Genomic DNA, 57,671 nt, shown 5'->3' on the forward strand with positions numbered 1-57,671 from the left:
TTTTGTTTTCATAATAATAAGTGGGTTTTGAATTTTAAGATTTTACAAACTTTAGGTTGATTAAGTAATTTAAAAAAGGGACGTTCGGAACTTTGGGAACTTTGTCAAAGTTTAAAACTTTGACAAAGTTGATTTCCTGGATTTCAGAAATTAAAAAAAGAGGCTGAATTGGGATAAGCGTAATTTGAAAGAATTAGTAAAAAAATCGTTCAGCCTCAGAAATCGTGTTAAAAATATAATCGGGATTGGATTTTTCCAGTTCAGCCTTGCTCTGCGCTCCGGAAAGGACGGCTACCGTAACTCCGCAGCCTGCATTTTTGCCTTCTTCGATATCAATGACAGAATCTCCCGCTTTTAACACTTTTTCAGGTTCATGAATATTGAATTTTTTCATTGCCAGAAGAATCATTTCCGGGCTCGGCCGGCTTTCCGAAACATCGTCGGCTGTAATTAAAGCATCAAAGTGGGCATTTTCTTTCCAGCCCAGTTTTTCCAAAAGCTGCAGGGCAATTTCGGAAGTATAACCTGTATTTAAAACAATCTTTTTATCCTGAGATCTCATCTTTATCAGGAAATTTTCAACGCCGTTGATTGGTTTTACCTCTAAATTCTGATAGGCAGTTTTTAACTGATCCGAAAAGTTTTCAAAAATGGCAGCCGCGTCTTCTTCATTTCCGCCTATTTCTTTTAACAGACTGCTGATTGCTTCCAGTTTTTCCATTCCGGCGCAGCTTAATAACACTTTTTCCAGAGAAACATTGTATCCGTAATCATTCACGGCTTTCATTAACGTTTTATATACCACATTATCTTCATCAATGGTGGTTCCAGCCATATCCAGAACCAGTAATTCTATGTTCTTCATTTAATTTTATGCGTAAATTTTATCTATATTAAATTTTGAAAAGCCTCCGCTTCCCGTCATTCCCTTTCCTCCGATTCCCGTTACAATATGAATGTTGGGAGACGGACTGTACTCGAAAATATCTTTTGTTTTGCACTGGGAATACACTCCAAACCATCTTCTCTGGATTTCATAGGTCGGAAGATCTATGATTTTCTTTGCTTCATTAATCATAAATTCATCTATTTCCATATTCAGATCAAATCCTAAATCATCTGCATTTTTCGCATCTGCATATTCATGGGAATCTCCTAAAATAACCGAACCGTCCAAAGCCTGTTTGAATAAAATATGGACTCCGTATTTTTTCTCAAAGGAATTCGGGTCTTCCATTGTTTTGATTTTTTTGAAAGACGGACATTCTTCAAAGGATTCATACCTTCTGATGGAAAGTCCGGTGAGAATATTTCCCTGAAGCGCATAAATTCCCTGTGGTTTTGTCTGAAGCATCTGCAGTTTGCTTACTTCGAGATCACTTTCGTTAAAAACTTCGGGATATAACGTTTTAAATTCATGTCCGCCGCAGATGATTATTTTTGAGGCATTCAGTGCTGTTCCGGCTGCAGTGATGGCAATACATTCTCCGTCATTTTCATGGGTTTCAACAATGGTTGTGTTATAGAAAATTTTAAGATCCAGTTTTTCCTGTAGGAACCGGTGAAATTTTACAATCATTTCAGCAGAATCTACCGATAATTCCTGAGGGAAAAACAATCCGCCTTTGCAGTAATCTGAACGAAGACCATCAAATTTGCTGATGCATTCGCTTTTTGAAAGAAGAACAGATTCATAATCATTATTTTTATTGATTTCATGCAGCTCATTAATTAGCTGAAGCTCTTCGTCATTGGATGCGATATAGACCGAACCGTTTTTTCGTACCGTTAAATCAGCCTGAAACTGAAGTTCGTTATACATGGCTAAACTTTCTCTTCCGAAGTTCTGCCATTTGAGATCCATTCCGGAAGGAACGACCTGCCCGAAATTTCTTACCGTTGCTCCTTGAGGAACAGAATTTTTCTCTATTAAAGCGACTCTAAGTCCTTTTTTCAGCGCATGATACGCATGAAAAGTTCCTAAAATGCCTCCTCCTACAACGATTAAATCAAATTTTGTTGTCATTTTTACTATAATTTATATACTTTTCGAAGGATCGAAATTGATGTACGGTTGGTTATTGATTTCATTTTTTCCTGATTTTCTTCTGAATGCAACCAATGCAATGAAGGAAGAAACCAGCACAATGGCTACGATGATGTAGTTCAGCCGGATATAAAAATTCAGCCATGAAGTCTGCGGTGAGCCGAAATTTTTGTAAAGCAGAATCAGAACGCTTCCCAGATACCCGAAAGAATCGACAAGATAGATCAGAAACCCTACATTTCCTTTGATATTGAAAGCGGCAATCATCCTGTCGAAATACATTCCGTTGAACGGGATATAACAGAGGTACATTCCGAAACCTGAAAGAACCATCCATAAAAAAGGCGATATAACTTTGATTTCAAATAAAAAAGTTGAAAAACCTACGGTTAAAATCCCTCCAAAAAGAAGATAATGATACAAGGCAAAAGCTTTTCTGTTGTTTTTGATCTTTACCATAAAACCTAAGATTAGAAGCACCATAACAGCAATCGGAATTTCCGTTAATGTAAAGACAGAGCTGCTGAATCTGATGTGCAGATTATCCCAGATCTCGCGGTTGAAATTATCTCTGAAGTCCCTTAAAACCGTAAGACTTACGTACAACAATGTAATGCAGACCATCGGAACCAGAAACTGCTGAATGATTTTTTTTCTTTCTGCTTTATTAAGCGGCTCTCTTTTGTTTTTTAACAGAATGTCTTCTTCCGTAGGTTGCGGAAGTTTTTCCAGCATCAGTCCGAATATGAGCAACGGAATGATGAATAACAATCCTGCCGAAAAGGGCATCCAGAATTCTGAAATATGGAAGGTATCCATTAAAAACTTTCCTGCGGATTTTGTAAATCCTGAAGAAACCACAAAGCTCGAACACAAAAACAATCCGATGATTTCCGTTGTTTTCCTTCCTTCAATATAAGAAAAAACGATTCCCCAGATCATCCCGAGCGGAATCCCGTTAATGAACATACAAAGAATATTGTATGGAGCGGGAATGACGGCAAAACCCAGCAAAGCAATTTCTGCAACTGCAATAAAGATGAATAAATAGAAGATCCTTTTTTCCGGCTTTAATTCTGAAATAAACTTAATTCCAAGAAATTTTGAGATAAAATATCCCATAACCTGCGCAATGATTATCAAAACTTTATAATCGATCCCGAAATAAGAAAGTCCTTCGAAGGAGGCGACTGTAAAGGGTTTCCGGAAACCATACATAAAAAAGTACACTCCAAATGCCGCGAAAGCCGCTTTCAGGGTTACTTCTGTTTTTTTATTGACCGCTTTTACCATGGTGATCCGGTTAGAAATTAAGCTTTATTCCCAAATTACATCTTACCCCGTAATATTCAACCTGTTCGGGACGGGTTTCGTCTTTTCCGAAATGGTAGATCAGCGGTTTATTCAGAATGTTGTTCACGTCTGCATATAACATGAGGTGTTTGGTGAACTGATAGGAACCTCCGAAATCCAGACTGCTGTATTTGCCGTAGTAGGAATCATTGATATCGTCTTCCGCATATTCCACAGCATATTTGCCTTTGTAATTGTACGCCAGTCTTGCGTTGAATCCTTTTTTCTCGAAAAACAACTGAACATTGTATAATTCTTTTGCCTGATAAGGAAGTTTCACTTTCCTTCCGCCTGGTTTTACCATTTCAGAATCCATGAAAGTGGCGTTAAGCTGTGTTCCGAAATATTGCAGGAAACCGGGTAAAAAATCGAATCTTTTGTTGATGCCCAATTCGATTCCGCTTAGTGAAGCTGCTTTTCCGTTATTTGGTGCGGTGAACTGTACGCCGTTTATTCCGTTGTAGTTTCCGATGAAAGAATCCTGAAAAATCGGGTCTGTAATGGATTTATAGAATACTCCCCCGCTCAGAATTCCTACGTTTGAAAAGTAGTACTCTCCCATCAGATCAAAATTTAAAGAATAGGTCGGGTTCAGATTCGGGTTTCCGCCTTTGAATTCGTTGTCGGCTTCACTGTATGTTCCTCCCGGCGTTAAATCTCCGAAATTAGGTCTGGAAAATGTTCTCGTGGCGGCAAAACGCAGATTTATTTTATCATTTAGAGCGTATTTAATATGCAGCATCGGCAAAACGGCAAGATATTTTTTTGTGTTTTCAACAGGAATCAGGGTATTATTGATTACATTATATCCTTTTACTTGCGTATTGGTATTCGATAATCTGATCCCTCCTAAAATGGTGATCTTATCATTCACTTTATACGTTCCCATTCCGTAAGCATCGGCGTGTTTTTCAAAGACATCGAAATTTCTTCCGAGTGCTTTATTGTATTCCAGAGCTTCCGAATCGGCTGTATTGATCTTTAAATTTCCCTGATTCTGAAACCAGAACTGATCCATTCCCGATGTCGACAGAACAGGACCGAACGTATTCCCGATGTGGGTGTTCATTTCGCTTAAATATTGAGTTCCATTCGCCTGACTCGTAATATATTGTCCAAAATCTGATAAAAGCGGTGCCGTTCCGTTGTTCCAGTTGTAGAAAATATCCGAGAATCTGGCATTCCGTTCTTTATCCCTGTATTTGAAACCGTATTTTAAGGTTAAACGATCTGAAGCATTGATCTCATGGTTAAAAGCAGCAACCATTTTATCCTTTTCCTCCACAAAGACTTTGTAAAATTCCAGATCGGTAAATCTCATTTTAGAAGCGTCCATTTTAAAATTGGGATCGCTGTAAAAGCCAAATAACGCGTCCGGATCTTTGTAGTCCAATTTTCCGCCATCGGCTTTCCAGTAAGCTCTCGGACCTATTCCGTGATTGGCAATATAAGCAGGATCGATTCCCACTCCGGATTGAGTGTACTTAATGACATAATAGGAGTTGTTCTGCTTATCGGGAATGTTTCCGTATTTGAATTTATTGTCATAATATGATAGATCCCAGTCGATTTTTCCTTTTTTTAACTGATGAACTGCACCTAAAGAAACCGAGGTTAATTCTGTAATCAGACGGTTATGGATGTTCTGCAATTCCACTCTTGCGGTGTTGTTGGCGGAACTGAATTTATCAAAACGGATTCTGTGTTTGTAGTGCGTTTCATCATCAGACAGCGTTCCGTACATTCCTTTGAAATAAAATGTGGTTTTTGGAGACAGCACATATTCAAAAGCCGTGTTGATTCCTGTAGTTTTTCTCACTCCGTTGTAATCGCGAAGCTCTAACCTGAAAACACCTTCATCCCCGCTTCTTCTCGCTTCAAAATTATCGGTAGACCAGTTTCGGATGAAGTGTGCAAAATTGAATAAATACCCGAATTTTTTATCCTTTGTTCTTCCGCCGTAAAGCAGTCCGATGTTGTAGACTCCTTTATCAGATTTAGCATTGTAACCGCTTCCCAGTGTTGCTTTGAACTCGGTTTTCATAGGCGGTGTTTTCGTAATGAAATTCACGCCGCCTCCGATTCCGTCGGCTTCCATATCGGGAGTGAAAGATTTGTTCACATGAACATAAGAGATAAGTTCTGTCGGAAAAAAATCGAAAGCGGTTGCTCTGGATGTTGTTTCCTCTTCCGCTGTGGGAAGCCTGTTTCCGTTGATGGTTGTTGAAGCCCAGAATGGCGGCAATCCTCTCAGAGAAACAAATCTTCCTTCGCCCTGATCTCTCTCTATGGAAACTCCCTGTACACGCTGAACGGTTTCCGCAGCATTTCGGTCCGGTAATTTCCCGATTCCGTCGGAAGCAATAACGTTGGAAATATTGATTGCGTTTTTCTGAAGATTTAAAGCTCTTGCTTCGCTGTTTTTCAGAGATCCGGTAACGATGACTTCATCAATGTTTTTCTGTTTCTGAAGCATGGAGATCATTCCCAGGTCCATAGTCTGCTGAGATTGCAAGTCTATGGCAATACTTTGATTTTCAAAACCAATATAAGAGATCTGCAGGTCATAATGTCCCGGTTTCAGATCATTGACAGAAAACTTTCCTTCCAAATCGGTCATGATGATTTTGGAGGTTCCGGCAATCTTCACGGCAGCTCCCGGAAGCGGCTGATTATGGTCTGAAACAATTCCTGTGACGATCTGTTGCTGGGCGGAGATGAAAATACTGCAACAGGCAAAAAGAGGGAATAGAGATTTTTTTATTATCGGCTCCATTGTTTACATATATTAAATTTACACCGCAAAAAAAGTCAATAATTTTAATATATGTAACTATATTATATTAAGTAATGTTTAATAAATGAAGCAGAATTGTTACCTCAGCTTTACCTGCAGAAAGTACCGTATTCTTCTTTCATAATGGAAAAACATGAGTGTTAATCAGTGTTTCAGAAGACGGAACACCATATACAATGCGTATTTGTTTAATAAAATTTTCAAAAAAACAAACGCCCAAAGATTAATTTAAAGTTAAATCAGAAGGTTTGATAAAAAACAGAAAGTTGCGTATTTGTAAACTTTTATGAAAAATAATAATTGAATATTTGTAAATAAACAATTAAAAAAGAGATATAAAATTTATCCTGAGTAAAAATACAAAACCAGCATAATACAGCTTTCATTACTGATGCTCACCGGAACGTGCGGGAATTTTCCGTTAAAATAAAGAGAATCTCCTTCTTTTAATATCACTTCTTCATTATCGATCAGATATTTTACTTCTCCCTTCAGAATATACTTGAATTCCCATGCATCAGTAATTACTTTTTCTCTTTTGGCATTGGGTTCAAGGGTGAGTAAAACCGCTTCAAAACCTAAAGAATGAAGGCTTTTGCTGAAGATATGCATGTATTTAAACCCTTCAGCTTCCACTTCTTTTTCAATAAGCTGCTGGTTTTCTTTGGGCAGGTAAATGAATTTTGCGTTTGATTTTTTCTCAACCCCCTCAAAAAAGTAACTCGCATCAATTTCCAGAGACTGGATTAAATCCAACAGCACAGGAAGCGAAGGAATGGTTCTTCCGTTTTCTATTCTGGAAACAAGTCCGTTGCTTACATTGGCTCTGAAAGCTAATTCGTTAATGGTTAAATTATTTTTTTTCCTGATATCTTTTAGTCTCTTTCCAATGCCTATTAAAAAATCATTCATATCATTACAGTTAGCCAAGATCCGGTTATTATATGCAGAAGCAAATTTACTATATTAAATGATATTTCTTTTATACTATTTCGAATTTGGAGATCTTTAATTTTATATTATAATCTTTTATTCATCATAATGCTGAATTTTAACCCAAAATTGATGAATGACTTTTCAATTATTCATTGTTCTTAGGCTCACAAAGCTGTTGCTAAGCAGAGATTTATAATCACATAAGTTTTTTACATTAACTTCTTTAAAAATAAGATCAAAATCTTTGCTTTTCAAAAAACTAATGTGTTATTGCAGACAATGCGGCGATGATTTAAAATCTTATGTGTCCTATGTGGTTAAAAAAGTATGTCCCATTAAATCTGCAACGCTGTCATTTTGAGCGAAACTAAGTGGAGCCGAAAAATTAAAATATAAAACATTAGTCACATAAGTTTAGTTTAATTAGATATTTAAAAGATCACATAAGAAGAAAATCAAAGATTTTCATAAGCTAATGTGCTCTTGCAGACAATGCGGCGATGATTTAAAATCTTATGTGACTGATGTGGTTAAAAAAGTACGTACCATTCAATCTTCAACACTGTCATTTTGAGCGAAACGAAGTGGAACCGGAAAATCTAAAAGAACTGCATTTCAAGAGATTCTTCATTGCATAATGCTGCGCAAAATTTCATTCTGAATGACAGATTTACTGTTTTAAAATATAACACATTAGTCACATAAGTTTAGTTTAATTAAATATTTTAAAAGATCACATAAGAAGAAAATCAAAGATTTTCATAAACTAATATGTTATTGCAGACAATGCGGCGATGATTTAAAATCTTATGTGACCTATGTGGTTAAAAAAGTATGTCCCATTAAATCTGCAACGCTGTCATTTTGAGCGAAACAAAGTGGAGTCGAAAAATCTTAAATAACTGCATTTTAAGAGATTCTTCATTGCATAATGCTTCGCAAAATTCCATTCTGTATGACAGGGAAATTTAACCACGAAAGGCGCAAAAGATAATGATAAAGCTCAATTTCAAAATAATTAAAGTCCTCAAAAGCATAAAAATCAAAGATTTTTAAAAACTGTTGTGTGCTTTTTTCTTACGCTTGTTAACTTTAATAAAGCATCAAAATCTTTTGTGGCTTAAAAAAGCCTTCTTAAGCTGCAACACTGTCATTTTGAGCGAAACGAAGTGGAACCGGAAAATCTAAAAGAACTGCATTTCAAGAGATTCTTCATTGCATAATGCTGCGCAAAATTCCATTCTGAATGACAGATTTACTGTTTTAGAATACAACACATTAGTCACATAAGTTTAGTTTAATTAGATATTTAAAAGATCACATAAGAAGAAAATCAAAGATTTTCATAAGCTAATGTGCTCTTGCAGACAATGCGGCGATGATTTAAAATCTTATGTGACTGATGTGGTTAAAAAAGTACGTACCATTCAATCCTCAACTGTCATTTTGAGCGAAACAAAGTGGAACCGGAAAATCTAAAAGAACTGCATTTCAAGAGATTCTTCATTGCATATTGCTTCGCAAAATTCCATTCTGAATGACAGATTTACTGTTTTAGAATACAACACATTAGTCACATAAGTTTAGTTTAATTAAATTTAGAAGATCATATGAGAAGAAAATCAAAGATTTTCACAGACTAATATGTTCTGATATAAAGTTTAAAAATTATTTTAAAATCTTATGTGACTGATGTGGTTAAAATAAAAAACTCAGCAACCTGCTTAAGACTGCTGAGTTTATTTATCTGTATTTGCTAAAATTATTTTATTTTCTTCGCGATATAATCGCTTTCATTTCCCAATCGGTCAATTGCTTTGATGGCAACTGCATTCAGTACTTTTCCGTCTTTATTTTTAGAAATTTCTCTGGAAAGCTGATCCAGATTAAGGATTTCGGTTTCCCAGATTCCGTTGTACTGGGTAAAAAGCACCCATTGGAAGACTTCTTTTATATTTTTTACGCTCCAGCTTATCTGCGCAAAGTTTCCGTTGTTATTGATGAACAAAGTCGGGGTCTGCAAAGGAATAGCTTTTATCCATGATGTTTTCGGAACCAACGCTTTTTCTTTATAAGGTCCGTTTTTCAGTGTAGGAAGCATGTTGGCATTTTTGGTTAAACCGGCAATGCTCCAGTGGATTTCCCCTGCATCTTTTCCTAACACCTGCCGCGATATTTCGATCTGATTTTTAATTTCGGTCGGACGGTCAGAAGTTTTAATTTCCACCGTATTCAAACCCGGCCATAAATGGCGGTTCATGGTATTTTCGGATTTCCACCAATTTAGCAGTCCTTCAAAAGGCTGCCCTTTAGATTCTATCGGCCAGTACAACTGTGGTGAAAAATAATCTACCCAGCCTTTGTTTAACCATAATTTGGCATCCGCGTAAAGCTCATCGTATTGAGAAGAACCTGTGACTCCTTCCGGATAACCCGGTTTCCAGATCCCGAACGGACTAATCCCGAATCGCACGTAGTTCTTTTCTGCGTGGATTTCTTTATAGATTCTTTCTACAAATTTATTCACGTTATCCCGTCTCCAGTCGGCTCTTGTTAAGGTTCCTCCGTTGCTTACGTACGCATTCCAGGTTTTATTGTCCGGAAAATCGGCTCCTTTATTATAGGTTGCGTAAGGGTAAAAATAGTCATCAAAATGTACGGCATCAATATCATATCTTGTTACGATATCTTTTACCACGTTCGAAACGTGTCCCTGCGTTTTCGGATCTGCCGGATCAAACCAGTACATTCCGTTTTTCAGGCGGATGACGATGTCGGAAAGTTTATTCACCATAGATAAACTGTTGGGTGAGCCTCCGTTCGAATGATGGGCGCGGTACGGATTCAGCCACACATGGAGTTCCAGTCCTCTTTTGTGGGATTCTTCGATCCAGAACTGTAAAGGATCATAATTCGGATAAGGAGCGGCTCCGGTCTGTCCGGTCAGGAAATACGACCACGGTTCCAGATTACTGGTGTACAAAGCATCTGCGGAAGGTCTTACCTGAAAAATAACGGCGTTGAAGTTATTGTCTTTCAGCATATCCAGCATGGAAATGGCTTCGGCTTTCTGCTGATCGACGGATAAATTATTTCTTGAAGGCCAGTTGATATTGGCAACACTTGCAATCCATGCTCCGCGGAACTCTCTTTTGATTTCCGGAAGATTGGTTCGGAAGGTGTCGTCATTCGGCGATACTGCCGAAGAATCTGTACTGGTAATGGGAAGCGGTGGTTTTGGTATGTTGGGTTTAACGGAATTTTTTACGGGAGTGGAAGCTTTCACTGCGCTGTTCTGTGTGGAACACGCAACAAATGATGTAAAAAATCCCGATAAAACGATCATTTTTAGGGTATTCATTCTCATAGTCTGCAAAACTACATTAATTTATTTTGTTGATTTTAAATTACGATAATAAAATGAATTATTTGAACTTTGATTTAAATTATAGATGCTTTAACACAAAGTTTTTTTGATTACTAACTGTTTTTAAGTCCGCTAAGGCGTTTCACTCAAGTAAGCTTTAAAAGGCTTCTTTATTTGTAAGTTTGTTTAAACTTATTTTAAATTTTACCGCAAAAGAGACAAAAGACTTTATTGGATTTATTTAAGGTATTTCAAAAGTCTGCAAAGAGAAAAATCTTTGATTTTTTTAACTTATGTGCTCTTTTTCCCATTTAATTATTAAACTTAAACAACTAAAGGGTTACAATCTTTTGCATCTTTTGCGGTAAAAAAGTTTAGACAAGTTTTATATTAATTTTGACCAAAGCCAGAACTTTTACCGAATATTTAAAGCAAGTAAAATCCATACCATTTTGATTAATTTCTAAAAAAGATTCTTCATTTCATAATGCTTCGCAAAATTCCATTCAGAATGACAGATTGAATTTTAAATAAATGTAAACAGACTCTAATTTAAAACAAAAAAAAGCCCCGAAAAATCGGAGCTTTGTTATTATAAAAACTGAATTAAGCTTTAGCAGCTCTTTCCACTTTTTTTCTGTCTTCTTCAGAAAGTAATTTCTTTCTCATACGGATAAAGTTCGGCGTTACCTCAATGGCTTCATCACCCTGAATATATTCCATACATTCTTCAAGAGAGAATAAGATTTTCGGAGCAACTCCTGTATCTTTATCTTTACCTGCAGCTCTCATGTTGTTCAGCTGCTTTGCTTCCACGATGTTTACCACAAGGTCACCCGGTTTGTTCTGTTCACCGATGATCATTCCTGCGTAGATTTCCTCTCCCGGATCTACGAAGAACTTGCCTCTGTCCTGTAGTTTGTTGATGGAATATTCTGTTGCCGGACCTTGCGTTTTGCTGATCAACACTCCGTTGTTTCTTCCCGGAATAGCTCCTTTGAAAGGCTTGTATTCTGTGAAACGGTGTGCCATGATCGCTTCTCCCGCAGTCGCTGTTAACATCTGAGAACGCAATCCGATCAAACCTCTTGAAGGAATTTCGAATTCCATGTGCTGCATCTCTCCTTTGGTTTCCATGATGTGAAGGTCTCCTTTTCTCTGGGTAGCAAGGTCGATTACTCTTGAAGCATATTCTTCAGGAACGTCTACTACCAAAGATTCGTAAGGCTCACAGTTTACACCGTCTACTTCTTTAAGGATTACCTGTGGCTGACCGATCGTCATTTCATATCCTTCTCTTCTCATGGTTTCAATAAGAACTGACAAGTGAAGAATACCTCTACCAAAAACAAGGAACGTGTTGGCATCATCGGTCTGCTGAACTCTTAATGCTAAGTTTTTCTCTAGTTCTTTGGTTAATCTTTCTTTTAAGTGGTTAGACGTTACATATTTACCGTCTTTCCCGAAGAAAGGTGAATTGTTGATGGAGAACGTCATATTCAGCGTAGGCTCGTCAATTGCCGTTCTTTCCAATGGTTCAGGATTTTCAAGATCTACGAAAGAATCTCCGATCTGGAAAGCGTCGAAACCTACCACAGCACAGATATCTCCCGCCTGAACTTCAGTTACTTTTTTCTTTCCTAAACCTTCGAAAACGTATAGTTCTTTTACTTTTCCTTTAGCTACTTTTCCGTCTGCCTGCGCAAGACCGATCCACTGAGATTCTTTAATTTCCCCTCTCGTTACTTTTCCGATCGCGATTCTTCCTAAGAAAGAAGAATAATCCAGAGAAGTGATCTGCATCTGAAGGTTACCTTCTGTAACTTTCGGTGCAGGAACGTACTGTAAAATACCATCCAATAACGGTAAAATATCTTCCGTCTGCTCTAATGAAGTGTTGAACCATCCCTGTTTAGAAGAACCATAGAACGTTGGGAAATCCAATTGCTCTTCAGTAGCATCCAGATTGAAGAAAAGATCGAATACCTGATCGTGAACCTCATCCGGACGGCAGTTTGGCTTATCTACTTTATTGATTACCACCAAAGGTCTTAAACCAAGTTCCAAAGCTTTCTGAAGTACGAATCTTGTCTGTGGCATCGGTCCTTCGAACGCATCCACCAACAAAATTACCCCGTCTGCCATTTTCAGTACTCTTTCTACCTCTCCTCCGAAATCGGCGTGACCCGGTGTATCAATTACGTTAATTTTCGTGTCTTTATAAGTAACAGAAATATTCTTGGATAAGATGGTGATCCCTCTTTCTCTTTCAAGATCGTTGTTATCCATAATTAACTCCCCACTCTCCTGATTTTCTCTGAAAATGTTGGTAGCGTGGATGATCTTGTCGACCAAAGTAGTCTTACCGTGGTCAACGTGTGCGATAATCGCAATATTTCTAATGTTTTGCATATAAGATTTTTACGGGTGCAAAAATAGTGATTTTTAATGAAATATGCATCAATAACTTTTGTTAATTAACAAATTCATAATGAGGAATTTAAATATTAGCATCTAAAAAAATCCTCATAATTAGAAATATTATGTCAAGTTTTGTGGTTGTGCACAAATATATTTGCTCAAAGAAATTCTGTAAGCATAGAGTATTTAAATATTTACACTAAAGTCGTGTATCGTTTGATTTAATGATAGCGTCTATCAAGCCTTCAAGCCATTCCTGATGACCATTTATCATTGGGTTAGGTTTTTGTTTAGCCAATTGCTGCGCAGGTTTGCCAATTTGACTCTCTTGGGTGAGAATACGTACTCTGTTACCCGGTAGATCTTCGATAAGCCATGCGTGGATTACGTCCAACCGAGCCTCTTCATCACCTTCTGCCCAACCATGCCAAGCAAGTCTTGCAGGTTCATTTTCTGAAGGAGGCACAAACTCGGTAACTTGAGCCTCTATCGGAAAACCAAAAGTCTTGAATCGGAATCGTACATCATGATACAATTCATTATCGCCAGCTTTTAAAAATTCAATATCTGAAGAATTGGAGTAATAGGTTGGCCAAGTAAACGGATTAGTAAGGTAAGGCCAAACCTCAGAGGCGGTTATATCTTTTACGATCACCTCATTTGAACAGTAATTGTCTGTTGTGCCCGGAGTATATTTTTCCGGCCATATTATAGCATTTTGTTTCATTTTATATGATTTATATTGAGTAAGCATTCTTAGAGTTGTTTTTAATATAAATACGTTACAGGAAAAATTAGTATTGAAAAATATTCCTGCCTGCAAAAATTTAAAAATTTTACAATTATAAATATCTTTTAATATAAAAAGAATCTCTTTAAATTGATATTACATCTGTTTAATAAATAACTAAAGTAATTATAGTTGCAAAATTATTAATAGTTATTTATTTTTGCAAGAACTATCAAAATTGATATGTAAAAACAATGGGAAAAAACATAGAAGTTGAAGGAAAATATTATCCTTGTACAATAAGTCTCGCAATGGATTTAGTCGGTGGAAAATGGAAAGCTGTTATCTTATATCATCTTAAAGACGGAGATAAACGTTTTAATGAACTGCGAAAAGAAATTGAAGTAATTACAGAGATGACACTCAGTTTACAGTTAAAAAATTTAGAATCAGACGGTTTAATATCCAGAACTGTAGATGGAGATAAAGCTCCAGTAAAAGTATTCTACAGTCTGACTCAATTTGGCAGAACGTTTATTCCTGCTTTGGATGTTATTAATAAATGGGGACATTATGTAGCCGAAAAGAAAACAAATCATAGATGATTCGTTATCGCTAAATACTTGGAAAAAAAATGAAGAAATAATTTGCGGGTTTTCGTTTCGCAGTATTTGAAAGTTAGTGAAATAAATGAGTACTTTTTAGAATTTAATAAAAAAATCTTCGGAAAATAAATATCTTTAATAATACTTTCCGAAGAAATAAACGAATTGCTACTCATAATCAAAAGAGCTTAAAATTCTACCTATTTTTTATTTGGAAATCTGATCTATCCAATGGAAAAGCTCGTCCAAATCGTAATCTCCACTATGATGTTTGTCCCAAGGCAATGCATAATCTACATGATAGCATTGGTTTGCAAGTCTCACAGCTAAAATAGCAGAAATCGCCAAACCAGTATCTTTATCTTTTGAACCGTGACGAATTCTCCAATATTTTGCTGTTTTTGTATGAGCATCTCCGATATAATTCATAGGATTCATCATTTTTACAATTTGTTTATCCGCTATCACTGCATTACTTACTGTAGTATTTTTTAAGCTATATTCAGTAAAATGTTTTGCATCAAAACTTTCTGTTCCAAACTCTGTATTTTCTGCTGCTGATAAATCCAGCGCATCAAAAGCAGGTGGTGTTTTTTGTCTTTGCATATAGCGTATATACTCATCCCAATTAATGTCTGTTACTATTCCGTTTTTTATGATAAGAAAGGGTCTTTCGGAAAGATCAGTTCCTGCCTTTAATGCAACATTGGCTGATACAATTACTTTTGCCTTCAAAAACTCTTTGAAAGAACCATTTCCACTATTATCTAATGTGAGGAGGTTTCCCTTTTCATCTTTAAGTTTTAGAGAATTGATATAGGTAGGAAATGTGTTTTTTAACTCCAATGAGACCTTCTGTTGCCTTTCATTTAAAGTTTCTGTAGCTGTATCGGCTTGAGGTCCAAAGAGCCCTCCTTTTTTGTAATCATTTACCCCGAAAAACTGCCATTCATAAGCAGCGTCTGCGTGATCCAAATTGGTAATTGGGCAGTAATCAGAGGAGGCATAAATAGCATCGCTGGTCTCTGCTGCTCCTATTTCTTTCAGGTAAGGCAAATAATCAGGGTTATCTCCGGTAGCTCCCAATAAAGCTGACATGGCACCACCAGCACTGGTTCCATTGGAAATAATTTTGTCGGCATTGCCCGGCATTTCGCGGTCGTTTAGTTTAAGATAACGAATGGCAGCCTTTAAATCGACCAGCCCGGCAGGTGCTTTCTCATAGTATTTGCCATCTTTATTTTTATTCGTGCGCCCTCTTGCTCCCGCAGAAGCTACTACATAACCATGAGACAAGGCCTTTAAGATGGTATTTTCTTTTTTGTCTTCCAACCCGCCCTGTGGTCTTTGTTGGTTATTATCTTTTACCACACCGCCATTAATCGGAGGTCTAAAATTGTTTGACTTTGTAGATCCGGGTTCAGCAGGCATATAACCACCTACTTGGTTAGGGAAAAATATAGGGGCATTTTGGGCATTGTATCCATTAATACTTTTATTTCTGTAATATTCTTCAGGAACATAAAAATTAAGAACCTGATAGGTTGTGTCTACAGGTTTTTCCACATAAACAATTTTCTCAAAAGCTCTTACGCGGATTTCTTTACCATTGTAAGTAAGAATTTGAATCTCGTATTTGTCGGGATTAAAATTTAAGCCCGAACCGGCTTTCCTTTCTTGTGCGCAAGAGAATAGCGATATAAAACAGAAAAGACCAACTATCGTATTTTTCATATGATATGATATTATCTTAAGCTAATGTTATTTCTTTATTAGTAATTTTATTGCAAAAGTTCTTCTGAAATGGAATGAACATCGAAATCTAAATATTGTAACAGAAATCAATCTGCTCCTAAAATAAATATTATTCTTTTTTTCCATATCTATTGAGCAAAAATATTGTTTCTGTAATTTAAATAAGAAAAATGTTGTGAAATGATTTATTTGTGGGGTGAATATATGAACTTTTAAAATTTACTTATCAAAAAAATGATTCGGACTAAAAAGTGAACTGTCTACTTTATACGTATAATATGATCACAAAATATTTCTTAGGGATTAATATATTAGTCATAAAATCTGTATAATTTTTCCATTTTAGAAAGTATTTTCAAAAAGGTAAATGAAAACCGCCTGAATCAAAACAATGCATCCAAATTTTAATACAAATGAAGTCTTGGAAATTTTATGCCTGAAGATGATCATTGCCAGAAAAGCCCCCACAGTTCCTCCAAGAACAGAAACCGCCAAAAGCGTATTTTCAGAAATTCTCCGCCGGTGCTTTTCTGCTTTTCTCTTGTCGGCTCCATAAATAATAAAGGTAAAAAGATTGATGGCTGTTAAAAAATAAAACATTGGCAAATCTAAAATAAAAAAGAGTGTTAATAAACACTCCTTTAAATATTTTTTATATACATAAAGTATATTCGCAAGGATCCTGCGGAGGAGCTTCTCCACAAATAATATCAAAAGTACCGCAGTTACTTGATGATCCTCCACCCCATCCCCATTGAACAACGCATGTATTTGGATCTTTACATCTTACCATACCTTTAATGATACCTCCCTGAATAGATTTCATCGCATTTCTAGAAACCTTTTTTAGATTTTTCATGATATATTTTTTATAGTTTGAGAGATAAAAATATAAAAAAACATTAGATCTGCAAAATATTTCAACACTTATTGAATAAAAAATATCCTTAGCAGATTTATTCTAAATAATTGTAAAGAATCCTCTGTAAAATCTTATATTAATTTACATTTGTATGATTAATTAAATTAAATGACAGTACAGGATTTAGCAGGAAGTTATTCTATTCAGGGAAGCAATCAGGAAGAGTCTGCGGAAGTTTCTTATTATGGGATTCTCACCTTATCCCTCGACGAAAACCAACGCATCATTGCTGAGTGGATGATTGGGGATCATATGCAGCAAGGCACCGGTTTTTATAAAGACGGAATTCTGGTCATCAACTTCCGCTACAAAGGGGAAGATCTCAAAATCTATAAGGGTGTAGCGGTTTACCGCTGTATCAGCAAAAATATTCTGGATGGTTTCTGGTCTGAAAAATATGGTGATCCGAGATTTCTGGGGAGTGAGTACTGTGTGAGGATTTTTGGATCGGAGGTGTTGAATTGAGCGTAAAAAGTCTGAAATTTATAATTCCAGACTTTTTACATTATATAATTTTATAATGGCCAATAAATCCTCTTGAGCGGAACTAGCGACTTTGTTTCGATATCTAATTTTTCGTAGTTATTTAAAATCAATTCTACAAGCCAGTCCAGATCAATCAATGTAATTGGAAAATTGGCTCTTTCTGCATCATATTTGGCATCTTTAGAAAATCCTGATGTTGTAACGTAGATTCCTTTATTAAAATCGCGTAAACCTCCAATAAAACTCCGGATCTCCTGCGAAGTAACTCTATCCTTGCTTCTTTTCTTTACTTCAACTTTTACTCGTGGTTCTTCCAATCCTAATTCATCTGGTGAAGCTGTTATATCACTTCCCAAATCCGATCCTCTGCTGGTCATTCTGGTCTTATAACCTATTGCCCGTAATAGCCCGGCAACAAGTCTTTCTGTATCCTGCCAGGATAAGTTGGCAATAATATCTTTTATAAATTCGGTCGATTTAGATTCAATATCTTCTCTTATATCTTCTAAATCGTTTTGCTCTTCTTCCTTTTCTTTTTTCTCTTCGATAACAATCTGTTCGTCATCCATTTTTTCAGGATTATGACTTAACAGCTCATTCCAGACTTCTTTAGAGATTTCAAAAATCGTTAATACAGATCCTAATCTGTTTTTAGAGTCAGTTGACAGCACATCTCTGCCAGTTGGATGATCCATCCATTTTACCTTACGGGTTTGATAATACTCATATTTTTCATTGTATTCATAGTCTGAAACAATTTCTCCCAGGTAATAGTTTCTACTACCGGAATCATATGTAACCACCTTATCTCCCTTTTTAAAATCTACTACAAAACGATAGATTTGTCCCGCACTCTGGTTTGTTTTTCCATCGGAATGTTCAGGATAGTTTTCTACATACAGATTTCTTAAATCTGCATAAGATATATCGGGAGAAATTTCTCCCATATCATTCCAGCCAATAGCTACGATATTGTTCTGTAAAAATTCTTCGATCAGATATCCTCCGCTTCCTGCTCTCACCATCCATATTCTATAGTTATTCTCCATAAGAACTCTTATTGTAACAAAAATTATATTAAATTAAATAAATCCAGAGCCTGCTGAAAATTCATATTATTTTCATTCTGAGGATTATTGGTTATATTTTTTCTTATCCATGTTACAGGAATACCGTGCTGAACAGCATATTGCTCCAGTCTTTGTACGGAGCCCGAGTCGGATTTTTTTCTGGTTGCACAAAATACCAGATCACAATGATTGGCATCAAAAAAATTACAATTATTATCGACTCCATCCCAATCGTCACCTTGTGTACCAATACCTACGGTAAGATTATTTATTTTAAAAACAGCCTGTCTGTTATTTAAAATATTATGGTTTCTCGGGGTACCAATAGTTGCCATTTCCAACATGTAGATAAGCATATTAAGTGTGGATGTTTTTCCTTTGTCTCCCGACTCATAAAGTCCGATGATTGTTTTCATTATATTAGTTTTTAATGTTTTGAAATTTATTTAAATTATGACTGTAAATTATTTCCTTTTAGTTCATGCTTTAAATCAACCAAAAAAATTAGTTTCTGTATAAAATCGTGTTTCAATATGACTGATTTATTGTTTTCATGTACTCAAAACTCACCTTCGGCAATCCCTCCACAATATCCACAGTCTGCACACTCACATTAATAATGCTGAGTAACAGATCCAGTATATACTTCGGATTGCCTACCTCTTTAGACCAGTCATTAGGATTGTTGGTAATTCCGCTGTCTTTGTGTGTGGTAATCTGATAACGTTCCATAATCCATTCTATAGCAGATTTTCCGTTCACTACATATTCATAGGCTTTTGCAGGAATATTTTCTATCGTGATCTGGCTGTTGTAGATAATGGTATCTTTCTGTCCTTTTTTGGGAAAGCGCATTTTTTCTACTCTGTAATTCAGATATTCTTTCTCTTCTTTCAGAGCCTGGCTCATCGTATCGGTAATATTGAGCGGACTGAACAAGGTAACTACGCCCGGATAAGGCGCTACCTTTTCATAATTAAGATGTAAATCTGCCAGTTGTCTTCCCGCTTTGCTGAATGCCCAGAAATCTTTTACCTCTTCCAATAGTGGCAATCTCGGCAACATTTTTTTCAAATCATTGGCAAAAGTTTCTCTGTATTCTTTAGAGTGCAGAAAACCGTACACATAATAGAAAATATCTTCTTTGGTTACGTTTTTACCGTATTGTTTTTGAGCCTGTTCATAAATAAAATCGCTAATGGCATCTCTGCGAATGTATTCTTCTTCGCTTACCTCATCAAATAGACTTTTTTGTACAGATTTGTTTTCTTCGTAGTAATAAAGTGGAAATGTTTGATTTTTTTCAAGTGTGTCAAGATTAGGAATTAAATTTGATGTAAGTGCTGAAAATGCTTTACTTGCTGCAATTCCTGTTACACATATAAGAATGTTTTTTAGATCGTTATTTGGAAATAACTTTGGTAGTTGGTATCTCTCTTGAATTAAATCATCATCAAAATATAAATTTGATTTCACATATGGTCTATAGATAGCCTTCCTATATTCTTTATTTACTACATTAAAAACTTTATTTTTTTTAACATTATTTTGCCAATCTCGTGACCAGCTCCCTAAAAGAGAATTTGTATTAACTTCAACCTTTCTATTATTTATTAATTTTTCACGTTCATTATTATAATGCAGAATTGTTTTTTCAATATTATCTTTTAAATGTTCTTTTGAAAAATTATAAACCCAACTATCACGAGCTGTTACAGTACCTAAGGAATTTCCAATAAAAAATGATTTACTATTTAAATCAAATTTCTTTTCAGGAGCCAATGGAATATAATTTTCGAAACTACTATTACGCATACTTATCCAATCACTGTGTTCATTGGGTTGTAACGTTTTTAATGGTATTTTAGAATTTTCAAAAGTTTTAAAATCTTTAATGATTTGCAGCTTTTGTTTGGTATCTAAATAATCACCAATATCGTGATAATGTATAGTGGCTTTTTCATTTTTAGCATCTGGATTTTTAACCAATAAAGTAATCGAAATTGGCGTTCGTGATCCACTGCCAAAAATCTTTCCTCCTTCTTTTCTGCTTAATTCTCCACTTGTTCTTTGGTTTCCTCTTAAATTAAAAACATAGATCGAAGAAAACTCTTCTTCAATAGCTTTTCTGAAACCGTCTGTACTGTTTCCATCGAGCCAAGCTCCATTTGATACAAAAGAAATAATACCTCCGTTTTTAGGATCTAATCGGTCTGTACTCCATCTGAAAGCCTTAATGTAAGCATCATAAAGAGATTTATTAAGTCCTGCATTGGATAGTTTAGCATAAGTATCTGCAATACGTTTATCTAATTTTGGATAAGATTGGTTTTGTGCATTATCATTGGCAGATTTTTGACCAATTGAATACGGCGGATTACCGATAATAATTCTTACCGGTGCTTTTTGCTGATCCTGAACTCTTTTGGAGTTCTGCGGGAACATTTCATCAAAAAGCTGTTCGCCTTCTTTGGTTTCGCCTAACTGGAAGGTATCCGTTAAACAGATTCCATCAAAAGGATGATAGACTTCTTTACCAATTCCATCGTTCGGATCCGGCGTTAAATCGTGAAACACATTTTCTATGTTGATAGAAGCAATATAATAAGCCAGAAGAACAATTTCGTTGGCGTGGATTTCTTTTTTATATTTCCTTTCCAGATCTTCCGGTCTTATCACACCGCTCTGCAATAAACGTGTAATGAAAGTACCCGTTCCGGTAAAAGGATCAAGGATATGCACATTTTCATCTGAAATATTGCGTTTGAATTCTTTCTCCAAAACATCTGCTACAGAATGGATGATAAAATCCACGACTTCTGTAGGGGTGTACACAATACCCAATTGTTCCACCATTTTAGGGAAAGCCGTTTTAAAGAATTTATCGTACAGCTCAAGGATAATCTTCTGTTTTCCTTCGGCATTGTCTATTCCGGAAGCTCTCATCTTTACAGATTCGTAGAAGCTTTCCAAAGTCTTTACATCTTCTTCAATGGTTTCTTCTTCCAAAAGATCGAGCATTTTCTGCATAGATTTACTCATCGGGTTATTCTGTACAAAAGAATAGCCTTCAAAAAGTGCCTCGAAGACAGGTTTTGTAATAATATGCTGTGACAGCATATCGACAGCCTGCTCCTGGGAAATCGAAGGATTGATGCTTTTCTGTAGCCCTTTCAAAAATCTTTCAAATTCTTTAGCGTGTTTAGTAGAATTGATAATCAATTCTATGATTCTTTCTTTTTGTCTTGCAGCAATCTCTCCGACAGATTTTGCCCACTGTTCCCAATATCTTCTGTCGCCGACTTTCTGTACCATTCTGGCAAAAACGGCATTCTGCAATTCTTCAAAATTAAACTGCAGCTGTTTTTCCATTGCTTCCGCAGAACCCTGTTGATACGGTTTTTTCTCAAATGGGTTTCCTTCATCATCAAAACCGATTCCGGTTCCACCCACTAAAATTTGCTGAGGTCTTTTCTTGTTGAGTTCTATTTTGTTCACGGTTGCATTAAAACGGTCATCGTGTGCTCTTAAAGCGTTAAGAACAGTCCAAACCACTTTAAACCGTTCATTGTCATTCAGAGCATCTTCTGCACTTACAGACGAAGGCACTACCACAGGAATAATAATATAACCATATTGTTTACCTTCCGACAATCGCATTACACGACCAACCGACTGGACCACATCTACCTGACTGTTTCTTGCAGATAAAAACATTACAGCATCCAAAGAAGGAACATCTACTCCCTCGCTTAAACAACGTACATTGGTCAGAACTCTACATTCATCATCTTCCGGTTCATCTTTTAACCAACCTAATAGATCGCCTCTTTCTGTAGCAGACATAGAACCGTCAATATGTTTAGAGCTTACAGAAACGGTAACTTTTTTATTTTCTTCCGGCAATGCATCAATATAGGTTTCTGATACTGCATTTAATGCTTGGGTATTTGCTTTTGAATTTTCTATAGAAGAACAGAAAGCCACTGCTCTTTTCATCGGAAGAGGATCAGTAGATTTTATAAGCCCTTCATCGCCCAGAACCTGTTTGGACAGTGCATTGATACAGCCAATTAATTTAGGCATATCGCCCAATTTAATTTCACTTTCACCGTTGGCAATCATCTGCTGTATAGAAGGTGGTACGTCATTCTCACTTAATGTAAGAATCAAGACTTTATAATCTGTCAGTAGCTTTTTTCCTACAGCTTCTCCGAATCCAATTCTGTAGATTTCTTCTCCGTATACTTTTTCATCATCCATAGACCAAAGCGTAGCGTCGGCTTGTGCGGCTTTACTTTTGGTTTCCTGATCGTATAAACGGGGCGTCGCAGTCATATAAAGCCTTTTTTTGGCTTTAATAAAATCATTATCGTGAACTCTGGTAAAGGCAGATTCGTCTTCCGAAGATAATTTTGCTCCAGTTGTTCTGTGTGCTTCATCACAGATAATTAAGTCAAATTCTGCAAACTCCGGAAAGATCTTTCCGACCGCAGCCTGCGCTTCGGAAATTACTTTAATAGATTGGTAGGTAGAGAAGACAACCGTCATTCCATCATTAGAATGAGCTTTTAGTTTATGAAACTGTTGAATAATATTCGGAACATTGGTAGAAGCAGGCAAAGCAAGATCAATTACTGAACTTGTATCAATATCCTCCGCTTTGGTTTTCTTTTTAGTGATTTCAGGATCCGAACAGATACATACAGGATTTATTTTTTCCATAGCCTGTGCACTCCATTCATTCAGAGTTTGCCCAAGAAGCGCAATAGAAGGAACTAAGAAAAGTATTAATCCTTTTCCATTGGTCTCATTTTCAGCAATCCTTAGCGAAGTAAATGTTTTACCAGTTCCGCAAGCCATAATCAATTTACCTCTGTCATTCTCTTTGAAATGATTTTCAGTACATTCCATTGCTTTTTTCTGATGATCTTTTAAAGGATATTTTGCGGTTCTTGCCAGTTCACCAGTAATATTATTTTCGAGTTTATCCCAATCAACAGGAGCCTGTTTCAAATCCTGAATATTAATTCTCGACACAGGAGGTCTTTGGTTTTTTAAAGACTCTTCTGCATTGGAAGTCCATTTATTAGTGGTTGAAATCCAAAGACACTGAGAGAAATGAGTTGTCTGAAGGTCTTCATTTTTAAAAGAACGGCTTGCAGTAGATAGAAAAGTATCCGTAGCTTTTTTATCTATGTAGGTATTTTCATCAAAACATTTGCATTGGATAGCCCAATATTCATTATTATACGTTAAGGCAACAAGGTCAATACCAGTATCATTGCCACCCAAATCTGCTTTTGCCGGAAATTCATTCCATAACCATACTTTTTTAAATAGATTGGAATATTTTGGGTCTGTTAAAAGATAAGCTTTCATTAATCTTTCAAATCTTTCTCCCTTATCTTTTTGTGAAAATGAAATCTTTCTGTATTTATCCAGTACTTTTTGAAAATTCATATATAATTCAGTTCTACATCTTTATATGCTGTTCTATTAACGAAACAACAATTATTCAAGTAATTTGTTAAGCTTTCCAAAGATATGAAAAAACAATTTCACCAAGTTGAGAAGCATAAAATAATATGGTGGCTTCGGCTCCGCTCAGCTACCACACACCGCCCAAAAACATCCAGAAACCCCATCGAAAAACACGGTGGCTGAGCGGAGCCGAAGCCACCACTACAGAAAAAAATAACACACCGCCCAACAATACCCAGAAACCCCATCAAAAAAACACAGTGCCAGAGCGGAGCCGAAACCACACTCAGCACACATCCGTACAAACACCTACCCCTCATTTTGGTCATTTTCACGGATTCACAAATCACAATTTGTCCCGAACTTTACTTCGTTCTCTGAAGATGCAGATCATCATCGGTCATCGGACAAAAACCTCTCAGTAACAATCAACAAAAACAATCAACCAAAAAACAAAAATACACCATGACAAATCCAACATTAGACGCTTACCAGCAGATATTCGGGATGGCCTGTCTTGTAGGGCGTTCTTCGGGATACAAAGGTACCGCGATTGAATTACAGCTGCAGCTGCAGTACGACCTTTCTTTTTACCTGAACAATGTTCCGCCTGTAACCGTTATGGGACAGACCAGTCCTTCTGTTGCCGATTCTTCGGTTACGCCGGTACTGGGAAGCTGGAACCTGGTTTGGGGACCTGCTCTCCTGGAAGAAAACAATGACGGCGTTGCAGACAATGCCGTATTTGTAGCACAGTGTGACGCTGTGGCATTCCCGGGAGGACCAGTAATGCCTGCTTATGTTGTAGCCATTGCCGCTACCAACCCCGACTCCCTGTACGACTGGGAAGCGGAAGATTTTTCCGTTTCGCAGGTGGTCAACTGGAGTACCTACAATCCTTCTGATTTCAGTCCGTCCGGCTATAATGGTACCGATCCGTATATTTCACTGGGCACCGCTACCGGAGTCAGCAATCTTCTCAAACTTACCACTGCATCAAGTGCTGCGGCTCCGGGAACGACGCTTGAGCAATTCCTGAGCAGTGTGCAGCCGGCTGTTGATACCGCTGTCATTTTCTGCGGCCACAGCCTTGCCGGAGCCCTCTCTCCTACTTTGGCACTGTATCTTACGGAACAGAAAACACTGAAGGCTTTTGATCTTACGTTGGTATATCCTACTGCGGGAGCCACGCCGGGAGAAACCCATTTTGCCAGCCTCTTTAACAGTACATTTCCTGTATTGCCATCCGGCTGGGAGCCTCAATCGCTGCCTTACCAAAGCTGGAATACCATGCACTGGAACAACCTCGATGTAGTGCCTCATGCATGGCAGAAGCAGGACCTGCAGCAGATTGCCAATCTCTACGGTCACTCACCGAATTTCGGTACTGCCGCTACACTGTCGGTACTCCAATCTCTTGCCATGCTTGATTCCTCACGATCGGGTGCCGTGTATACACGAATTCAAAACAGTTCACTGTCGGGAACGCTGCAGCATTCAGATGGAGGTTCTGCAATCAGTGTTCCTCCACAGTCATTGAAGGATTACGTAGAACAGCTGTTCATCCAGCATGTGGAAATGTATTCCGGTATTCCGGCTGACAGCTCTAATCCGGAAGTTACCGGACTCATTCTTCCCCAGCCTCTGCCTAAACCCGCTTACCCAAAACTGGTGCCGGGCGTTTCTTCCGTAACCAAAGCCGAATTGATTGAAAGAATTGTTTCCCAGATCATCGGATGGATTTCCTCGCATGCTTTATCAGCCCTGAAACCCGTTCTGGAGGCATAAATCAACGCTGATATATTGATTTCATAAAAAAACCACCTGTTACAGATTTTGCGGTAACGGGTGGTTTCACTTTGAGAACACAGGTGGCTTCGGCTCCGCTCAGCCACCATTACACAAAACAACCCACAGTCCAACAAAACCCAAAAATCACATCAAAAAACACAGTGGCTTCGGCTCCGCTCAGCCACCATATGCCACAAAGAAAGACGTACGAACAAACATCATTAAAAATTACATTAAAAAACCCGGTGGCTGAGCGGAGTCGAAGCCACCTTGTTCAAATAAAATACTATCTTTAAAATAAAAATACAAATGATAAGAGGATGGATGTATATTCTTCTCTGCTCAGACGGCAGTTATTACATAAGCAGTACCAACGATCTGGAACGCCGACTTTCGCAGCATCAAAAAGGAGAAGGTACTCATCACACTAAAAAGCGGCTTCCTGTAAAGCTTATTTATTTCGAAGAATTTGAACGTATTGATCTTGCTTTCTACCGCGAAAAACAGGTTCAGGGATGGAGCCGAAGAAAAAAAGAAGCTTTGATCAATGGCTGGAACGAAGAGCTTAAAAAAGCTGCCGAATGCATAAATGAAACCCACAGTAAGTTTTTTATAAAAGATGAATAGGTGGTTTCGGCTCCGCTCAGCCACCACTACAGAAAAACAACCCAAAGCCAGACAAAACCCAAAAATCAAATCAAAGAACACGGTGGCTGAGCGGAGCCGAAGCCACCACAAAAAATCCCCACCCTTTCGGATGGAGATTCAGATTAAACTAAAGTATAAGCCCCGAGATACGCGCTGTTACACGCAAGGGTTTCTTTCGTATTCCTGAAAAACACCCAGACCTGAATTTCCTTTCCCGCGTAGGAAGCAGGCATTGTTACATCAGCAGTCAGTGCTCCCCTTTCGGCAACGGATTCGAAAATTTCAAACGTTCCCAGCTCTTCACAATAACACACCGCATTGGCTTTGTCGGCGGTATCTGCGTTTCCCTGTGCGGAATTGTCCTCCCAGCTCAGGGCAATGGTATTTCCGGTTTGCGGAGAAGCAGTGACGTTCTGGAAACCTGCCAGATCACCTTTCGTGATCAGCACCTTATTGTATACCAGTTCGGGAACATCGCCATTCATCTGTAATGCTTCGCTGATGGTATAGGAAACCGCCATATTCACCCTCGATTTTGAACCGCTCCCCGATCCGAAATACTTCGTCTGGATGTTTTTAAGCGGCTGCAGAAAGCTGATCACCATGCTGAACCTGGTCTGCTGCAGAAGCTGTTTATCGGTGGGCTGTTTCGAGCTTGGTTTGGGAATACTTCTGATAATGTCCTGTCCGCGCCAGTTTGCGCCTACAATTGTTCCCACTTTTCCTGAAAATCCTCCAAGGATTCCTTTTGTTATTCGTGCCATTTTGTGCATTTTTATTGGTTAACAGAACGAAGGTATTACAGAATTTTCCAATTTCAGGCACCTGTGAAAAAGATGACCGGTTTTGACTGCTTTTGACCTATTTTGACCTATTTGAAAACCCATTTCTTCGGATCATGTTCGGGTCTTCTTCGGATCGGCTTCGGAAAAATGGGATTTTTTCCGAAGAAAGACCGAACAACAGTCGAAGGATTTCGGGAGAATTTTATAAAAGTTTTTGCTTAATTGTACGCTTCGGCTCCGCTCAGCGTACTTCAATGCGAATCCATTTTAAACAGATCATTGTAAGCCAAACCATCACCGTGCGCTGAGCGGAGCCGAAGCGCACATCAACCTGAATAACCATCCCAAAATTGTTTAAAACCGCAAAGGCGCAAGATTTTTAACATGCTCTATGTATTAAGGCGCAAAGATTTTATCTCCGATAAAATGTAATACGGATATTTTTCGCTTCGGCTCCGCTCAGCGTACTTCAGTGCAACTCCATTTTAAACAAATCATTGTAAATAAAACCCACCACCGTGCGCTGAGCGGAGCCGAAGCACACATCAATGCAACTCCATTTAAACAAATCATTGTAGTAAAAAGAAATCCTTGGGCTGCTTAACAAACTTAAGAAGTAACTTTTTATATCTGCGTAATCTGCACAATCTGCGTGAAGTAATTACGTACGAAAATCAAAACAACAGATCATTGTGATAAAAAAGAGATCCTTCGGCTGCTTCGCGCTCAGGATGACAGCGCAGAAAAGCAATGATTTAGAGTATGATATTCAATTGAAATCGTTTGACAATTATTTATTGTAATAAAAAAGAGATCCTTCAGCTGCTTCGCGCTCAGGATGACAGCACAAAAAAGCACTGATTTTAAAGTATGATATCTGATTTGAAATCGTTTGACAATTATTTATTGTAATTAAAGGAGATCCTTCAGCTGTTTAATATACTTAGAAGTAATTTAAGAACTTACATTTTACATCTGCGGAATCTACACAATTTAAATGAAGCAATTTCAGATAAAAATCAAAACAACAAATCATTGTGATAAAGAAGAGATCCTTCGGCTGCTTCGCGCTCAGGATGACAGCGCAGAAAAACAATGATTTTAAAGCATGATATCTGATTTGAAATCGATTGACAATTATTCGTTGTAATAAAAAAAGAAATCCTTCGGCTGCTTTACATTCTTAAAAAGTAGCTTAAGAAGTAACTTTTTATATCTGCGGAATCTGCACAATCTGCGTGAAGTAATTACGTACGAAAATCAAAACAACAAATCATTGTGATAAAGAAGAAATCCTTCGGCTGCTTCGCGCTCAGGATGACAGCGCAGAAAAGCAATGATTTTAAAGTATGATATCTGATTTGAAATCGTTGGACAATTATTTATTGTAATAAAAAAAGATCCTTTGGCTGCTTACTATATTTAGAAAGTAATTTAAGCAGTTACATTGTATATCTGCGTCATCTCCACAATCTGCGTGAAGTAATTGCGCACAAAAATCAAAACAACAGATCATTGTGATAAGAAGAAATCCTTCGGCTGCTTCGCGCTCAGGATGACAGCGCAGAAAAGCAATGATTTAGAATATGATATTCAATTGAAATCGTTTGAAAATTATTTATTGTAATTAAAGGAGATCCTTCAGCTGTTTAATATACTTAGAAAGTAATTTAAGAAGTTACATTTTATATCTGCGGAATCTGCACAATTTACATGAAGCAATTGCGGATAAAAATCAAAACAACAGATTATTGTAATAAAAAAGAAATCCTTCGGCTGCTTCACGCTCAGGATGACAGAGGAATGGCAGGATAATTCAGCAGAATCTGGTATTTAATCCCGCCAACGAAAGACATAAAAATACTATCATTTTTTGAGGGCAGTATTGAAAAACGATTTCGGATAGTATATTTTCTTTCCGATTTTTATGTACGGAATATTCTGTGATTTCCGGATTCTGAATAAAGTACTGTCGCTGATATTCAGCAGTCTTTTTACATCGGCACTGTCATAATACTGCGAATCGGTAATCTGCTTTTTCCTGAGGGTATCCAGAATTTCAGAAAAAATGTCCAGAACGGTATGCATCAGCTCTTCATCATACAACGGTGGATTGTTGGGTTTCTTTTTCATCCTGTGCTTTTTTAAAAGAAATAATGTTATTAATTTTTATTTCAAACGTTGAGGAAATATAAAATATTGTTTCATTCAGATTCATCTCAGCAGGAGTCTTATAACCAGAAAAAAAAGGGATTCATAGATTTTATCAAATCAAAGAAAATTATTTATTAAAATATGAAATATCTGAAATCTGAAAAACTAAATTTATATTGAAAAATGAATGATATTCACAGAAAAAAAAATTCATATTTTTTTTGATAATTTTGAAATTCAACAAAATTACCATACATGTTTCTAACATTACACTCTTCATAAAGATTATCATCCTGTGCATTGAATGTAGGGTAATCCTCCTTAAAATCTGTTTATAATTACAAAGACACAATTAATTATTGTTAATCATCCATCTAGGTTCAAAGATTTTATTTCAGATAAAATGTAATAAGAATATTTCTACAGCAACCCCACCGTGAGCTGAGCGGAGTCGAAGCGCACATCATCATAAATAATCATTCCTAAAGTTGTTTAAACCCGCAAAGACGCAGGTATTTGTTTTTTAATCACGTTTTAAGGCGCAAAGATTTTATCTCCGATAAAATTTTAATGCAGATATTTTTACGCTTCGGCTCCGCTCAGCGTACCTCAGCGCGATTCCATTTTAAGCAAATCATTGTAAACAACCTGTCACCGTACGCTTCGGCTCCGCTCAGCGTACTTCAGTGCGATTCCATTTAAACAGATCATTGTAAGCCAAACCATCACCGTGCGCTGAGCGGAGCCGAAGCGCACTACAATTTCATTTTAAACAAATCATTGTAAACGAAACCCTCCACCGTGCGCTGAGCGGAGCCGAAGCGTACATTAAAATACACCCATAAAAAATATTTTTCACCATGATTTCCAACCTTTTTGAAAAAAAATGCATCCTTTAAAATAAAACGACATGTTTTGTCGTTAATGCTTTGTAATTTTGCAGAAAAGTAAAAAAGACAGGAGTTTATTTTTATTATTCTGAACAAAAAATTAATAAAAACAAGCTGTTAAAAGCTTATAAAAAAACAATAGCCATGATTAAAACAAATAAATTTCGGACAGGTTCTGTCAAATTCAGTATCAATACTTTAAGAATGCGGGGTTCCTTATTTTTCTAAGCATTCCCTTTCTTAATTTCACTTTACAATAACGTTAAAATTACACTAAGTATGAAAAAACTCAGCATGAGTGTGTTCACTCTGTGCAGCATTCTGGGCGTTTCCGCCCAGGAAGTAGTCTGGCAGAAAGACATCCGGTCTTCAACGCAGGACTTTCTCTCACAGGTCACTACAACCATCGATCAGCAGTATTTAATTACCGGAAGCAGCATTCGGGGTAACAGCCAAAAGATCACAGGTAGCAGCTCTCCTGCCACCTCCGGTCTGCCTTCTGCCACCTCGCAGCAGAACAACGGTTACGATTTCCATCTGGTAAAACTCAACCAGCAGGGCGAAGAGGTTTGGGAAAAATATTTCTCAGGGAAGAACCACGATTTTTTATCGGCAACGGTTAATACTCAGGAAGGAGGATTTCTTCTTGCCGGAACTTCCTACAGCGGAAAAGGACTGGATAAAAAAGAGGATTCTAGAGGCGGATCGGATTTCTGGCTGATCAGAATCAACGAATTTGGCGATGAATTATGGCAGAAAACCATAGGCAGTACTGCGGACGAAGAAGCAAGAGCGGTGATTCAGACCACCGATGTGGGGTTCTTTGTAGCGGGATCCTTCGGCTCCGCTCAGGATCCGAAAATGAAGGGCTACGGTTCCAAAGATGTTTTGGTGGTACGACTGGATAAAAGCGGGAAAGAACTATCCCAATTGGTATTAGGCGGGAAAGGTCTTGATGAAGTGGAAAAGATGATTCCCACCAAAGACGGTGGAGCTTTGTTAGGGATCTATTCGAGAAGCGCAGCTTTGGCAGGAAGCGGGAAGTTTGATGCAGGAAGTAGTAAAACCATCAACTATCAACCAAAAACAAGCAACAATTTTGGTGAAGGCGATTACTGGATCGTGAAACTTTCGAAAGACGGAAAAGTGGAATGGGAAAAGAATTTCGGAGGAAAAGGCGATGATCATGTAAGAACACTTGCGCTGACTTCAACCGGCTATCTGATCGGTGGAGAATCCAGATCGGAAAGATCGGGAAATAAATCGGTGGGTATTGAAGAAGGTACAGACCTCTGGTTAATCTCCATTGATGAAAGAGGCGAAGAAATCTGGCAGAAATCCTACAGCTTTAAAAACCGGGATGTTCTGATGGGGGTGAGTGTCATTGCCGGGAAGCAGGAAGATGGAAGCGGGAAGTCCAAAGGGATTCTTTTAGGCGGTTATACGCAGGCGGAAGGCAGGATTGAAAATGATGATGAAACTTTCTGGATGCTGTATCTTGACCAGAACGGAAACGAGCAGTGGAGAAAGCACGTGAAAGGAGAATCCCGAAAGAAAGAGGAACGGTTATCTGATATTAAGCTGAACCGTGACGGATCAATTGTACTTGCAGGAACCAGCGCAGAGGAACTGGGGAAAGAAAACTGGAAGATCGTGAAGCTGGGGGATAAACAGGTTGACCAGCTTATCGAAAAGCAGGATATTAAGATCTACCCGAACCCGGTAACGGATTATGTGTATGTGGAGCTTGGGTTTGAGGGCTTAAGAGAGGGAGCGTTTGAGGCTGAGATTGCAGTGTACGACATGGGCGGAAGAAAGCTTGAAACGGTAAAAACAAAAAACAAGATCACCAAGATCAATACCCAGCCTTTGATTCAGGGCGCGTATCTGGTGACGGTGAAAACCAATGATAAAACGGCGAATGCCAAAATGATTAAAAAATAATACAAATGAGAAAATATTTAATAGGAATTGTCTTTTGTCCTGTAATACTTATTTCAGGACAGGAGTTAAGTTTTATTCCAAGTTCTCCACAGTCTTTTCAGTTTACAAGAGAAAAAAGTGTCTCTGAAGATGAGCATACCGGAAAATTAAATATAAATATTCCGCTGCTCAGCTTAAATGGCAATAAAATTTCAACAGCTCTATCATTACAATATTTTGGTGCCGGGGTTAAGGTAGATGATCTTCCCAATGATACAGGAATGACATGGATGATAAATGCCGGAGGAATTATAAGCCGCACCGTAAATGGACTTCCCGATGAAAACACTGATAGATTAACTAAAAATTATAATGAAATTACTCAGAATGCAGCTTCTGACTGCGCAGCAGATGATATCTTAAGAAAAGTCTGCTATCAGCCTACGGCAATAGATTCGGAAAGAGATGTTTTTAACGTCAAAGTACATAATATTTCTGCATCATTTTATTTGGACGAAAACTTTAACCCTTACTTTATGAAGAATGATTCTGATGTAAAGATTAAAACAATTAACGCTGATCCCAACTTAGGAAACAGAAGCTTTACAGGGTTTGAAATGACGGATGCAAACGGGATAAAATACATTTTCGGAGGTTCACTGGATTACAGAGAAATGACAGGGTCTAAGATGATGCCTGCTCCCGGCGGAATAAGCAATTATGCCGATACTTCTTATTTCTTAAAGGAAATTATCCATCCTAATAATGAAAAAATCTCTTTCACATATCAAAACTCCGATTTTGAAACCCATACGGTTTTCGAAAATGATATCTGCTATTTATTTTCAGGAAACAATTTAGATCCATCTAATAATCCTGTTTCTGTTCTTTCACCGGAGATAAAAAAATCTTTTCAGACATTATATGTATTAAACAAAAAAAGAATCAGCCAGATTACTTCAACCGAAAGCAATCGGATGATAAAGTTCAATTATGATACGAAGATCAATTCTGAATTCAAAACATATTTATCGTCCATTGAACTGAAAGAAAATAATACGGAAAAAGAGAAGATACTATTTAATTATGTTTTTGACGGTGCCAAAAATAATAACAGATCCCAACGTTTCTTTCTTACCTCTGTTCAGCTGTATAAAAATAATGTCTTTGAAAAAAAATATAATTTTTCTTACAATGATCCTTTAGAACTCCCCAAGAGAATTTCTTACGAACAGGATATGTATGGCTATTATAATAACAAAACCTTGAATCAGTCTTTGATTGCTTCTTTTCATAATTATATGCTGCCGCTTTCATAAGCATATACCCCTGCTGTTTTAAATTCTTTCGGAGAAAGAACACCAGATTTTTTCTATGCTTCCAAAGGTCTGTTAACTGAAGTGAATTATCCTACAGGAGGTAAAACCACCATTGAATATGAAGCTCCTCCTATGAGAGATCTGCAGCAGGTAAACGGAGGGGTAAATCTGCTCTTCAATAATAATGTTATGGAGCCTGACCGTTTATATGGTGAGTGGATCATAGAAAATATTTATCAGCCTCAAACAGTTAATATTAATTATTCAATGGGTTCTGATAATTATAACGGGAATCATACCCAACAGTTTTCATGGAAATTAATTGATCTTGACACGGGACAGACACTATTAATAAGCGGCCGTATATTAGGATACAGCAGCCAGATACAAACCCAAATATTTCAATTTTTACCCAATAAACGTTATAAGCTGATTGCACAGGCAGGAGCCAATAATCCTCCTATATCTGTAAACAGTTATGTTATGGCCAACGTTGCATTAAGCTACACCCAACTTTCTGACAATTCTGTAGACGGCTATGGAATAAGAGTAAAATCTATAAAAGATACCGATCAGGGAGTGGTGAAAAGCTATAAAAGATTATATTATAATCCTGCTGAAATTTACGATCATCAAAGTTTACCTGTTTTAAAAACAATTCCTCAGATAAGCACTGTTTCTATAGGAGATCATCATGCTGCCGGTCCTGCTATAACGTATGCTTTGCATAGCTCAAATAATACAAGTGATATGTACAACAGCAGTCTTCAGGAGCGTTATGAGTTTGTAACGACCAGCGTGGGGGGAGACCATTTTGAGAACGGTGGTTACGAAAAAATGTTCAGAAAAGATTATAACGAGCCTAATCAGGTTTTAACAATTGATCCGGGACCCGGATATTGGTCTTCAAGTGTATCTACAGGACTTAACTATAGTGCTTTTATACAGAACGTTATTACAAGCACATTTTTCAGTGCAAAATCCAACCGTTTGACGTTCAGTGGTAATGTATTGAGAACCAGAGATTTTGTAAAGGTAGGCAATAATATTTTCAGAAACAGACAAACCAATTATTCCTATAACTATCAGATTTTAAAAGCACAGCCTAATCTCATTGTGTTTAAAATGTATGATGAAAGCACGTTGGCGCTTTGCAGCTATGGAGATGTTCAAAGAATTTCTAATTATCATTTGGGTTTATACAATCATTACACGATAGATGCTAAGCTTCGCAAAGAGGAGGTTGTAGAGTATATAGATTATATGCCTTTAGAGACCTCCCTTTCTGACCCATCCTATGATGATTATCTCAACCCTAACTACCGTAAACTGATTACCACAAAAAATTATGACTACTCTTCAATGCACAGCCAGGTTACCAAACAAACCCTCACAACCCCTGACAACAGCATCACAGAGACAAATTACCAGTACGCCCACGAAAAAAACAACCAGTTATTGATCTCCAGAAACATGATCGGTATTCCATTGGAAACCACCGTTACGCAAACCGTTGGCGGTGTTACCAAAACACTGGGCAAAACAGAAACGGTGTACCCTGCTTCCCTTCCTACGCCCCAGGCAGGAAATCTCGTGCTTCCGTTATCCCAGAAATCGTATGATAAACTCAGCGGTACTTCATCCACCGATGTTACCTACGACAGATACGATGAAAAAGGAAACATGCTTCAGTACACCACCAAAGACGGAATTCCGGTAGCCCTTGTCTGGGGATACTACAAAACCCAGCCCATTGCCAAGGTGGAGGGAATCACTTACGACCAGCTGACTTCCACAGTTCCGGTTTCAGGGATTGTAACGGCTTCCGACAATGATGCCGCAGATCCTGCACAGGAAAACCTTCTTCTGGATGCCCTGAACAGCTTCAGGAAACAGTCGGCTCTTTCAGGAAAGCTGATCTCCACCTACACCTACGATCCGCTGATCGGGGTAACCAGCATCACGCCTCCGTCCGGAGTAAGACAGACCTACACCTACGATTCGGCAAACAGGCTGAAAGAAACAGGAGTAAGAGGAAAAAACAGCGCAGGAAGCTATATCAACAAAAAAATGTCTGAAAACAAGTACAACTACAAACCATAACACAAACATGAGAAAATACAGTACAACCAAAGCATTCTCCCTGTTGGGGCTGAGCATTGCCGCGATGTCCTTCGCACAGTCCCAGAACGAGAACTACATACAGTCCCAGAGCTGTCTGAATGACGACTGCAGCCGGAAATCCGAGACCATCACTTACTTTGACGGTCTGGGAAGACCCAAGCAGATCATCAGTGTAAAAGCGGCACCCGGCGGAAAAGACCTGGTAACACCCGTTACCTATGACGGCTTCGGAAGACAGGTGAAAAACATCCTTCCCGTGCCTGCCGCCACCCAGAACTCCTCCATCCATACCGGAATTACCGATGAAACCGCTGCCAACTCCTATTACGGGGTTTCCAATGCATATTCTGAAAAAGAAATGGAAAACTCCCCGCTGGACAGGGTATTGCAGCAGGCAAGCCCGGGAGAGCCATGGAAGATGAGCTCGGGACACACCCAGAAGCTGAAGTACGAAACCAATCTGGGAACAGAGGTGAAGAAATTTATCACCAGTACAACGACCAGTACCGTGAACAATGTTTCCACTACGGTTTCCACGCTTTCGGTTTCTTCAGATAATTCGGGATATTATCCTGCCGCAACACTGTATAAAAACACCGTTACCGATGAGGACGGAAACCCTGTAACGGAATTTAAAAACGGACAGGGACAGACGATTCTGGTGCGCAGAAATGACGGGGCACAGAATGTGGACACATATTACGTGTACAACGAGTACAACCAGCTGGCTTTCGTCCTTTCCCCGAAAGCGGTAAAACAGATTTCAGATAACAGTAACCTGATTACGGATGCTATTTTAAACGAACTCTGCTACCAGTACCGGTACGACGGCAGAGACCGTCTGGTTGAAAAAAGACTGCCCGGAAAAGAATGGGAACTGATGGTCTACGATAAACAGGACCGTGTGGTGCTCACGCAGGATGCCATCCTGAGAACAGCAAACAACAGCTTCGGAAGCAAAGGCTGGCTTTTTACCAAATATGATGAGTTCGGAAGAGTGGCGTATACCGGTTTCTTCTCCAACACCGCATCGAGACAGGTAATGCAGAATGCCCTGAACAGCATGACCGCCAATGCCTACAATACGGAAAGAAGATCCTCCACCTCCTTTAATCTGCAGGGGCTGGACGTATACTACGACAAACAGGCATTTCCTACGGGAAGCATGACCCTGCTTTCGGTTAATTATTACGATACCTATCCTCCCGAAGCTCCGGCAGTTCCGACAACGGTTCTCGGGCAGCATACGATGAAACAGACGCTGGGAAGCAGTGAAGATGCTTCCACAATGGGAATTTTAACCGCTGCCTACGTTAAAAACATAGAAGACAACAACTGGACGAAAACCTACAGCTATTACGATTCGATGGGAAGGGCAATTGCCACCAAAAGCACCAACCATCTCGGAGGGTACACCAACACCGAAACCGAACTGGATTTTGCGGGAGTTCCTTTAAAAACCAATACCTATCACCTCAGAAAGCAGGGCGAAGTCGGGGTAACGTTACAGGAAAGGTTTGAGTACGATTCTCAGAACAGGTTGGTAAAACATTACCATCAGGTAGACAATAATCCCGAAGAACTGCTTGCCGAAAACACCTACAACGACCTGTCCCAGCTTGTGAACAAGAAAGTAGGAAATAATCTTCAAAGCATCGATTACACCTACAACATCCGCGGATGGATGACCAAGATCAATGATCCTGCAAACCTTAACGGAAAACTGTTCGGGTATAAAGTAAAATACAGTGAAGTGGAAGGGCTTGAAACGCCCAATACAGACTTTTCTACTCTGAAAGTAAAACCGAAATACAACGGCAATATTGCGGAAGTAGACTGGAGAACAGGAACAACCACAGGAGACAACCTGAGAAGATACGGCTATGTTTATGATGGAGTGAACAGATTACTGGCAGGATTTTACCAGAAAGATACCAATCCTTCTGCAAAGGAATACTTCGAAAAGATGGAATATGATCTTAACGGAAATATTTCAAACCTGAAAAGATCGGCGCAATCTCAGCAAGGCGCTCCTGCATTTAATATTGATGATCTTGGCTATATTTATACCGGAAACAGGCTGACTTCCGTTACCGATTCCTCAACAGATTACAGAGGCTATCCGGATACTTCAGGAAACACGATTTCCTACGACCTGAACGGAAACATGAAAGATCATAAGGATAAAGGTATTCTTCAGATTGATTATAATTTTTTAAATCTTCCGAAATACATTAAGTTCAGTGATTTTGCAAGTTACGACAGGAGCAATAAAGTATATGTAAATACGAATTATCTTTACAGAGCAGATGGCTCAAAGATCAGGAAAGTACATAATTATAAAGATCCTTCCTATGCTTATGCTTTGGGAATCAGAACCACCGATTACTTGGATGGGTTTCAATATGAATATGACTGGACACCATTATCCGGAATACCTACGAATGATTTTCAGTTAAAATTTGTCCCTACTTCAGAAGGGTATTTTGATTTTGTAAAAAATAAGTATATTTACAACTACACAGATCATTTGGGAAATATCCGTTTAAGTTATTTCAACAATGGAAGTGGCGCAGAAGTTCTTGAAGAAAATAACTATTATCCGTTTGGGATGAAGCATGAAGGATACAATACTTCTTTCAGTTTTGGAAGCAGTTACCAGTACAAATACAACGGCAAGGAATTACAGACGGAGTCCGGCATGTATGATTACGGTGCAAGGTTTTATATGGCTGATATCGGTAGATGGGGCGTCGTTGATCCGCTCGCGGAAACTTCACGTCGTTGGTCTCCATATAATTATGCTTATAATAATCCGATTAGATTTATTGATCCTGATGGAAGATCAAATCAAGATATCATTAAAGTAAATTCTCAAGGTTATGTTCAAGAGATTATCCCTCAAGAAGGTCCTCATGTTGTTCAGGATATGGAGGGTAATCAATTAAATTTAAATGATAACGCTAATGATCAAGAGCAATTAGATTATGTTATTCAAATGGCAAATTTAATGTCTCCAATTGATTTACAATATGATGGTTTACGATTATTTACACCTTATTCGGCTCAAGATATGGCAGATACTTTTAATAAAATTGGCATTGGAAATATAAAAGATAAAGCACAATATCTTCAGGCTTTTGGAGAGCAATCATTCATTATGTTTCCTTGGATGAGTTATATGGGATCTTTAGGTAATGGGGAATTTGATTTTGCTGGAGAAATGGGAGCTCTTGTAAGAAATGGAGGTAATCAACCAAGTTTACAAGGACCTACAGACACACCTGTTGATGGAACGGGAGGATTTGTAAAATTTGAAGGAAGCAATACTTTATACAACGTATATGATGGCGGGAATTTTATGACAGGTAAAGCTTTCCAAATGATTGGAGCTCCATTGGATGTTTTGGAAAAAGGTGCAAATTTCAATAGCAGAATAAGATTTGATGGAAAAGATACTGCAACAGACAAAAAAGCATATACTACTGGTTACAATTATAATAGAGTGGGATGGAAAAAATAAATGATAAATTATTATCAATACTATCATTCGTCATATTTTTAATTAATATGATTAAATATTATTTGATAAATGTAGAACAATTAATATATTCTTATAGTCCTCAAAATGGATTAATGAGTTTAATCTTATTTCCAATAATAATTATAGGGTTAATATTTTCATTAATTGTTATAGTGAAGAATATATTTTATAATAAGCGTAGTATTTTAAATGTTATCTTGTCAATGCCTTTAATTATTTTTTTTATTTATTTTTTCTTTATAAAATGAGATTTGGTAGTTCACAGGATAGAACATATATGCCATTGGATACAACTATAACAGAGTAGGATGGAAAGAATAAATATTAAAAATTTAGCAATTTTATCTTTTGTAATTTTTTTGTTAAATTTATCTGCATTTATCTTTATAGATATATTAGGATTGATTAGTCCATATTCAGCATTTAATAGAAAATTTAGTTTTTTTGTTTTACTTCCTTTGAATGTAATAGGTATATTAATATCAATTATTGTAATAATTAAGAATAGTTTAAGTAAAGGAAATATTATTAACTCTTTATTATGTATTCCTTTACTAGCATTATTATTTTACTTCTTCTTTCTGAAAGGAGTTTATCTAAAGTGAAATTGTAATATTGTGGATATCTTATCTCGCGGATTTGTAATCCGTGAGCAACAATAAATAACCCACCGCTTTGCGGTGGGTTTTGTGTTATAAAGAGCAGCACAATATAAAATGCTTTTCATTTTTAACCTCAGAAAGCAGGGCGAAGTCGGGGTAACGGTACAGGAAAGATTTGAGTACGATTCTCAGAACAGGCTGGTAAAACATTACCATCAGGTAGACAATAATCCCGAAGAACTGCTTGCCGAAAACACCTATAACGATCTGTCCCAGCTTGTGAGCAAGAAAGTAGGCTCTACATCGGGTTCTGCGCCCCTGCAAAGCATCGATTACGATTACAACATCCGTGGATGGATGACGGAGATCAACAAAAACCAGATGGCGGCTACCGATCTTGGCGGAAAACTGTTTTCCTACAAGATAAAATATACCAGTCGCGACGGGATCGAAAATCCGGATACAGCTTAGTTTTCAGGAAAAAATGTTGTCCCGAAATACAACGGGAATATTACAGAAGTAGACTGGAGAGCCGTAGAATCTATTGGGGCAAATCCATCAACAACCCCGAAAAGATACGGGTATGCCTATGATAAAATTAACAGGCTTACAGCAGGGTTTTACCAGAATCCCCAAAACCCGAACAGTAAAGAGAATACGGAATCTTTAGCGTATGATCTGAACGGGAATATCACCAGTCTGTACAGAACCTCGGTTCTGGAATATGGGAATACAACGCCGACCATGATTGATAACCTGCAATACATCTATGCTTCCGGCAATACCGGCAACAGGCTTACCAACATCAATGATTATGCACAGAATGCAACAGGATACGAAGGCGGAGGACAAACCATCGGATATGATGTGAACGGAAACATGATCAGTATGCCGGATAAGGGAATCAGTGTGATCAAATACAATCATTTAAATCTTCCCCATCATCTGGAATACAGCAGGGACGGCATTGAAATGGTGAAACTGGACACAAAATACCGCGCCGACGGAACAAAGCTCCATAAGGTAAACACCACAACGATTTCCGGAATTAACGGTTACACAACCTCTGTAAAGACCATCGATTACCTTGACGGCTTCCAGTATCAGAACATCACTAATTCAGGTGGCGGAGGCGGTGGAAGTTCGTCTTTTTCGGCTTCCAATCTTGAGAGTTCTAGAGCGATGGAAACCCAGGCGTTCAGTCTTGTGGACATTGGAGGGCTGGAACCTGTCGGAATGCTGAAGAATTCTGAACTGCAGTTTTTGCCGACTTCAGAAGGATTTTACGATTACATAAAAAATCAATATATTTACCAATATAAAGATCACTTGGGAAATACAAGGGTAAGTTTTGGAAAAAACAGCGCAGGAGTTCTAGAAATTGTGGATGCTAATGATTATTATCCTTTCGGAATGAATCATTTGAAGAGTGGAAATTCATTCTTTGGATCAAGTTCGTATAAGAATTATAAATACAACGGGAAAGAGTTGCAGGAGTCCGGCATGTATGATTACGGTGCAAGGTTTTATATGGCGGATATCGGAAGATGGGGCGTCGTAGATCCTTTAAGTGAAAAAGGACATAATTTTTCTCCTTACAATTATGCAATCAATAATCCAATAAGATTTATTGATCCGGATGGAATGTGGATTAGTATTACAGATGGGGATAATCAATATCGATATTCTAACGGACAAACCCAGCATCAAGTAGATGGAAAGTGGGTTGCAATAGATAAGAATGTAAAATTATCTGATAATGTTATAGGTATTGTAGCAGGGCTGCAAGCTTTAGAAAATGGCGGGGATGCAGGGAAAGATTTGGTTTCTTATTTTGATAATGATAAACATGATGCTAGTATTGTGTATGATAAGGGAAATGCTGGAGATGCAGGTATAAACTTATCAGACCCTATTAAAATAGATCCGAAGGCAAGCGCTAAAACTCCTACAACTAATGGTCTTGTAAATTCTCCATTCTTTGTAAGTCTTGGACATGAACTAGGACATAAAAGAGACGAAAGTACTTATTTATTAAATGGAAGTTGGTTCGGGGTGAGTCGAGGAGAAATTTTTGCTTCTCATTGGGAAAATAGAATTCGTGCTGAAAATGGATTATCCCTTAGAATTTCTTATGGAAAAAATAGTAATAATCCAGACGGATTACAAGGTAAAACAGTCCTAATTGATTCAGTAGGTAACAGTTTATATTATAATTCATATGGAAGTTTGTATAATTGGAGAACACAGGAAGCAGAAACAGCAGATAGAGCAAGTTCAATAAATTCTTTATTAATGTGTGCACCAAATCAAACACTTAGAGGAAGATATAATTATTATGACAATGTTAAACATACAAAAAAGAAATAGCTATTTTACAGGTTTTCTAACTCTATTCTGTTTACAATCTTGTTATGCTCAAAACCAACAAATAAAAAACTTTTTCGAAGATAAAAAGAAGAATGCATATGAAAATTGTGTTAAAGAGTCTGAAATTGATAAGATTATAAAGAATGGTGAGATTAAAGAGACTGTAAATTTGATGCTTAATGATTGTAAAGATGAATCCAAAATCTTTGACAATTTTATAGATGGTACTAATGCTTTATTGGCTTCATTACCAGAAAGAAGTACAGATTTTATTATCTTCAATTGGAAGAAATATGATACTTATATTCCTTCCCCTACGGTTAGTATACTCCAAATCGATAAGACGCAAGTTATAGAATTTACATATTATGACGAAGAAAGGAATTCTTATGATACACCTTTGAAAAGGAAAGTATATGAAGAAAAAGAAGGGAAATTTAAAAATGAGCTTCTTTATATTCAATATAAGTTAAATGGAGAAAAAATGGATGACAGTATGATTCAATATCAACGTAATGATTATTACATAATCAAAAGAATTAAGGGAAAATATTTTTATTATACCATACTTAATGGAAAGTTAGAAACCCGATAGACCCTTTCTCTCGGATTTGTAATCCGTGAGCAACAATAAAGAACCCACCGCAAAGCGGTGGGTTTTGTGTTTTATAGTAAAGCAAAACTTACTTATAGCCCTGATCTCCCCGATTTGTAACCAAGATCAATGATCCTGCAAACCTTAACGGAAAACTGTTCGGGTATAAAGTAAAATACAGTGAAGTTGAAGGGCTTGAAACGCCCAATACAGACTTTTCTACTCTGAAAGTAAAACCGAAATACAACGGCAATATTGCGGAGGTAGACTGGAGAACAGGAACAACCACAGGAGACAACCTGAGAAGATACGGCTATGTTTATGATGGAGTGAACAGATTACTGGCAGGATTTTACCAGAAAGATACCAATCCTTCTGCAAAGGAATATTTCGAAAAGATGGAATATGATCTTAACGGAAATATCTCCAATCTGAAAAGATCGGCACAATCTCAGCAAGGTGCTTCTGCATTTAATATTGATGATCTTGGCTATATTTATACCGGAAACAGGCTGACTTCCGTTACCGATTCCTCAACAGATTACAGAGGTTATCCCGATACTTCAGGAAACACCATTTCCTACGACCTGAACGGAAACATGAAAGATCATAAGGATAAAGGTATTCTTCAGATTGATTATAATTTTTTAAATCTTCCGAAATACATTAAGTTCAGTGATTTTGCAAGTTACGACAGGAGCAATAAAGTATATGTAAATACGAATTATCTTTACAGAGCAGATGGCTCAAAGATCAGGAAAGTACATAATTATAAAGATCCTTCCTATGCTTATGCTTTGGGAACCAGAACCACCGATTACTTGGATGGGTTTCAATATGAATATGACTGGACACCATTATCCGGAATACCTACGAATGATTTTCAGTTAAAATTTGTTCCAACTTCAGAAGGGTATTTTGATTTTGTAAAAAATAAGTATATTTACAACTACACAGATCATTTGGGAAATATCCGTTTAAGTTATTTCAACAGTGAAAGTGGCGCAGAAGTTCTTGAAGAAAATAACTATTATCCGTTTGGGATGAAGCATGAAGGATACAATACTTCTTTCAGTTTTGGAAGCAGTTACCAGTATAAATACAATGGCAAGGAATTACAGACGGAGTCCGGCATGTATGATTACGGAGCAAGGTTTTATATGGCTGATATCGGGAGATGGGGTGTCGTAGATCCTGCTACTGAATTAGGAAGAAGATTTTCACCATATAATTATGCTTTTGACAATCCGATAATGTTTGTTGACCCAGATGGAATGTGGCCATGGCCAACTTGGAACCAGGTTAAAAGTTTTGGAAGAGGAGCTTGGAACGCTACGAAAGGTATGGTTAAAGGTACACTAGAAGGTGCCAGTCTTCAAAGAGCAGCAGTTATAGGAACAGTAAATGCTATGAAAACATATAAAGCATTTAGACAAGGAGGAGTAAAAGCAGCAGTTAAACAAGCAACTAACATAGTATATGAAGAGACTGGTACTAAAGCACTTGTACAAACAGGCAAAGGTGTAGCAAAAGGAGATGCGGAATCTATAGGCTCTGCTACGGTTATGGTTATAGCGGCTGTAACTACTCACAAAGTAATGGGAGCAAAAGCAGGAAAAGTAGCAACTGCTACTGAAACATCTACTACTTCTCTAGAAGGAGCGCAACTTTCAAGATCACAAATGAGTACTGTTGTTGGAGGTGGAGGAGCTGAAAGAGCTGCCCAGTTCTCTTCTCAATGGGAAAGTGCTAGTTTATCAGAAACCATACAAAAAATTGCACCTGAAGCGGAAGGAACAACAACGGCTACAGGTAAAACCATTTACAATAATTCCGAAACAGGGTTGCAAGTTGTTTATGATAATACAGGAAATTACTTTAGAATAGAAGATACGAATCTGTCTGGAAGGAGAACTTATTTGGATTTGGAAGGAAACGTGCCTAATAATAAAACAGTAAACGGAAAGCAAATGGGAAGAAGTCAAGCTGAATATAATCAAGTAACTCATTTTAATAATATAGATTAAATATGTCAAAAAAAATTATTGTTCCAAAGAGTAAAGAAGCTGAAATTGCATTGGATTACGATGCAGTAAGTCCGGATCAGATCGTGGAATTAAATATAACAAATGATGAATTCAAGAAATTATGGGATGATGGCGTCTTTATTTTAATTAATAAAATAGCAAATAGCAATATTGATGATTTTGAAGACGAGCATATTACAAATTTAGAATCTATACATAATTCATTAAATGAATTAAAAAAAAGTGCTAATGGCTCGGATGAAATCAATGAAATGTTTGAGCTAGCTTTATCGTATGAAACTAGCATACATTTTTATTTCTAAGGTAACCTGATCTCGCGGATTTGTAATCCGTGAGCAATAATAAAGAACCCACCGTAATTGCGGTGGGTTTTGTGTTATAAAGAGCAGCACAAAATAAGATGCTTTCATTTTTAACCTCAAAAAACATAGCGAATTGGGTAACGGTACAGGAAAGATTTGAGTACGATTCTCAGAACAGGTTGGTAAAACATTACCATCAGGTAGACAATAATCCTGAAGAACTGCTTGCCGAAAACACCTACAACGATCTGTCCCAGCTTGTGAACAAGAAAGTAGGCTCTACATCGGTTTCTGCTCCCCTGCAAAGCATCGATTACGATTACAACATCCGCGGATGGATGACGGAGATCAACAAAAAGCCGACCATGATTGATAACCTGCAATACATCTATGCTTCCGGCAATACCGGCAACAGGCTTACCAACATCAATGATTATGCACAGAATGCAACAGGATACGAAGGCGGAGGACAAACCATCGGATATGATGTGAACGGAAACATGATCAGTATGCCGGATAAGGGAATCAGTGTGATCAAATACAATCATTTAAATCTTCCCCATCATCTGGAATACAGCAGGGACGGCATTGAAATGGTGAAACTGGACACAAAATACCGCGCCGACGGAACAAAGCTCCATAAGGTAAACACCACAACGATTTCCGGAATTAACGGTTACACAACCTCTGTAAAGACCATCGATTACCTTGACGGCTTCCAGTATCAGAACATCACTAATTCAGGTGGCGGAGGCGGTGGAAGTTCGTCTTTTTCGGCTTCCAATCTTGAGAGTTCTAGAGCGATGGAAACCCAGGCGTTCAGTCTTGTGGACATTGGAGGGCTGGAACCTGTCGGAATGCTGAAGAATTCTGAACTGCAGTTTTTGCCGACTTCAGAAGGATTTTACGATTACATAAAAAATCAATATATTTACCAGTATAAAGATCACTTGGGAAATACAAGGGTAAGTTTTGGAAAAAACAGCGCAGGAGTTCTAGAAATTGTGGATGCTAATGATTATTATCCTTTCGGAATGAATCACCTAAAAAGTGGAAATTCATTCTTTGGATCAAGTTCGTATAAAAATTACAAGTACAACGGTAAAGAATTGCAGGAGACGGGCATGTATGATTACGGTGCGAGGATGTATATGGCTGACATCGGAAGGTGGGGCGTCGTAGATCCTTTAGCGGAAAAGATGACGAGACATAGTCCTTACAATTATGCGTTTAATAATCCTATTCGGTTTACAGATCCAGATGGTATGGAACCTTATGATCCAATCATTACAATTACAAATCAAATAGTTGGATGGACACAACAAAAGTTAGTCGGAAATTATACAAAAGGAAAAAACGATTATTTAACTATAGGTGTTCCTTTGTATAAAGCAGTTGTCACGGATGATGAAGATGCAAATTTCAAAATGGAGTTTATGGTCACTCGTGATTCTTGGGTAGTTAATCAGGATAAAGGAAATTCAATGACTTTAGACAATATTGCGTTTGAACCAAAGGTCGGTGGCTCTAATGAATATGATACTGAATTTATTGATGTTTATCCTCATAGTAATGATACAGCTGCCTTTGAATTAAGACAGGAAGGAAGTAAAATCTTAGATTCGGAACCACGTAAAAATGATAAAGGTCAGGATGCCACGTCTGCTTCAAGTGTAATGATTCATGTCGGAGGAGTATATAAAAATGAAGAAGAAAACAAAATTAGACACTCCGGATCTTTAGCTTGTTTTGGAATTGTGAATAATAATAATTCTATGAAAAATACTTCTGATAGTGAAGCTAAAAGAGTAATCGGAGGAATCAGAAAACAAGCTGATAAAGATTCTATGTTTGGATATTCTAATATAAAAGTAATTATACAACCAAGAACAAATGTACAGAGAACACAAGAAGTTAAAAAGCCTAGTAATACTAATTAGTATTGCATTTACTATATTATCCTGCAATAAATACAAAGGAGATTTTTCAATAATAAGCACATATTATAGTAAAAATCCATTATGTCCTAAATATATTTATTATGAAGGTAAAAAATTAACTATCGAAAATATAAGAAAATATAGAAACGGAAAACTTTCTGAATATATTGGTTGTGGTTCAGAAGGTTTATATACAGATGATTTTGCTAAAGGTGGAAAATATTCTAAAGAAGACGAAGCAGTAAAACAGTTATCTATTTCTAAAAAAGGAAAAAAAATATTTTTTTTCGATAAAGAATATGAAGCGATCAAAGAAAATCATGATACAATTTTTGTAAAATCAAAAGTTGAGAATGAATATTTTGTTTTTGTGGGAATAATTCCAGAAAATTAAATGTAATAAACTCAATCCCGATGACGCGGATTTATAATCCGTGAGGAATAATAAAGAACCCACCGCTTTGCGGTGGGTTTTGTGTTATAATGCAACGACATCTTATTAGAGATCTTTAAATTTTTAGCAGTAAGCATTATTTTTTATGTTAATACATTTTGCGGAAATAATCAATATATTTACCAGTACAAAGATCACTTGGGAAATACAAGGGTAAGTTTTGGGAAAAACAGCGCAGGAGTTCTTGAAATTGTGGATGCTAATGATTATTATCCTTTTGGTATGAATCATTTGAAGAGCGGAAATTCTTTCTTCGGAGCGAGTTCGTATAAGAATTATAAGTACAATGGGAAGGAGCTTCAAGAAACGGGCATGTATGATTACGGTGCAAGGTTTTATATGGCTGATATTGGTAGATGGGGAGTTATAGATAATTATAGTGAGAATTATTTTCCTATTTCTCCTTATACTTATGTAGCAAATAATCCGACTAAATTTATTGATATAAACGGAGAATGGATATATATTAATGACCAAAATGGGACTCAGTATAGGTATCATAATGGTTCCACACAGCATCAGATAGATGGAAAATGGACAAATGTAGATGCAAATACTAAATTATCAAATTTTGTTGTTGATATTGTAGCAGGGTTAAGTCATCTAGATAAAAATACCTCTATAGGAAATGAGATGATTGAGTACTTTGATCAGGCGCAGGGTAAAGATGGAAAAGTAAGAGATCTTTATTTTAATTATACCAGCGGAGGTTCCCAAATAAAATATGGTATAAGTAATATAATTGAATTAAATACATCTTCAACCAAAGGAGTTTGGACTACTTCAGGTAATGCTTCGGCATATTCTCCTTTATATACAACAATAGCCCACGAAATGGGGCACATTTACGAAAATTATGCGTTAGGCGTAACTTCTCAAATTGATACAAGATTTGGACCTAACAGTACTACAGCAGAAATATATGGAACACATGTAGAAAACATTGTAAGAGCTGAATCAGGTCTACCATTGAGAACAAATTATGGGAGTGTTTGTTTAGGTTCTACATGTATTCCTAATAAAGACGGGAGGCTAATAGATAATGCTGGAAATAGTATTTATTATAATTCAAATGGAAGTCAAATATCTCCTATTCCTAGTGTGCAAAGCGTTCTTAATGTAAATAGTACAATATTGCAAAATAAATATAATTATAATGGAGCTGCTGCATATTATAACCTGCGAAAAATTAAAAATCGTACTAGATAATCTATAAACTTTTGAAAATGAAAAATATTATTTTAATATTTAGTATTATGTTATTCTCATCTTGTAATTCTCAAGGAAAGATTACTTTGAGACAGATGAATGAAAACTTATTAAGAGATAAAAATTCTTTTGCTTATCATGATTCAACTGCAATAAAAACACTTACAGAAGGATATAATATTTTTAGGCTATTAGGAGCGAAGACCAACGACATAAATCCAGATAAAAAATATTCTCATATTTATATAGAAGATGGTTTTCATGATGAAGAAGGTTTTTACAATGGAATTTTTATTGTAAATAATAAAAATATTTTCGAAGTTACTACGAGTCCTTATAAATTACAATATGACAGTCTTTCTTATACCAAAGTCAAAGAGAAAAATGAACTTGTTTTTTATACAAAAAAACTTTCTACAGAAGATTTTAGGAATAATTATGTTGATGAATACTTTAGATATGAATTGATTATTCAAGATAAAGTTCATGCTTTTGAAAAATGTTTGGCAATAGATCAATATACACCCAAATCAATTATTTATGCAAAAAACTATTACTTTGCAGGAAGAGGAATTAAAACTTACAATTTACCAATAAAGTATAGTGATATTAGAAATGGGATTAAAGGACTACCTTATTTTAATGATGATAAAAAGAAAGAATTTGTAAAATGTATAAATGAATTGGATATATTAAAAATACATAATTAATATACCCTACGACGCGGATTTGTAATCCGTGAGCAATAATAAATAACCCACTGCAATTGTGGTGGGTTTGCGTTTTATAGCGTAGCTGCGTTTTTGGCAAAAAAATCTTTAAACTTTTTATTGGTAAGCATTTTTTCCACAACATCCGCGGATGGATGACGGAGATCAACAAAAACCAGATGGCGGCAACGGATCTTGGCGGAAAACTGTTTTCCTACAAAATAAAATATACCAGTCGCGAGGGGATCGAAAATCCGGATACAGCTCAGTTTTCAGGAAAGAATGTTGTCCCGAAATACAACGGGAATATTACAGAGGTAAACTGGAGAGCGGTAGAAAGTCTGGGAGCCAGTCCTTCGCTAACCCCGAAAAGATACCATTAGGATTGAAATAGAAGGAGCAGAAAATCAGAAAGGAATAATAAAAATATGGTAACAGCCTACTGCACAAAAGTATCCCGACTTTTAGCGGATAAAAATAACCCAACGCAATTACATTGGATTTTGTGTTTTATAGCGCTGCTGTGTTTTTAACAAAAAAATCTTTTATTCTCAAATGAAATCATTAATTTCAAAATTTATCCCGCCAAATGGACAGACATCGTCTACCTATATACAACCAGCGAATAGAAGTGCTCAGGCAAGGCAAATTTTATTAGATTAATGTTAAAATTATCCAAAATATATGGTACGAAATAGAAGTTTTAATAAGTTAATTCTTGTTATTCATGACTTAATGATACATGTTAAAATAATGAGTGTAAATAAAGTTCCTCACAAAGAAATGTATGATTTTATAGATGAAATTGAATATTTACCTCAATTGATCGTAAGTGAAGAAGATCAGACTAAACTATTTGATAACGAATTAATAAGGATATGTGAAAAATATAATCTTACAAATATTCTTAGTAAATATAATGAGCTGTCAGAATAAGATTCTATTATTTATTGTATGGATCACTTTACGAAATAAAAAAAAGTTGACCAGCAAACCATGGAGAATCTGAGAACCAATCGTTAGTTAACCCAGAAAAGATCTGGTTTTTCCTTATGATCCACTCAACACTCTGCTACAGGGTTTTACCATTTTTCAGAATTTAGTTCTGAAGATCAATTAAAAAAGTTTTCAATATAATTGACATCTTCCGTAAAACAGCATAATAACAACACTCCTACCCTTTCAGATTAAAATATCCGGAAAAATGATTCATATGCTTCAATCAGCCATCTACTTACATCTCGGGTAAAAATTTCATTTAACAAAGTCTTCATTATCCGTAGAAATTGAAATAGCTTCACATACAGAATGATCTTTATTCAATCTGTTTTTAAAAATTAAAAAATAATACAAAATTCCATCTTCCAAAAAAGATTTAATCTGCTCATAAATTATCGGCTTCACTGTTACTTTACGCAATTTTTGGGCAAAATATCTTTATAAAACAATCATAATCACTAAATTTGTGAGTCTTAAAAAAATCAAATAATAAATTACAGTATAATGTCAGACAAATCAAAAATCTATTACACGCTTACGGATGAGGCTCCTATGTTGGCTACACACTCTTTTTTACCGATTGTGAAAGCTTTTACAAAATCTGCAAACATCGAGATCGCCGTTCCGGATATTTCTTTGGCAGGAAGAATTTTAGCCAACTTCCCGGAATTTTTGAAAGATGATCAGAAGATCGGTGATGCTTTGGCTGAATTGGGTCAGTTAGCGACTCAGCCGGATGCCAACATTATCAAGTTACCGAATATTTCAGCTTCTGCTCCTCAATTGGATGAAGCAATTGCAGAACTGCAGTCTAAAGGTTTTGCAGTGCCTAATTATCCTGCTGAGCCTAAAAATGATGAAGAGAAAGCGATTAAAGCGAAATATGCCAAAGTTTTAGGAAGTGCCGTAAACCCTGTATTAAGAGAAGGAAATTCTGACAGACGTGCTCCAAAAGCCGTTAAAAACTATGCAAAAGCAAACCCTCACAGAATGGGCGACTGGGCTTCTGACAGCAAAACAGACGTTGCGCACATGAACGGAGGAGATTTCTATGGAACAGAAACCTCAACAACAGTAGAAAATGCTGCAAAATTTAAGATCGTTTTCAAAGGAAACGACGGTTCTGAAACGCAATTGAAAGATTTCGCCAACCTTCAGGCTGGAGAAGTAATTGATTCTTCTGTAATGAATCTCAATGCTTTAAAAGCTTTTGTACAGGAAGCTATTGAAGAAGCTAAAAACAGAAATGTACTTCTTTCGGCACACCTTAAAGCGACCATGATGAAAATCTCTGATCCGATTATTTTCGGAGCAATTGTAGAAACGTTCTTCAAAGAGGTTTTCACTAAATATGCAGAGACCTTCAAGTCTTTAGATGTTAATCCAAACAACGGTCTTGCTGATCTTTTCGAAAAAATAAAAGGAAATGCTCAGGAAGCGGATATCAAAGCAGATATTGAAGCGGCTCTGGCAAACGGACCGAGAGTGGCGATGGTAAATTCAGACAAAGGGATTACCAATTTCCACGTTCCTTCCGATATCATCGTTGATGCTTCTATGGCTGCTCTGGTAAGAGGCGGCGGAAAAATGTGGAACAAAGACGGAAAAGAAGAAGATACGGTTTGTATTATTCCGGACCGTTCTTACGCAGGTTTCTATCAGTCTGTTATTGATGATATGAAAGCACATGGGAAATTAGATCCTACCACAATGGGTTCTGTTCCGAATGTTGGTTTAATGGCTCAAAAAGCTGAAGAATACGGATCTCACGACAAAACGTTCCAGGCTTCTGCGGAAGGAACCATTGAAGTTCAGGACGAAAACGGAAACGTTCTTCTTTCTCAGAAAGTAGAAAAAGGAGATATTTTCAGAATGTGCCAGACAAAAGATGCTCCGATTCAGGACTGGGTAAAATTAGCAGTAAACAGATCCAGATTATCTGATACTCCGGCTATTTTCTGGTTAGACAAAGGAAGAGCACACGACAGAGAAATCATCAAAAAAGTTGAAAAATACTTAGCCGATCACGATACCACCGGATTAGACATCAGAATCATGGATGTAAAAGACGCCATGACGGAAACATTAAAAAGAGCTAGAGAAGGAAAAGATACCATTTCTGTATCCGGAAACGTATTGAGAGATTATTTAACTGACCTTTTCCCAATTCTTGAACTTGGAACTTCTGCTAAAATGCTTTCTATTGTTCCATTGATGAATGGAGGTGGTCTTTTTGAAACCGGTGCGGGAGGTTCTGCTCCTAAACACGTTGAGCAGTTCATCGAAGAAGGTTATTTAAGATGGGATTCTTTAGGTGAATTCCTTGCTTTACAGGCTTCTTTAGAGCATTTGGCGCAAACTCAGGGGAATACAAAATCTCAGGTGTTAGCGGATGCACTGGATGAAGCTAATGCTAAATTCTTAGCTACCGACAAGTCTCCTGCAAGAAAAGTAGGTCAAATCGATAATAGAGGTTCCCACTTCTATCTGGCAATGTACTGGGCTGAAGCTTTAGCAAACCAGACTGCTGATGCAGAATTAGCAGCACAATTCGCTCCGATTGCAGAGGCAATGAAGGAAAACGAAGAAGTGATCAACGCAGAATTAATTGGTGCGCAGGGAAAACCTCAGGATATTGACGGTTACTATAAAACAGATACTTACAAGACGTATGCTGCCATGAGACCAAGTACGGTTTTAAATGAAATCATCGACGGAATTTAATTTCGTTTTTACTAAAATATTTTTTAGCCATAGCCGACTGTAGTTCGATTATGGCTAATTTTTTATAGTCTGTAAAATCAGCTTAGCTTAATCAAACGCTTTTCGTCAAATCAGCCTACGCCTTTCCTGCTGCGGATTTCAAAAATTATTATCTTCGTGATGAAGGACAACTATTGTTATAAAGATTGGCTTTAATCACACGTTGTGAATTGCTTTCAAAAATTATTATCTTCGTGATGAAGGACAACTTTTTTGATAATTCTAAAGCACTCATTTTGGTTGTGAATTGCTTTCAAAAATTATTATCTTCGTGATGAAGGACAACTCAGATCAATTAGAAGATATTAATCCAATTGTTGTGAATTGCTTTCAAAAATTATTATCTTCGTGATGAAGGACAACCGTGCGAACCAATGGGAAATGTTTAATGCTGTTGTGAATTGCTTTCAAAAATTATTATCTTCGTGATGAAGGACAACTAGGGCCTGTAATTGTAGTGTCTGCTAAACGTTGTGAATTGCTTTCAAAAATTATTATCTTCGTGATGAAGGACAACTGTTTTTATAATTTCCTTCCATTATTTTTAGTTGTGAATTGCTTTCAAAAATTATTATCTTCGTGATGAAGGACAACAAGTTCAGCAATGTATCGCGATGTTTTGTCGTTGTGAATTGCTTTCAAAAATTATTATCTTCGTGATGAAGGACAACCTTGCAGAAGCATTGGAACGGCAGCCGTATGTTGTGAATTGCTTTCAAAAATTATTATCTTCGTGATGAAGGACAACCGTTTGATAAAAATTTCATTCTAGCAATCTGTTGTGAATTGCTTTCAAAAATTATTATCTTCGTGATGAAGGACAACCAATAAACGGACAGCATAACTGCAATTTATGTTGTGAATTGCTTTCAAAAATTATTATCTTCGTGATGAAGGACAACGAAGGAGAAATCGAAGAAAGTTCAAGACGAGTTGTGAATTGCTTTCAAAAATTATTATCTTCGTGATGAAGGACAACCAATAAACGGACAGCATAACTGCAATTTATGTTGTGAATTGCTTTCAAAAATTATTATCTTCGTGATGAAGGACAACTTGTCCGTAAGATGCTTGATAAAATTTACCGTTGTGAATTGCTTTCAAAAATTATTATCTTCGTGATGAAGGACAACAACACATTGGATGTCTTTGCCTGAAGAACCGTTGTGAATTGCTTTCAAAAATTATTATCTTCGTGATGAAGGACAACACCCATTCTTTGTTATCTATTCTTTGACCCGTTGTGAATTGCTTTCAAAAATTATTATCTTCGTGATGAAGGACAACATTGCGACATAAAAATGTTGTTGAACAATGGTTGTGAATTGCTTTCAAAAATTATTATCTTCGTGATGAAGGACAACTTAATAGAGACAAAACCTATCTAATACAGTGTTGTGAATTGCTTTCAAAAATTATTATCTTCGTGATGAAGGACAACTAGTTTTTATATTGAAAAACTTCCGGCGTCGTTGTGAATTGCTTTCAAAAATTATTATCTTCGTGATGAAGGACAACAAAAAGCAACCAAAGCTACACTTATAATGTGTTGTGAATTGCTTTCAAAAATTATTATCTTCGTGATGAAGGACAACGGCGAAAACAAAAGATGTTAATTCAATTGGGTTGTGAATTGCTTTCAAAAATTATTATCTTCGTGATGAAGGACAACCTCAAAAAATAATCTGCTGGTTTTCAGTAGATTATTTTTGTTTTCAGGATTTAAAATTCAGAACAATTCGAGCTGTTGGAAGGTCGGAGGCGGTTCTTCTTTATTTCTGGCAAAAAAGATTTCGATGTCTCCAAACTGTTTATCGGTAATGCACATAATGGCAACCTTTCCGGCTTTAGGAAGCATAAATTTCACTCTTTTGATATGAACTTCTGCATTTTCGCGGCTCGGACAGTGTCGTACATACATCGAAAACTGAAATAAGGTAAATCCGTCATCAATCAAAGCTTTCCGAAAACGGTTTGCATCTTTCATATTCGCTTTCGTTTCGGTCGGGAGGTCATATAATACTAAAACCCACATAATTCGGTATGCATTAAACCTTTCGGCGTTCATTTTTGGTGACTATTATTTGTTTATTGTAACGATCACAGCCCGACCTGAGTGGAGCTCTTTTTGCAGATTTTTGTCCTTCGGCTCCGCTCAGGATAAACTACAGGCGGATAAAGCTGCCATAAAAAAATTACATCAATTCCGGATAGGAAATCAGTCGTTTTTCTCCTGTGTAGCATTTGTAAAGCGATGAAGCCGTTGTTTTTACTGCAACCAGCAACGGTCTTGTTTTGTCATCAATACGCACATCTTTTGTCGCAATCTGGAGAATATGCGCTTTAAATTCTTTCGTCAGTTCTTCTGTATACGGATGAATCTTCAGCCACTGCATCACCAGTAAATCAACAAAAGGACGGTAAGGTTCCATTAAATCATCGGCAAGGCAATACGGATTATATTTATTTTTATGAAAAATGCCGAGAACAGGCAAGAGTCCGGTTTCTACGATGGCTCTTGCGACAATGCTTCTGAGCACGGCATATCCGAAATTGAAAAACTGATTGGGTGAATCTCCAAAACGCTGCCTCAAAAAGTCCAGACTGATGAGGTATTTCCAGTAATGTTGCGCCGCAATCCCTTCCATATTCGTTATATCACCGGATTTTACATTTCTTTGATATTCAATCATCGGTTCGTAGTAATTTCCCAGTTTCATCAGTACGTTTTTCTGGTTTTCGATCTTACATTCCACCGTCTGTTTCCAAAGCTGTTTTTTCAGCGGTTCACTGGCTTCCAACTGATCTTTTACCCGATCGGAATGCTCGGTATGCCCATACAGCGGAAGCATTATTCCGTGCGGTAAATGATGGGAATCACAACTCACCACCACAACATTATTTCCCATCATTTTCTGAATCAGATGGTGCGAAATGGTGATCTGATAATGATCCAGCATCAATAATCCCAAATCTTCCACAGGAACACTCCCCTTTTCCGTTTTGGTTTCCGGACAGAGGATTTTCAATTGCTCGTCTTTGAGCTTAAGATAAGCGGGATTGCCGATGTAGATGGAGCGGGTAATCATTTTTTATGCTTTTGATATGTTTCCTAGACGGTCGACATTTAATTTTACACAATTTTCCTTAATCATAGAACCGTCCATTGCACGTTCCATTTTATTTAAGGTTGAAAGTTCCGCCTTATTAACTATAGAAGTAGCAATATCTTGCCTTACAAAGAAAATTTGACTTCCTGAAAAACTTACTACTTTGTAAATTCTTTCATTTTTCTCTTTTGCTATATTTTTAAAATCTATATTATTTATATTTTCTAATTCGTCATCAGAAGGAATGTAAACCAAATCATTCGGGCATAAATAGAAATCTTTTCTCCCATTTAAATCAACCACAGATAAACCTTGTTTTTGTCTTTCAATCACTTCATTTAAAGGAATGGTTTCATAACTTCTCTTGCCGTTTTTATCTTCGTACACTGCAAAAAACAGATTGGTACCTTTTGCAGCTTCTACATATTTATCTTTTTTATTTCCGGTTTGTCCTACCTGAAATTTACTTCCCAATTCAAAAACTCTTACTTTGCTGATCGGTTGATGAGGTTTTCCATCATTATACTTTTCAATATTTTCATTCAGATCTTCAATCCCTTCCGGAGAAAATGCAAGTTCCGGACTGCCTTTAAACTCCAGATAATTTCTAAGAATTTTCTGAATTCCTGTATCCGTAATAGATCCTATTGATTTCAAATCAAATGAAGTATCCAGACTTTTTCTTGTTGCTGTTAAAATTTTTCCTTTTGGTACTTTTACCCAAGGTAAATCTACTTTTCCGGAAACTGTATCCTTATGCATTGGTTTTCTAATTGCCCAGTTTGTTCCGGTCTGTTCTACTCTACCCTTATTTTTTGTTCCGTCTTTCTCTACATATTTTTCATAGTAATTAGTAGCTTTATTAATGACACGAAGATTTTGCTTAAAACTTACAATAGTAGACTCCAGATTATGCTTTGCATCAACGGTAAAGTTTTCCCAAGGTTTTAAAAATTGTTTTGGTACTTCCCTTTCTATTTTTTCCCCTGTTTGCGTATGATGGTAAACAACTTTTTCAAACTTCATCAATTTCTTTTTCAAATCGTAGCGTTTGGTATCCGATTTTGCCGATTGATTATTTAATAAATTCACGTGATCTTTTGTAGCACAGGCAATTACCAAAGCATCCAAAGCATGATGACGGTGGTCTATTCTTTTCTTTGAAAATCTTTTAGAAAACTCGATTGGAACAGTTGGCAAATATTTCTGATGATTTTCATTCCAGGCAGTAAAATCTTTTGAATTGCTCAATTGATTCATTCTTTCAAAACGTGGTAAAATCAAATCATTCCAGACATCATTCAATCCCCAATCTTGTTTTAATTGAGTTGTAATTTTTCCATTTCCGGGAACAATATTCTTAGAATTTATGCCATCATCAGTTGCTAATGATTTTGCTTTTCTTCTGATTTCATCAG

39 protein-coding genes and 1 CRISPR repeat array (2 of these 40 cut by a window edge) are annotated in these 57,671 nt (G+C 37.0%); of the genes, 19 read left to right on the forward strand and 20 right to left on the reverse strand.

Annotation, left to right across the window (positions count from 1 at the left end; all coding sequences use genetic code 11):
- From PFY09_RS03880 to PFY09_RS03920, 9 genes are all read right to left on the reverse strand, one after another.
- Positions 1 to 12, reverse strand: partial view of an alkaline phosphatase family protein gene (locus PFY09_RS03880; protein WP_271161465.1) — the 5' portion only. It extends 1,842 nt beyond the left edge of the window; only the first 12 of its 1,854 coding nucleotides appear in the window; its start codon is at positions 10 to 12; the stop codon falls past the left edge of the window.
- A 181-nt stretch (positions 13 to 193) separates the two neighbouring features.
- Positions 194 to 865: an HAD-IA family hydrolase gene (locus PFY09_RS03885; RefSeq protein ID WP_271161466.1), complete on the reverse strand. Its 672-nt coding sequence runs from the start codon at positions 863 to 865 to the stop codon at positions 194 to 196.
- Positions 866 to 871: 6 nt separating this feature from the next.
- The gene (locus tag PFY09_RS03890; protein WP_271161467.1) at positions 872 to 2,026 is read right to left on the reverse strand and encodes a TIGR03364 family FAD-dependent oxidoreductase; all 1,155 of its coding nucleotides are present in this window, start codon (positions 2,024 to 2,026) and stop codon (positions 872 to 874) included.
- A gap of 12 nt (positions 2,027 to 2,038) precedes the next feature.
- Complete coding sequence (locus PFY09_RS03895; protein ID WP_271161468.1) at positions 2,039 to 3,340, reverse strand: DUF5690 family protein; 1,302 nt, start codon at positions 3,338 to 3,340, stop codon at positions 2,039 to 2,041.
- A 10-nt stretch (positions 3,341 to 3,350) separates the two neighbouring features.
- Entirely contained in the window at positions 3,351 to 6,176 is a 2,826-nt protein-coding gene (locus PFY09_RS03900; protein WP_271161469.1) for a TonB-dependent receptor, read from the reverse strand.
- Between the two features lie 363 nt (positions 6,177 to 6,539).
- Positions 6,540 to 7,109 carry a helix-turn-helix domain-containing protein gene (locus tag PFY09_RS03905; protein WP_084196320.1) on the reverse strand — a complete coding sequence of 190 codons (570 nt, stop codon included), beginning with the start codon at positions 7,107 to 7,109 and terminating at the stop codon, positions 6,540 to 6,542.
- A 1,786-nt stretch (positions 7,110 to 8,895) separates the two neighbouring features.
- Positions 8,896 to 10,500 (reverse strand): glycoside hydrolase family 10 protein, encoded by a 1,605-nt coding sequence (locus tag PFY09_RS03910; protein WP_271162328.1) that lies wholly within the window; start codon positions 10,498 to 10,500, stop codon positions 8,896 to 8,898.
- Between the two features lie 606 nt (positions 10,501 to 11,106).
- Complete coding sequence (gene typA / locus PFY09_RS03915; RefSeq protein ID WP_076389847.1) at positions 11,107 to 12,912, reverse strand: translational GTPase TypA; 1,806 nt, start codon at positions 12,910 to 12,912, stop codon at positions 11,107 to 11,109.
- A 208-nt stretch (positions 12,913 to 13,120) separates the two neighbouring features.
- Complete coding sequence (locus tag PFY09_RS03920; protein ID WP_271161470.1) at positions 13,121 to 13,744, reverse strand: SRPBCC family protein; 624 nt, start codon at positions 13,742 to 13,744, stop codon at positions 13,121 to 13,123.
- Between the two features lie 161 nt (positions 13,745 to 13,905).
- Here PFY09_RS03920 and PFY09_RS03925 point away from each other — a divergent pair, with 161 nt between their 5' ends.
- Positions 13,906 to 14,256 carry a winged helix-turn-helix transcriptional regulator gene (locus PFY09_RS03925; protein ID WP_076389845.1) on the forward strand — a complete coding sequence of 117 codons (351 nt, stop codon included), beginning with the start codon at positions 13,906 to 13,908 and terminating at the stop codon, positions 14,254 to 14,256.
- A 207-nt stretch (positions 14,257 to 14,463) separates the two neighbouring features.
- On the opposite strand, the gene PFY09_RS03930 is transcribed toward PFY09_RS03925, so the two are convergent.
- From PFY09_RS03930 to PFY09_RS03940, 3 genes are all read right to left on the reverse strand, one after another.
- Positions 14,464 to 15,990, reverse strand: a complete 1,527-nt coding sequence (locus PFY09_RS03930; protein ID WP_271161471.1) for a subtype B tannase — start codon at positions 15,988 to 15,990, stop codon at positions 14,464 to 14,466.
- Positions 15,991 to 16,353: 363 nt separating this feature from the next.
- Positions 16,354 to 16,611 (reverse strand): DUF1294 domain-containing protein, encoded by a 258-nt coding sequence (locus tag PFY09_RS03935; protein WP_271161472.1) that lies wholly within the window; start codon positions 16,609 to 16,611, stop codon positions 16,354 to 16,356.
- Between the two features lie 52 nt (positions 16,612 to 16,663).
- Entirely contained in the window at positions 16,664 to 16,870 is a 207-nt protein-coding gene (locus tag PFY09_RS03940) for a bacteriocin-like protein (protein WP_087710641.1), read from the reverse strand.
- Positions 16,871 to 17,041: 171 nt separating this feature from the next.
- On the opposite strand from PFY09_RS03940, the gene PFY09_RS03945 reads away from it, so the two are divergent.
- The gene (locus tag PFY09_RS03945) at positions 17,042 to 17,398 is read left to right on the forward strand and encodes a hypothetical protein (RefSeq protein WP_271161473.1); all 357 of its coding nucleotides are present in this window, start codon (positions 17,042 to 17,044) and stop codon (positions 17,396 to 17,398) included.
- 50 nt (positions 17,399 to 17,448) lie between these two features.
- Here PFY09_RS03945 and PFY09_RS03950 read toward each other — a convergent pair whose 3' ends face one another.
- The 3 genes from PFY09_RS03950 to PFY09_RS03960 all read right to left on the reverse strand — a co-directional run bounded on the left by PFY09_RS03950 (position 17,449) and on the right by PFY09_RS03960 (position 23,952).
- Entirely contained in the window at positions 17,449 to 18,468 is a 1,020-nt protein-coding gene (locus PFY09_RS03950; protein WP_271161474.1) for a restriction endonuclease, read from the reverse strand.
- Between the two features lie 23 nt (positions 18,469 to 18,491).
- Entirely contained in the window at positions 18,492 to 18,905 is a 414-nt protein-coding gene (locus PFY09_RS03955) for a hypothetical protein (protein WP_271161475.1), read from the reverse strand.
- A 112-nt stretch (positions 18,906 to 19,017) separates the two neighbouring features.
- Entirely contained in the window at positions 19,018 to 23,952 is a 4,935-nt protein-coding gene (locus tag PFY09_RS03960; protein WP_271161476.1) for a DEAD/DEAH box helicase, read from the reverse strand.
- Positions 23,953 to 24,438: 486 nt separating this feature from the next.
- Here PFY09_RS03960 and PFY09_RS03965 point away from each other — a divergent pair, with 486 nt between their 5' ends.
- Both PFY09_RS03965 and PFY09_RS03970 read left to right on the forward strand, forming a co-directional pair.
- Complete coding sequence (locus tag PFY09_RS03965; protein ID WP_271161477.1) at positions 24,439 to 25,761, forward strand: lipase family protein; 1,323 nt, start codon at positions 24,439 to 24,441, stop codon at positions 25,759 to 25,761.
- 312 nt (positions 25,762 to 26,073) lie between these two features.
- Positions 26,074 to 26,391 carry a GIY-YIG nuclease family protein gene (locus PFY09_RS03970; protein WP_271161478.1) on the forward strand — a complete coding sequence of 106 codons (318 nt, stop codon included), beginning with the start codon at positions 26,074 to 26,076 and terminating at the stop codon, positions 26,389 to 26,391.
- A 143-nt stretch (positions 26,392 to 26,534) separates the two neighbouring features.
- Here the strand turns inward: PFY09_RS03970 and PFY09_RS03975 are convergent, their stop codons facing one another.
- Together PFY09_RS03975 and PFY09_RS03980 are read right to left on the reverse strand one after the other, a co-directional pair.
- Positions 26,535 to 27,176 carry a DUF6266 family protein gene (locus tag PFY09_RS03975; protein WP_271161479.1) on the reverse strand — a complete coding sequence of 214 codons (642 nt, stop codon included), beginning with the start codon at positions 27,174 to 27,176 and terminating at the stop codon, positions 26,535 to 26,537.
- A gap of 1,887 nt (positions 27,177 to 29,063) precedes the next feature.
- Entirely contained in the window at positions 29,064 to 29,330 is a 267-nt protein-coding gene (locus PFY09_RS03980; protein ID WP_228408210.1) for a helix-turn-helix domain-containing protein, read from the reverse strand.
- 1,190 nt (positions 29,331 to 30,520) lie between these two features.
- On the opposite strand from PFY09_RS03980, the gene PFY09_RS03985 reads away from it, so the two are divergent.
- The 15 genes from PFY09_RS03985 to PFY09_RS04055 all read left to right on the forward strand — a co-directional run bounded on the left by PFY09_RS03985 (position 30,521) and on the right by PFY09_RS04055 (position 53,104).
- The gene (locus PFY09_RS03985; RefSeq protein ID WP_271161480.1) at positions 30,521 to 32,185 is read left to right on the forward strand and encodes a T9SS type A sorting domain-containing protein; all 1,665 of its coding nucleotides are present in this window, start codon (positions 30,521 to 30,523) and stop codon (positions 32,183 to 32,185) included.
- 5 nt (positions 32,186 to 32,190) lie between these two features.
- Positions 32,191 to 33,483 carry a hypothetical protein gene (locus tag PFY09_RS03990; protein ID WP_271161481.1) on the forward strand — a complete coding sequence of 431 codons (1,293 nt, stop codon included), beginning with the start codon at positions 32,191 to 32,193 and terminating at the stop codon, positions 33,481 to 33,483.
- A gap of 81 nt (positions 33,484 to 33,564) precedes the next feature.
- Entirely contained in the window at positions 33,565 to 35,586 is a 2,022-nt protein-coding gene (locus PFY09_RS03995; RefSeq protein ID WP_271161482.1) for an RHS repeat domain-containing protein, read from the forward strand.
- A gap of 7 nt (positions 35,587 to 35,593) precedes the next feature.
- Entirely contained in the window at positions 35,594 to 39,130 is a 3,537-nt protein-coding gene (locus PFY09_RS04000; protein WP_271161483.1) for a DUF6443 domain-containing protein, read from the forward strand.
- A 737-nt stretch (positions 39,131 to 39,867) separates the two neighbouring features.
- A complete protein-coding gene (locus tag PFY09_RS04005) occupies positions 39,868 to 40,224 on the forward strand; it encodes a hypothetical protein (RefSeq protein ID WP_271161484.1) in 357 nt (118 codons plus the stop codon).
- A 273-nt stretch (positions 40,225 to 40,497) separates the two neighbouring features.
- Positions 40,498 to 42,123 (forward strand): RHS repeat-associated core domain-containing protein, encoded by a 1,626-nt coding sequence (locus PFY09_RS04010; protein WP_271161485.1) that lies wholly within the window; start codon positions 40,498 to 40,500, stop codon positions 42,121 to 42,123.
- Positions 42,098 to 42,718, forward strand: a complete 621-nt coding sequence (locus PFY09_RS04015; protein WP_271161486.1) for a hypothetical protein — start codon at positions 42,098 to 42,100, stop codon at positions 42,716 to 42,718. Before PFY09_RS04010 ends, PFY09_RS04015 begins: the two co-directional genes overlap by 26 nt.
- A 329-nt stretch (positions 42,719 to 43,047) precedes the next feature.
- Positions 43,048 to 44,745 carry an RHS repeat domain-containing protein gene (locus tag PFY09_RS04020; protein ID WP_271161487.1) on the forward strand — a complete coding sequence of 566 codons (1,698 nt, stop codon included), beginning with the start codon at positions 43,048 to 43,050 and terminating at the stop codon, positions 44,743 to 44,745.
- Between the two features lie 2 nt (positions 44,746 to 44,747).
- Positions 44,748 to 45,068, forward strand: a complete 321-nt coding sequence (locus PFY09_RS04025) for a hypothetical protein (RefSeq protein ID WP_076396835.1) — start codon at positions 44,748 to 44,750, stop codon at positions 45,066 to 45,068.
- Positions 45,069 to 45,166: 98 nt separating this feature from the next.
- The gene (locus PFY09_RS04030; protein WP_271161488.1) at positions 45,167 to 47,008 is read left to right on the forward strand and encodes an RHS repeat domain-containing protein; all 1,842 of its coding nucleotides are present in this window, start codon (positions 45,167 to 45,169) and stop codon (positions 47,006 to 47,008) included.
- The gene (locus PFY09_RS04035) at positions 46,962 to 47,402 is read left to right on the forward strand and encodes a hypothetical protein (protein ID WP_271161489.1); all 441 of its coding nucleotides are present in this window, start codon (positions 46,962 to 46,964) and stop codon (positions 47,400 to 47,402) included. The genes PFY09_RS04030 and PFY09_RS04035 overlap by 47 nt, the downstream gene beginning before the upstream one ends.
- Positions 47,403 to 47,600: 198 nt before the next feature.
- Positions 47,601 to 48,671, forward strand: coding sequence for an RHS repeat-associated core domain-containing protein (locus PFY09_RS04040; protein WP_271161490.1), 1,071 nt, complete (start codon positions 47,601 to 47,603; stop codon positions 48,669 to 48,671).
- Positions 48,672 to 48,688: 17 nt separating this feature from the next.
- Entirely contained in the window at positions 48,689 to 49,381 is a 693-nt protein-coding gene (locus PFY09_RS04045) for a hypothetical protein (RefSeq protein ID WP_271161491.1), read from the forward strand.
- Between the two features lie 155 nt (positions 49,382 to 49,536).
- Entirely contained in the window at positions 49,537 to 49,764 is a 228-nt protein-coding gene (locus PFY09_RS04050; RefSeq protein WP_271161492.1) for a hypothetical protein, read from the forward strand.
- A gap of 1,120 nt (positions 49,765 to 50,884) precedes the next feature.
- Positions 50,885 to 53,104 (forward strand): NADP-dependent isocitrate dehydrogenase, encoded by a 2,220-nt coding sequence (locus PFY09_RS04055; RefSeq protein ID WP_271161493.1) that lies wholly within the window; start codon positions 50,885 to 50,887, stop codon positions 53,102 to 53,104.
- A 201-nt stretch (positions 53,105 to 53,305) separates the two neighbouring features.
- Positions 53,306 to 54,815: a CRISPR direct-repeat array (repeat unit 47 nt; unit sequence GTTGTGAATTGCTTTCAAAAATTATTATCTTCGTGATGAAGGACAAC).
- 57 nt (positions 54,816 to 54,872) lie between these two features.
- Here PFY09_RS04055 and cas2 read toward each other — a convergent pair.
- The 3 genes from cas2 to cas9 all read right to left on the reverse strand — a co-directional run.
- Complete coding sequence (gene cas2 / locus PFY09_RS04060; RefSeq protein ID WP_007842732.1) at positions 54,873 to 55,211, reverse strand: CRISPR-associated endonuclease Cas2; 339 nt, start codon at positions 55,209 to 55,211, stop codon at positions 54,873 to 54,875.
- Positions 55,212 to 55,338: 127 nt separating this feature from the next.
- Complete coding sequence (gene cas1 / locus PFY09_RS04065) at positions 55,339 to 56,232, reverse strand: type II CRISPR-associated endonuclease Cas1 (protein WP_271161494.1); 894 nt, start codon at positions 56,230 to 56,232, stop codon at positions 55,339 to 55,341.
- 3 nt (positions 56,233 to 56,235) lie between these two features.
- A protein-coding gene (gene cas9, locus PFY09_RS04070; RefSeq protein WP_271161495.1) for a type II CRISPR RNA-guided endonuclease Cas9 crosses the window boundary here: on the reverse strand, positions 56,236 to 57,671 show its 3' end. 2,914 nt of this gene lie beyond the right edge of the window; 1,436 of the gene's 4,350 nt are visible here — the last part of the coding sequence; the start codon falls outside the window, past its right edge — the gene reads right to left on this strand; the stop codon is at positions 56,236 to 56,238.

Origin of the sequence: Chryseobacterium gambrini, assembly GCF_027920505.1 — a bacterium.
Lineage (GTDB): Bacteria > Bacteroidota > Bacteroidia > Flavobacteriales > Weeksellaceae > Chryseobacterium > Chryseobacterium gambrini.

Bases quoted from the DNA above. Each gene is read 5' to 3' on its own strand.
- cas1 (WP_271161494.1), bottom strand. From the start codon at position 56,232: ATGATTACCCGCTCCATCTACATCGGCAATCCCGCTTATCTTAAGCTC.
- PFY09_RS03985 (WP_271161480.1), top strand. From the start codon at position 30,521: ATGAAAAAACTCAGCATGAGTGTGTTCACTCTGTGCAGCATTCTGGGC.
- PFY09_RS03910 (WP_271162328.1), bottom strand. From the start codon at position 10,500: ATGAGAATGAATACCCTAAAAATGATCGTTTTATCGGGATTTTTTACA.
- PFY09_RS03930 (WP_271161471.1), bottom strand. From the start codon at position 15,990: ATGAAAAATACGATAGTTGGTCTTTTCTGTTTTATATCGCTATTCTCT.
- PFY09_RS04055 (WP_271161493.1), top strand. From the start codon at position 50,885: ATGTCAGACAAATCAAAAATCTATTACACGCTTACGGATGAGGCTCCT.
- PFY09_RS03980 (WP_228408210.1), bottom strand. From the start codon at position 29,330: ATGAAAAAGAAACCCAACAATCCACCGTTGTATGATGAAGAGCTGATG.
- cas2 (WP_007842732.1), bottom strand. From the start codon at position 55,211: ATGAACGCCGAAAGGTTTAATGCATACCGAATTATGTGGGTTTTAGTA.
- PFY09_RS03890 (WP_271161467.1), bottom strand. From the start codon at position 2,026: ATGACAACAAAATTTGATTTAATCGTTGTAGGAGGAGGCATTTTAGGA.
- PFY09_RS04010 (WP_271161485.1), top strand. From the start codon at position 40,498: ATGATTGATAACCTGCAATACATCTATGCTTCCGGCAATACCGGCAAC.
- PFY09_RS04025 (WP_076396835.1), top strand. From the start codon at position 44,748: ATGTCAAAAAAAATTATTGTTCCAAAGAGTAAAGAAGCTGAAATTGCA.
- PFY09_RS03945 (WP_271161473.1), top strand. From the start codon at position 17,042: ATGACAGTACAGGATTTAGCAGGAAGTTATTCTATTCAGGGAAGCAAT.
- PFY09_RS03905 (WP_084196320.1), bottom strand. From the start codon at position 7,109: ATGAATGATTTTTTAATAGGCATTGGAAAGAGACTAAAAGATATCAGG.
- PFY09_RS04030 (WP_271161488.1), top strand. From the start codon at position 45,167: ATGCTTTCATTTTTAACCTCAAAAAACATAGCGAATTGGGTAACGGTA.
- PFY09_RS03935 (WP_271161472.1), bottom strand. From the start codon at position 16,611: ATGTTTTATTTTTTAACAGCCATCAATCTTTTTACCTTTATTATTTAT.
- PFY09_RS03925 (WP_076389845.1), top strand. From the start codon at position 13,906: ATGGGAAAAAACATAGAAGTTGAAGGAAAATATTATCCTTGTACAATA.
- PFY09_RS03895 (WP_271161468.1), bottom strand. From the start codon at position 3,340: ATGGTAAAAGCGGTCAATAAAAAAACAGAAGTAACCCTGAAAGCGGCT.
- PFY09_RS03970 (WP_271161478.1), top strand. From the start codon at position 26,074: ATGATAAGAGGATGGATGTATATTCTTCTCTGCTCAGACGGCAGTTAT.
- PFY09_RS03965 (WP_271161477.1), top strand. From the start codon at position 24,439: ATGACAAATCCAACATTAGACGCTTACCAGCAGATATTCGGGATGGCC.
- PFY09_RS03960 (WP_271161476.1), bottom strand. From the start codon at position 23,952: ATGAATTTTCAAAAAGTACTGGATAAATACAGAAAGATTTCATTTTCA.
- PFY09_RS04045 (WP_271161491.1), top strand. From the start codon at position 48,689: ATGAAAAATATTATTTTAATATTTAGTATTATGTTATTCTCATCTTGT.
- PFY09_RS03955 (WP_271161475.1), bottom strand. From the start codon at position 18,905: ATGAAAACAATCATCGGACTTTATGAGTCGGGAGACAAAGGAAAAACA.
- PFY09_RS04035 (WP_271161489.1), top strand. From the start codon at position 46,962: ATGTACAGAGAACACAAGAAGTTAAAAAGCCTAGTAATACTAATTAGT.
- PFY09_RS04015 (WP_271161486.1), top strand. From the start codon at position 42,098: ATGTTAAACATACAAAAAAGAAATAGCTATTTTACAGGTTTTCTAACT.
- PFY09_RS04000 (WP_271161483.1), top strand. From the start codon at position 35,594: ATGAGAAAATACAGTACAACCAAAGCATTCTCCCTGTTGGGGCTGAGC.
- PFY09_RS03900 (WP_271161469.1), bottom strand. From the start codon at position 6,176: ATGGAGCCGATAATAAAAAAATCTCTATTCCCTCTTTTTGCCTGTTGC.
- PFY09_RS03950 (WP_271161474.1), bottom strand. From the start codon at position 18,468: ATGGAGAATAACTATAGAATATGGATGGTGAGAGCAGGAAGCGGAGGA.
- PFY09_RS03975 (WP_271161479.1), bottom strand. From the start codon at position 27,176: ATGGCACGAATAACAAAAGGAATCCTTGGAGGATTTTCAGGAAAAGTG.
- PFY09_RS03885 (WP_271161466.1), bottom strand. From the start codon at position 865: ATGAAGAACATAGAATTACTGGTTCTGGATATGGCTGGAACCACCATT.
- PFY09_RS04050 (WP_271161492.1), top strand. From the start codon at position 49,537: ATGACGGAGATCAACAAAAACCAGATGGCGGCAACGGATCTTGGCGGA.
- PFY09_RS03990 (WP_271161481.1), top strand. From the start codon at position 32,191: ATGAGAAAATATTTAATAGGAATTGTCTTTTGTCCTGTAATACTTATT.
- PFY09_RS04005 (WP_271161484.1), top strand. From the start codon at position 39,868: ATGCTTTTCATTTTTAACCTCAGAAAGCAGGGCGAAGTCGGGGTAACG.
- PFY09_RS03940 (WP_087710641.1), bottom strand. From the start codon at position 16,870: ATGAAAAATCTAAAAAAGGTTTCTAGAAATGCGATGAAATCTATTCAG.
- typA (WP_076389847.1), bottom strand. From the start codon at position 12,912: ATGCAAAACATTAGAAATATTGCGATTATCGCACACGTTGACCACGGT.